This window comes from Streptomyces roseus (assembly GCF_001044425.1).
Lineage (GTDB): Bacteria > Actinomycetota > Actinomycetes > Streptomycetales > Streptomycetaceae > Streptomyces > Streptomyces roseus.
On the sequence record NZ_LFML01000018.1, the window covers coordinates 57,672 to 105,082 of the forward strand.

Below are 47,411 nucleotides of genomic sequence, written 5' to 3' on the forward strand. Positions count from 1 at the left end.
GACCTTCGCCGGCGCCTACGCGGGTTCCAGGAGGTCCCAGCGGTTGCCGTACAGGTCCTCGAAGACCGCCACCGAGCCGTACGCCTCGTGGCGCGGCTCCTCCAGGAAGCGGACGCCCTCCGCCGTCATCCGGGTGTGGTCCCGGGCGAAGTCGTCGGTGTACAGGAAGAACCCGACCCGCCCGCCCGTCTGGTCCCCGACCCGGGAGCGCTGGGCGTCGTCCTTGGCGAGGGCCAGCAGCAGGGCCGCCTCGGTGGCCCCGTCCGGGCGGACCACGACCCAGCGGGAGCCGTCGGGGCGCGGGGTGTCCTCGACGAGGGTGAAGCCGAGGGCGCGGGTGTAGAAGTCGATGGCCTCGTCGTAGTCGCGGACGACGAGGGCGGTGAGCGCGATGTATGCGGACATGGCACTCATTCTGCTGGTCCGCTCAGCAGGATCACCTCCAGGGTGCGCGGGCCGTGCACGCCCTCCACCCGGTCGAGCTCGATGTCGCTGGTGGCGGAGGGGCCGGAGATCCAGGTCAGCGGCCTTCTCGGATCCAGCAGGGGCAGGGCCTGCGGGACGGAGTCCACCACCTGCTCCGGGACCCGGACCACGCAGACGTGGTGGTCGGGGATCAGGGTGATGCGGCGCCGGCCCTGGCCGGGGCCGCCGTCGAGGACGATCGTGCCGGTTTCGGCGATCGCCAGGGCGCAGCCGGTCACCACGCTGTCCACCGCGTCCAGTTCGTACGGATTCGCCCCCGGCCGGTCCTCGACACGGGTGACCGCCGTCGCCGCGAGCCACCGCGGGGGCAGGCCGGAGGGGACGAGGACCGTACGGGCGCCGCGCTCGGCCAGCAGCCGGGCGAGGAGCGGGGCGATCCCGTCGCCGTCGGCGCGGTGGACCCGCGCGCGGTACTCCGCGAGGTGGGCGGCCAGGAGGTCCGCCGTCTCGGCCGGCGTACGGACGCCGTGGACGCGGAGGTAGTCCCGGGGGACGGCCGGGTCGGGGCCGCCGTCGGCCACCGCCCGGCGGATCCGGCCCAGGATGCGGTCCCTGCTGCTCATGCCCGCTCCCCCCGCTCCCGCGCCCACCAGGTGCGGAACGACTCCGCCGGCAGCTGTGGCAGCTCCCTGCCGTCCGTCCACGCCCGTCCGGGGCCCGGCAGCCGGCGCGGCCGCAGCCGCCGGGCCCGGGCCAGCAGCCGCTCCCCGGCGCGCAGCGCGCCGGGGCGGTCCAGGAGCAGCCGGGCGGCCCGCATCGCGGCCCGTTCGGCGGTGTGGCCCCGCGCCGGGCGGATCCGTACGCGGACGCCCCCGAGGGTCACCGGGCCGCCCTGGGCCACCCGTTCGCGCAGGTGGACCAGGATCTCCGGGATGTCGATGGCGACCGGGCAGACCTCGTAGCAGGCTCCGCACAGGGTGGAGGCGTACGGCAGCGAGGCGTCGATCGCGCTGCCGGTGCCCCGCAGTTGGGGGCTGAGGACGGCGCCGATCGGCCCCGGGTAGACCGAGCCGTACGCGTGGCCGCCGGCGCGCTCGTACACCGGGCAGACGTTCAGGCAGGCGGAGCAGCGGATGCAGCGCAGGGCCTGGCGGCCCACCTCGTCGGCGAGGGTGTCGGTGCGGCCGTTGTCGAGGAGGACGAGGTGGAAGGCGGAGGGGCCGTCGCCGTCCGCCCCTCGCGAAGGACCGAGCCCGGTCCACATCGTCGTGTACGGGTTCATCCGCTCGGCCGTGGAGGAGCGCGGCAGCGTCTGGAGGAAGATCTCCAGGTCGCGGAAGGTCGGCACCACCTTCTCGATGCCCACCACCGAGATCAGGGTCTCGGGGAGCGTCAGGCACATGCGGCCGTTGCCCTCCGACTCGAAGACGACCATCGTGCCCGTCTCGGCGACCATGAAGTTGGCGCCGGAGATCCCGACCTTGGCGCGCAGGAACTTCTCCCGCAGGTGGAGTCGGGCGGCCTCGGCGAGCTCGCGCGGGTCGTCGCCGAGGCCCTCGGGCGCGGGGCGGCCCCAGCGGCCCATCTCGGCCGTGAAGACGTCCCGGATCTCGGCCCGGTTGCGGTGGATGGCCGGGACGAGGATGTGTGAGGGCCGGTCGTGGCCGAGCTGGACGATGAGCTCGGCCAGGTCGGTCTCGTACGCGGCGATCCCGGCCGCTTCGAGGGCCTCGTTGAGGCCGATCTCCTGGGTCGCCATGGACTTGACCTTGACCACCTCCCGGTGGCCGGTCGCCAGCACCAGCCCGGTCACGATCCGGTTGGCCTCGTCCGCGTCGGCCGCCCAGTGGACGGTGCCGCCCGCGGCCGTGACCGCCTCCTCCAGTTGGACGAGGTGGCGGTCGAGGTGGCGCAGGGCGTGGTCCTTGACGGCTTTGCCCGCGGCGCGCAGCCGCTCCCAGTCCGCCAGCTCGGCGACGGCCCGGGCCCGTTTGTCGCGGATGGTGTGGGTGGCGTGCCGGAGGTTGGCGCGCAGCACCGGGTCCCGCACGGCCTCCCGGGCCGCGTCCGGAAAGGCCGGCATGCCCATGAACGTGCCGCTCACGTCAGCGGTTCCTCCTCCGTCGAGGCAAGGATCTCGGCGAGGTGCAGGGTCCGCACCGCCTCTCCCCGGCGGCGCAGGATCCCGTCGAGGTGGGCCAGGCAGGAGTTGTCGGCCCCGCACAGCACGTCCGCGCCCGTCCCCACCGCGTTGCCGGTCTTGTCGGTGCCCATGGCCACCGACACGTCCGGGTTCTTCACCGCGAAGGTGCCGCCGAAACCGCAGCACTCCCCGGCGTCCGGCAGCTCGACGAGGTCCAGCCCCTTGACGGCGCGGAGCAGCCGCTGCGGGCGCTCCCCCAGCCCGAGCCCCCGCAGGCCGTGGCAGGAGGGGTGGTAGGTGACGGTGTGCGGGAAGTACGCGCCCACGTCGGTCACCCCGAGCACGTCCACCAGGAACTCGGTCAGCTCGAAGACGCGCGGTACGAGCTCCTCGGCCAGCGCCGCGAGCCCGGGGCCGCGCCCCTCGCGCTCCGCCAGGCGGCCGATGCGCGGGTAGTGGGTACGGACCATCGCGGCGCAGGAACCCGACGGGGTGACCACGTACGGGTACCCGGCGAAGGCCTCCGCGGTGCGCCGCAGCAGCGGCTCGCTCTCGCGCCGGTATCCGGTGTTGTACTGCGGCTGGCCGCAGCAGCTCTGGGCCGCCGGGAAGTCCACGCCGACGCCGAGGCGCTCCAGCAGGCGTACGACGGCGATGCCGGTGCGCGGGTACAGCGCGTCGTTGACGCAGGTGACGAACAGGGCGGCACGCATGACGGGCAGAATAGCGGCGTGAAGAAGTTCTCAGTGATCGGCATAGGCGCGGGCGACCCGGACCACCTGACCCTCCAGGCGGTCAAGGCGATCGGCGCGGCGGACGCATTCCTCATCCTGGAGAAGGGGGAGGAGAAGGCGGACCTGACCGGGCTGCGGCGCGCGATGCTCGACGCGCACGCCCGCCCCGGCCACCGCCTGGTGGAGGGCCGGGACCCGGACCGCGACCGGACCCCCGCCGAGTACGCCCCGACCGTGGACGGCTGGCGCAGCGCGCGGGCCGAGATCTTCGAGCGGTTCATCGCGGACCTGGCGGACGGCGAGACGGGCGCCTTCCTGGTGTGGGGCGACCCCTCGCTGTACGACTCCACGCTCGCCATCCTGGACGAGGTGCTGGAGCGGGGCCGGGTGGCGTTCGAGCACGAGGTCGTGCCCGGCATCAGCAGCGTCTCCGCGCTGCTGGCCCGGCACCGGACCAACCTGAACCGGGTCGGCCGGCCCGTCCAGATCACGACCGGCCGGCGGCTGGCCGAGGGCTGGCCGCAGGACGTGGACGACGTGGTGGTGATGCTGGACGCGCGGCACGCGTTCACGGCCCACCTCGACCAGGACCTCTTCATTTACTGGGGGGCCTACGTGGGCACCCCGGACGAGATCCTGGTCTCGGGCCGGCTCGCGGACGTGGCCGGCCGGATCGAGGAGCTCCGTACCGAGGCCCGCGCCCGCAAGGGCTGGATCATGGACACGTACCTGCTCCGGCGCGGCTGAGCGGGCGCCGGGAGACCCGGCCGGGCGGGCCGCCAGGACCCGGCCGGGCACGCGCCGAGGACCGGCCCGGCACGCGCTAGAGGTACGCCGGGAGCGCGGCGGCCAGGCGTTCGTACTCCTCGGGGCGGTTGTAGATCTGCCCGCAGATCCGGATGCCGCCGCCGCCCGGCCAGCCCCAGATCAGCACCCGGATGCCCAGCTCGGCCGCGATCCGCTCGCGCAGGGCGCTCGCCTGCGGCTGGGTCTCGGCGGTGCCGGGCGGCAGCCGCAGGGCGCGCATGGCGAGCCCCTCGGTGTGGGGCAGCGGGCTGAGCCCCGGGATCTCGGCGAGCAGGGCCGCGCCGTGGGCGGCCAGGGCGGCGTTGTGGGCCCGTACCTTCGCGGCGTCGAGCCGGTCGAGGAGGTCCAGGCCCTCGGGGGCGGCGAGCCAGCCGGTGTAGTCGGCGGTGGCCCGGTTCTCGACGGAGCGGGGGAAACCGTGCGCGTCCTCCCAGGAGGGGACCAGCGCCCGGACCCGGCCGCGGTGTTCGGGGGCGACGGCGAGGACGGCGCTGCCGGAGGGGGCGTACCCCCATTTGTGCAGGTTGCCGAACCAGAAGTCGGCGGCTCCGGCGAGCGGCTCCGCGATCATGCCGGGGGCGTGCGCCCCGTCCACGAGGGTGGTGATCCCGCGGGCGGCGAGCTCGGCGAGCAGCCGGGGCGAGGCGATGAGCCGGGCGGTGGGCGAGCTGATGTGGTCGAGCACCACGGCCCTGGTACGGGGCGTCAGCCCGGCGAGCACGGTCTCGCGCACGGCGTCCTCGTCGGGCAGGTCCGGGTCGAGGGAGACGGTTGTGATCGGGGCGCGGCGGGCGGCGGCCGCCACGACCGTGCCGTAGCCGTGGTCGGTGACCAGGATCTCGTCACCGTCGGCGAAGGGGACGGCGTCGAGGGCGAGATTGGCGCCCTCGGTGGCGTTGGCGATGAAGGCGATGCCGTCGGGGTCGGCGCCGAGGTGGCGGGCGACGCGGGCGCGCGCCGCGGCGATCCGGTCGGGGGCCCCGACGAAGAAGGCGTCGGGATCGGCGTGCGCCTCCTCGCGCAGGGCGGCCTGGGCCTCCTGCACGGGGACCGGCACCGCGCCGAACGACCCGTGGTTGAGGTGGGAGACGGCGGGATCGAGCCGGAACAGCGCGCGCCCGCCGGGGAACTCGGCGGGCGGCCCGGCGGGGCGTATCGGCTGCGGCTGGTTCACGGGACCTCCGGGGTGCGGCGCGCTGTCCCCCGCATCATCGCGTGCCGCGCCGCGCCTGCCCAGTACGACCCCGGCCGAACCGGCCGCCGAAGCCGCCGCGGCACCCGCCGAACCCGCCGCACCGGCCGAAGCGGGCGCTCCGCACGCCGCGTTCAGGGCCCGGTCTCGAACCGCGGCGCCTCGAGGCCCTTCAGGCACGAGGTCTGCGGGGCGGCCGGATCGTCGAAGAAGGAGACGGCGATCTCCTGGGCGCACTTCGAGGTGGCGAAGACCACGTGCGGCTGGTAGGGGACCGTGACGACCTTGGCCTTGTCCAGCGTCCGGGCGACGAACGGTCCGTTGTCGGCGCCGGTCTGGGAGTCGAAGCCGCCCGACAGGGCGAGGGTGGGGATGTCGCCGCGCGTGACGTCCCGGATCGAGGCGGGCGCCGCGGGGACGTTCCAGACCTTGCAGTCGGGGCGGAGGAAGGCGAGCTGCGGGGCCTGGGCCTGTACCGGGCGGGGGAAGTCCGGGAAGGCTTCCTGGCCGCCCCTCAGCGCTTGGGCCTGGCTCTCGTACGGGACCCATTCGCTGCAGAAGACTCCGTAGACGAGACCGTGCGCGACCCTGCCCACGGCGGCCGGGCTGAGCTTGCCGCCGGCGTACTGCTGCGCGATCCGCTGGGGTTTGCCGTGCGCCAGCTCATCCAGCGCGAGGGGCACCTGGGGTGCCACGTGCGTGGCGGAGGTCATCCAGTTCACGAGGGTGGCGCCGTCCAGGACCACCTTCACCGGCTTGTCGCTGCCGGGCAGCGAGACGGTGGTGGTGACCGGTTTGGCTTGGAGGTCGCGCACGAGCTTGTCGAAGGTGGCCGACAGGTTCGGGTAGCGCTCGTTGCACGCCGGCTGGTCCGCGCAGGCCTTGAAGAGGCCGTCGAAGCCCTGCCGGGCGCTGCTCCAGGTCGAGGCGGAACCGGACCTGGCGGGGGGCAGGATGCCGTCGAGGCCGACCGAGCGCAGCCCTTCGGGGTGCAGGCGCATGTAGACCAGTGCCAGGTGGGTGCCGTAGGAGATGCCGTACAGGTTCCACTGCTTGACGCCCAGGGCGGCCCGCAGGTCCTCGTAGTCGGCTGCGCTCTCGGTGTCGTTGTAGGCGCCGAGGTCGATCCCGCGGGCCGCCAGCTTGTCGCGGCAGGCCTTCGTGGCCGCGAGGTGCAGGCGCTCGGTGGACGGCGCGTCGGAGACGAGGCCGACGGCGCGTGCGTTGAACTCGTCGATGTTGGGGCACAGGACGTTCGGCCGGGCCGAGTACGTACCGCGCTGGGACATGAAGACCACGTCGCGGTCGCGGTTCAGGCCGCCGTCGATCGCCATCTTCGCCTCCCCCACGGCGTCGTCGCCGGGGCCGCCCGCGAGCCACACGATGGGATCGGGTTTCGGCTCGCCGTCGGCGGCGGGCACGATCGCGACACCGAGCTCGATCGTCTTGCCGGTCGGTTTCGCACGGTTCTCGGGCACGGTGAGCGTTCCGCAGCGCGCGCCCTTGAGTTCGGGGATCGGCTCCGGCGTCCTGGGGCAGGGGCCCGGCGCGTAATGGGCGTCGCCCACCGTCCGGGCGACCGTGCCGATCGGCGCGCCGGGGCCGGTGGTGGCGTCGGTACGGGACCGCGCCTGAGCGGGCCCCGCGAGCAGTCCGGTGACGAGGAGACCGGTCGCCGTCGCGGCCGAAGCGGCCCGGAGCCGCCGTACGGCGCGATGCCGAGGGGGTGCGTGGCGCACGGGTACGGGGTGGGCGGGCGCGTGGTGCACGGGTACGGGGGCGTGGTGCTGGGTCATCTGCCCTCCCGGTCATTTCGGGATGATCGTGAACGGCCCGGGCGCGAGAGCGTCGACGCACGAGGTGTCGGGGGCGGCGGTCGGGCGGGCGAAGAACGACGCCAGGACGCGCTGCGCGCAGGGTGACTGCGGGACCACCCAGTGGCCGATTCCGGGGATGAGTACGGAGGTGGAGCGGGACAGGTTGCGGGCCACGCCCTTCGCCCAGCTCGCCCCGGTCTTGACGTCGAACGTTCCGGAGACGACGAGGGCCGGCACGGCGCTGACCGTGGGGACGCGCTGGATCTCCGCGCGGTCGGCGACGTTCCAGATCCCGCACACCGGGTACTGGAACGGCAGTTGCGGGGCCTGGGCCAAGACCGTGTCCGGCCACTGGGGGTAGACCTTGCGGCCCGCCTCCAGTACGTCGGTCTCCGAGTGGCCCGGAGCCCACTCGGCGCACGCGATCGAGTTCGTCAGGCCGTGCGCGAACTCGCCGGTCTTCTGGACCGATCCGGCCGCGCGGGCCTGGGCGAAGCGCTCGGGGTTCCCGCGGCCGAGTTCGTCCAGCGCCGCCGGGAGGTCCTTGGGCCGGGGGGTGAAGGCGACGATCAGGTTCAGCAGGGCGCCCCCGTCGAGGACGGTGCTGACCGGCTTCCCGCCGTCCGGCGGCGTGACGTCCAGCGTCAGCGGGTGCGCCTCCAGCTTGCGCACCTGCTCCGTCAGCAGGCCGGGGAGGTCCGGGTACCGGTCCTTGCAGGCGGGCTGGGCGGCGCACGCCGCGAAGATGTTGCGGATGCCCTCGGCGGTGCTGCCCCAGGTCCAGGGCAGGGTCACGAACTGGGAGGGGGCGACCGAGTCGATCGCCACCGCGCGGATCCCCTCGGGGTGCAGGCGCAGGTACGTCAGGGCCAGGTTGGTGCCGTAGGAGTAGCCGTAGACGTTCCAGCGGGGGATGTGCAGCGCCGTGCGCAGATCGGCGAAGTCGGCGGCGTTCTCGGTGGTGTTGTAGGCGTTCAGGTCGATGCCCTGGGCCACGAGGCGGGCCCGGCAGTCCGTCACCGCCTTCAGCATGAGGCGCTTGGCCTGCTGTGCGTCATAGCCCAGGCCCACGGACCGGGCGTTGAACCGGTCGACCTCCGGACAGGCGAGGTTCGGCAGGTCGTGGAGGTTGCCTCGCTGGGCCATGACGATCAGCTCGCGGTCCTTGTTCAGGCCGGAGGCGACGAGGAAGGGAATGTCGTCGAACGTGTCGGAGCCGGGACCGCCGGCCATGAACACCACGGGTTCCGCCGCGGGCTCGCGCGCCGTGGCCGCGATCCTCGCCACGGCCAGCTTGATGGTCCGGCCGCCGGGGCGGGAGCGGTTCTCGGGCACCTCCAGGAACCCGCACCGCGCCGTGTCCAGCGCCTCGATCGGCTCGGAGGTCTTCGGACAGGGACCGGGTGTGAACCGGGGCGCCGCGGTGGGGCCGGGCGGGGAGGACGGCCCGCCGGGCGAGGCGGCGGCCCCCGGTGCCGCGCCGAACGCCGCGAGGCAGACCAGGGCGGCCGCGGCGGCCGCGTTGACGCCGTGTTTCGCCATGTGCGCTCGTTCCTGTGTCGTGCAGGTGGGTGGAACACACCTCTTCGACGGTAACGGCAGGCACGGGGCCCCGCACATGATGGCGGAACGGGCTCTCCCGGGCCCTGGGCCCTGTGTCAGCCGCGCCCGCTCGTGACGGCGTAGTACTGCAGGTCCTGGACCTGTACCGTGCGGTCCGCCGGGTAGGGCAGTTCCACCTCCGCACCGGCCTTGCCGTCGCGCACCACCGTGGCGGAGCTGGTGCCCGGGCGCAGCGGGAGCAGTTCGCCGTGGATGCCGGCCGGGGCCTCGTGCGTGTCCTGGACGCCGCCGACCACCGTACGGACGGTCGCCGGGGCCCTCAGGAAGCTGAGCACCTCGACCGTGTCCCGGGGTGCGGCGCTGCCCTTGCGCAGGGACATCACCAGCGACTGGGCTCCGGCGGGGTCCGCGGAGGCGAACTGGGTCCGGGCGGACACGTACAGCGTGTCGCGGACGATCTTCGGCCAGCTGCCGGTCTTGAACTTGGTCAGGTAGTACGAGGAGAGGTCCAGGTAGGCGTACCCGTTGTGCAGCGAGGGCGCGAACTGGCTGCCCTCCGAGTAGTCGTTCCAGGTGGTGAGCTGCACCCAGTCGGCGCCGTCGTCGATGGCGTGGGTCCATGTGGAGCGCAGGGTGGCGGTGTTGCCCGCCTCGTCGTAGACGCCCTGGTTGGGGCGGGCGTCCTGGACCGACACGGGCTGCATCCAGATCTTGCCCATGCCGTGGGCCCGTCGGACGTCGCGGGTGGCGCTCTCCTGGCCGACGTAGCTGCGGCTGCCCCACTCGGAGAAGCCGTGGCTGATCGGCGCGAACCTCGCGCTGTTGGCGTCGTAGTCGAGGAACGTCGGGACGAAGGCGGTGCGGATGCCGTGCCGGGTCCGGAGGAGGTCGAGGACCCGCGTCCACCAGGCGACGTCCTTCGCCTCGGCCTTGAACGGGGAGACGACGAGGCGGCCGTCGCCGAGGCGGTGTGCGGCGGGGGCCTTGCCGAGGGCCGCGACGGCGTCGGCGAGCACGCCGGGATCGTCCGTGTTCAGGGAGGTCATGTCCGGCATCAGCATGATCTTGAAGGCGGGGTCGACGGCGTGGGCGGCCTCCATCAGGAGTTGGGCGCGGTCCCGGTTCGGCCCGGACAGGGAGAGCATGTCGAGCGTGAACCCGTCGAGGCCGGCGGCGCGGGCGGTGCGCACCTCCTGCTCCAGGTTGGCGCGTTCCCAGTTTCCGGACTTGGGCGCGACCGGCAGCGGCCGGTCGCGCAGCAGGCCGCCGTACCGCTCGTGCTTGCCGTTCTCCCCCGCCGGGTTCAGGTAGTTGCGGGTGTAGTAGTCGGCGTCGGCGCTCGCGTTGTCCAGCGAGAGGGGGTACGGGGTGAAGTAGTGCGCGAACACCAGCTTCCTGCCCGCTTCGCCGGTGCGCAGGGCGGCCGGGCCGGGCAGGTCGAACGGCAGGGCGCCGGCGGATCGCTCGCCCCCCGCGTCCCCGGCGCCCGGGTCGCCCGGGCCCCGGCCCGTCCCGTCCGGGCTCGGACCGGACGCGGTCGGGGCGGGGCCGGTGGGGCCGGATGCCGTGCTCCCCTCGCCCGTGCCGGGCCCGGCGGCCCAGGGGGTGCCGATCACGGGGGCGGACACGGCGCCTTGGCGGGCGTCGGCCGTGAACGGGTTCCAGGCGATGCCGGCGGCGGCGCAGACTCCGGCGAGCAGGAAGGCCGCGCCGAGCCAGGTCAGCAGCGGCCGGCTCCGCAAGCCCGCACGGCGGCGGCGGTGTGAACTCATCGTGGGTGCCCCTCCCCTGCACGCGTCCCGATGACGGGACTGCACAGCAGTACAGCCGATCGGCGGCTGCCGGACAACCGTCAGGTGTGCAGGGCCCGCTCGTCCTCGGCGTGGCCCTGCGGTTCCATCTGGAGGGTGGAGTGGGCCACGTCGAAGTGCTCGCCGACGCAGGCCTGGAGCCGGGCGAGCAGCTTCCCGTGCTCCTCGCCGCGCAGGGTCTCGGCGGCGACCACGACGTGCGCGGTGAGGACGGGCATGCCGGAGGTGACCGTCCAGGCGTGCAGATCGTGCACGTCCAGTACGCCGGGCTCCTCCAGGAGGTGCCTTCGCACCTGCGCCAGGTCCATGTCCTGCGGGGTGGCCTCCAGCAGGACGTGGGTGGCCTCGCGCAGCAGTCCGTAGGCGCGCGGGACGATGAGCAGGCCGATGACGATGGAGGCGACGGGGTCGGCGGCCTGCCAGCCGGTGATCAGGATGACGAGGCCGCCGATGATGACGGCGACGGAGCCGAGGGCGTCGCCGAGCACTTCGAGGTAGGCGCCGCGCAGGTTGAGGCTGTGCTCCTTGGCGTCGCGCAGCAGCCACAGGCCGACGCCGTTGGCGGCCAGGCCCAGCACGGCGACGCCGAACATCAGCCCGCCCTTGACCTCGACGGGTTCGCTGAATCGGCGGACGGCGGTGTACAGGACCCAGACGAAGATCGCGAGGAGGAGCAGGGCGTTCAGGACGGCGGAGAAGATCTCGACCCGGTAGAAGCCGAAGGTGCGGCGCGGGGTCGGGGCCCGCTGGGCGAGGGTGACCGCGCCGAGCGCGAGGGAGACCCCGACGGCGTCGGTGAGGCTGTGCGCGGCGTCGGCGAGGAGGGCGAGGCTGCCGGAGAGCAGGGAGCCGACGACCTGGATCAACGTGATCGTGGCGCTGATGCCGATGGTCCAGAGCAGGCGGGCGCGGAACGTCCCGCTGACGGTTCCGGCGGCCGCCGGGGAAGCTCCGTGGTCGTGGCCCATGATCGGAATCCGACCACAGGAGGGCCGCGCGCGCCCGCCGGACATCCCCCACCTGGCCGAATGGACATAGACGGGCCTCGTGTACAACTTATCCGGAATCCGACATTCCCCTGGTCATCCGGCAGAACTGGCGCATAATCGTCGCTACGCGGCTCGAATGAACCCTTGGTCGCGCATGGGACACGCATGCAATGGGGGGCATCGTGCCGATGAGGGATTCGAGCCGGGCGGGCACGCTGCCGGCGACGTCCGATGAGCTGTCCCGGCTGCTGACCGTCGTGCGGCGCGGGCGGGTGCTGACGGTCACGGGTCGGTTCCGGGAGCCGCGGAGCCGGCTGGTGCGGGAGATCGCCGAGCGGCTCTCGTCCAATTTCTGCGACGGCGCGGCCGTGGTCGCGATCGGCAGGCCCTTCGGCGTGCCCGAACTGACGACCGCCCTGGGCAGCGTGCAGGGCATGCCGTTCCTGCCGTACGCGACGGCGGACCCGCTCTCCTGGCTCGCGGAGCGCGACATGCTCCTGGTCCTGGACGGCGCCGAGCACCTCGCTCCGGAGGCTCTGGCCTGGCTGCGACGCCTGCTGACGGCGGCCCCCGGACTGCGCGTCCTCGCCTCGGCCCGGTCCCCGCTGGCCTTCGAGGGGGAACGCGTCCACCGGCTCTGAGCAGGCCGGCGGGTGCCGGCGGCGGGCCGCGTACGGGTCCGCCCCGGTCGGCGGCTGCCGACCGGGGCGGAATCGATCAATGACCGATCAGGACGACCGGACCTCAGGCGAGGGAGGCGATCGCCTGGTTGAAGGTTGCGGACGGCCGCATGACCGCCGAGGCCTTCGCCGCGTCGGGCTGGTAGTACCCGCCGATCTCGGCCGGGGAGCCCTGGACGGCGATGAGCTCGCCGACGATCTTCTCCTCGTACTCGGCCAGCGTCTTGGCGAGCGGGTCGAACGCCGCGGCCAGCTTCGGGTCGTCGGTCTGGCGCGACAGCTCCTGCGCCCAGTACAGGGCGAGGTAGAAGTGGCTGCCGCGGTTGTCGATGCCGCCCAGCTTGCGGCTCGGCGACTTGTCCTCGTTGAGGAAGGTGCCGGTCGCGCGGTCCAGGGTGTCGGCCAGCACCTGGGCGCGGGCGTTGCCGGTGGTGGTGGCGAGGTGCTCGAAGGAGACGGCCAGCGCGAGGAACTCACCGAGGGAGTCCCAGCGCAGGTAGTTCTCCTTGACCAGCTGCTGGACGTGCTTGGGGGCGGAGCCGCCGGCGCCGGTCTCGAAGAGGCCGCCGCCGTTCATGAGCGGGACGACCGACAGCATCTTGGCGCTGGTGCCCAGCTCCAGGATCGGGAAGAGGTCGGTCAGGTAGTCGCGCAGCACGTTGCCGGTCACCGAGATGGTGTCCTCGCCGCGGCGGATGCGCTCCAGGGAGTACGCGGTGGCCTTGACCGGGGACAGGATCTCGATGGTGAGACCGTCGGTGTCGTGGTCGGCGAGGTACGTCTTGACCTTGGCGATCAGCTGCGCGTCGTGCGCGCGGCCCTCGTCCAGCCAGAAGACGGCCGGGACGCCGGTGGCGCGGGCGCGGGTGACGGCGAGCTTGACCCAGTCCTGGATCGGGGCGTCCTTGGTCTGGCAGGCGCGGAAGATGTCGCCCGCGGCGACCTCCTGCTCCAGGACGACGTTGCCCTCGGCGTCGACGACGCGGACGGTGCCCGCGGACGCGATCTCGAAGGTCTTGTCGTGGCTGCCGTACTCCTCGGCCTTCTGGGCCATGAGGCCGACGTTCGGCACCGAGCCCATCGTGGACGGGTCGAAGGCGCCGTGCGCGCGGCAGTCGTCGATGACGGCCTGGTAGACGCCCGCGTAGCTGCTGTCCGGGAGGACGGCCAGGGTGTCGGCCTCGTTGCCGTCCGGGCCCCACATGTGGCCGGAGGTGCGGATCATGGCCGGCATGGACGCGTCGACGATGACGTCGGACGGGACGTGCAGGTTGGTGATGCCCTTGTCCGAGTCGACCATCGCGAGGGCCGGGCCCTCGGCGATCTCGGCGTCGAAGGAGGCCTTGATCGCGTCCGCGTCGGGCAGCGCGCCCAGGCCGTTCAGGATGGTGCCGAGGCCGTCGTTCGGGGACAGGCCGGCGGCGGCCAGGGTCTCGCCGTAGCGGGCGAAGGTCTTCGGGAAGAAGGCGCGGACCACGTGGCCGAAGATGATCGGGTCGGAGACCTTCATCATCGTGGCCTTGAGGTGCACGGAGAACAGGACGCCCTCGGCCTTGGCGCGCTCGATCTGGTCGTTCAGGAAGGTGCGCAGCGCGTCGACGTGCAGGACGGACGCGTCCACGACCTCGCCGGCCAGGACCGGTACGGAATCGCGCAGGACGGTGGCGGTGCCGTCGGCGGCGACGTGCTCGATGCGGAGCGTGCCGGCCTCGGCGATGACCGCGGACTTCTCGGTGGAGCGGAAGTCGTTCGCGCCCATGGTGGCCACGTTCGTCTTCGACTCGGGGGTCCAGGCGCCCATGCGGTGCGGGTGGGCCTTGGCGTAGTTCTTGACCGAGGCGGGGGCGCGGCGGTCGGAGTTGCCCTCGCGCAGGACCGGGTTGACGGCGCTGCCCTTGACCTTGTCGTAGCGGGCGCGGATCTCGCGCTCCTCGTCGGTCTTCGGGTCGTCCGGGTAGTCCGGGAGCGCGTAGCCCTGGCCCTGGAGCTCGGCGACCGCGGCCTTCAGCTGCGGGATCGAGGCCGAGATGTTGGGCAGCTTGATGATGTTCGCTTCCGGCGTCTTCGCCAGCTCACCGAGCTCGGCGAGGGCGTCGGCGATCCGCTGGCCCTCTTCCAGGTACTCCGGGAAGCTGGCGATGATCCGACCGGCCAGGGAGATGTCACGGGTCTCGACATTCACACCGGCCGTCGACGCGTAGGCCTGGATGACAGGCAGGAAGGAATACGTCGCGAGGGCCGGGGCCTCGTCAGTGTGCGTGTAGATGATGGTCGAGTCAGTCACCGGATGCTCCGCTCCACAGTCTGCGTCTCTCGTCTGCAACATTGCTCGACATCAAGATATCTCGTGATCGGACCGGTCCGGACAGCCCCCTGCCCGAGTCCGCAGGAGACGCGCGTCACGCCGGGCCGAGGCCGGGGCCCCCACCCGGGGGCCGTCGGGGGCCACCGGGGCCCTGAAACGGCGAGAGCGCCGCCCGGCGGCTGTTTCCAGCCGGGGGCGACGCTCAGGCGATCAGGCGCGGGGGCCTGCTCAGGCGTGGACGGCCTTCGGGTTCGGGCCGTACTCGTTCGGCTGCGGCTGGCCCTCGGTCGCCATGAGGACGAGGAGCCAGATGCCGCCGATCAGCGGGACGAGGGCGATGAGCAGCCACCAGCCGGACTTGCCGGTGTCGTGCAGGCGGCGGACACCGACGGCCAGGCCCGGGAGGAGGACGGCCAGCGCGTAGATCGCGTAGAGGAGCGGGTAGGTGCCGATCGCGTTGTCGAGGACGGCGACGATGATCAGGGCGATCAGGTTGAAGAGGGTGAACATCCAGTACTCCTGGCGGCGGGCGCGGCCGGAGAACACGGTGTACTTCTTCAGGACGTCGGTGTAGTAGTGCATGGGTCCCCCCTGAGGACGTTCGTCGGCCCGTCCTGCTGGAGCAAGCCGAGGCAGAACTTATGCCCCGCTTATGTGGCGGTCAAGCCAGTTCACAACACGGCGGAATCACCTTTTTCCCAAGGTTCCCGGGCCAAAATCACCCGCCTCGACGGCCACTTGGAACCCACCGGTCTTGCCACGTCACTCGGGGTGACGAAACAGGGGAGACAGGGGCCGATTCGTGATGTTCGAGCGCCTTCCGAGCCGTCCCCAGTCGGTCCGGGAACCGCCTTGCGCCCGGCGGAGCATGGCCCTCCGCCGCCACATCGTTACGGCTCCGCGACCCTGTCAGCCGCTGACATGGACGCGCACGGCGCCCCCCGCCGGGCCCTCGCACCGGCACGGGACGCCGTGAACTCGCCTGCGGCTCAGCCGATGTGGAACGAGTCCCCGTAGACCTTCCAGTCGAGCGGGGTGTTGAGGTTCAGGTTGCCCTTCTTGAGGAACACCCGCTGGGCGGTGTCGACACGGCTCGTGTCGCTGTGCGCCTCCTCCTGCTTCATCGCCCACACGCGGGCGTCGAGGAAGGCGTTCAGCCAGGTGGTCTCGTTGCCGCCCTGGGCCGGGGGCTTGGCCTTGGACAGCGCCCGCTTGCGGATGTTGCGGAAGCTGGTGGAGTCGCCGCCGTCACCGTGCATGACGATGGCGTCGTAGTACATGAACTGGCCGAGCGCGCCCACCCCGTCGGCCTTGCCCTGGCCGACGGCCGGGTTGAAGTAGACCCGGTCGCGCTCGTGGTCCTGCGCCTTCTTGAACTCGCTGTCCTGCGCCGCCTTCGCCCAGTCCTTGGTGAAGTTCGGGTCGAGGCCCTTGTGCGAGTCCGTGCCGTCGACCTTCCGGAGGGCCGGCAGGTACTTGGCGAGCACGTTGCCCGGCTTGACGTCGGTGTAGTACTCGACGAGGTCGAGCATGTCGCCGGTGCCGGAACAGAAGCCGATGATCCCGGCCGTGTAGCCGCGGCCGTCGTCGATGTCCTCTATGTACTTGTACTGCGCCTTCCAGTCCAGGGAGGAGTTCTCCGCACTGGAGACGATCTGCATGGCGATGTCCTTCTTCACCGGGTCGTCGAGCCCGACGGCCTTCGCCGACACCACGGCGGCGGGCGCGGCCGCGGGGCCGGGCGACGTGGCGTGGGCGGTCACCGGTACGGCGAGGAGGGCGCTGCCGAGCAGGGCGCTGATGGCGATTCTCTTGCGGTGGGGGGCGAACACAAGACCTCCATAGGGGAGTTGAGGTTTCGCGACTTCGTTAGGAAACTTTACTACCAGAGGTCGAGACAGCTCAATACCCCCGCACGCCACCCGTGCGACAGGAAGGAAAGGATGGGACAGCCCCCGACTGGCGGCTCAGAGCCAGCCGTTGCGGCGGAAGCCGCGGTGGATGACGAAGCAGGCGAGGGCCATCACGCCGAGCACGATCGGGTAGCCGTACGCCCAGTGCAGCTCGGGCATGTGGTCGAAGTTCATGCCGTAGATCCCGCAGACCATGGTCGGCACGGCCACGATGGCAGCCCACGCGGTGATCTTGCGCATGTCCTCGTTCTGCGCGACGGTCACCTGCGCGAGGTGCGCCTGGAGGATGGAGTCGAGCAGCGCGTCGTACCCGTTGATCTGGTCGGTGGCCCGGGTCAAGTGGTCCGCGACGTCGCGGAAGTACGCGCGGACCTCCGCCGGGATCACCGGTATCGGCTGCGTGGCCAGGTGCTGGAGCGGACGGCTCAGCGGGGCCACCGCCCGGCGCAGCTCCAGCAGTTCGCGCTTGAGCTGGTAGATGCGGCCCGCGTCGCCCCGGCCGCCGTACTCGCTGAACACCGCCGTCTCGACGGAGTCGATGTCGTTCTGCACCGCGTCCGTGACGGCCACGTAGTCGTCGACGACGTGGTCGGCGATCGCGTGCAGCACCGAGGCGGGCCCCTTCGCCAGTTGGCCGGCGGCCGCCTCCAGGCTCTCGCGGACCGGGCCCAGCGTGCCGTGGCCGCCGTGCCGGATGGTGATGACGAAGTCGTCACCGGTGAACGCCATCAGCTCACCGGTCTCCACGACCTCGCTGGTCGCGGTGAGTTCCTCGTGCTCCACGTAGCGCACCGTCTTGAAGACGGAGAACAATATGTCGTCGAACCGCTCCACCTTGGGGCGCTGGTGCGCGTTCACCGCGTCCTCGACGGCGAGGGGGTGCAGGCCGAAAAGCTCGGCGAGCCCGGCGAGTTCCTCCCTGGTCGGTTCGTGCAGGCCGATCCAGACGAACCCCTCCCCCGTCTTGCGCACCCGCCGCAGCGCCTCCTCCGCCTCGGCGCAGCCGTCCTGCCGGGCGCCGTCCACGTAGACCACGCAGTTGACGACCGCGCTGCCGAGCGGGGAGCGGGAGGGGTGGCTGAGGTCGACGGCGCGCCGGTAGCCGCGGCGCACGGCCCGGCGCAGGTTGCTGAACATGGACAACGGGGTACTTCCCTTCGGCGGATCAGCGGCCAGTCTGCCACCGCCTCCGACCGGCCCCGTCAGGCCCTGTCGATGAACACGCTCGTCGACTTCACCCGGGCCACGGCCTGCGCGCCGACCTCCAGTCCGAGCTCCTCCACGGCCTCCCGGGTCAGGAGCGACACGACGCGGTGCGGGCCCGCCTGGATCTCCACCTGGGCGTCGACCGTGCCGAGCTTCACGGCGGTGACGATGCCGGGGAAGGCGTTGCGCGCCGAGGTGTACGGGGCGTCCTCGCCCTCGCCGGCCTCCTGGGCGGCCTGTACGCAGAACGCGGCCAGGTCCGGCCCGTCCACCATCCGCCGCGTGCCCTCCCGACGGGTGGGGAAGCGCTCGGCGTCGGCCCAGCGGCGGGCCGTGTCGACGCTCACGCCGAGCAGCCGGGCGGCCTGGCCGATCGTGTAGGACTCCATACCCGCAGCTTAGGGGGTGCTCCGCCCGAGCCCCCGCACCGCCCGAGCCTCCTCACCGCCCGAGCCTTGCCCGGTCCCCCGCTCCCGGATCCCGCTCACCGCCCGATCCCCCGCACCGCCGGGGTCCTTCCTGGCGCAGGGCTCCGGCCGCCTCGGCGGCCACCACCTCCGCCACCCTCGACAGCGCCGGGGAGTCGAGTTTCCACTGCTGCCAGTACAGCGGTACGTCCAGCGGCCGGAGCGGCATCAGCAGGTCCAGCTTTCCCTCGCGCACCAGCGGCTCCGACTGGCTCTCGGGCACGACTCCCCAGCCCAGCCCGGCCACCACGGCGTCGCGGAACCCCTCCGAGGTCGGGACGTGGTGGCGCAGCCGCCCCGCCCCGGCGTCCTGATCGCCGGTCAGCGCCCGTACGAAACCGTCCTGGAGCTCGTCCCGCCGGTCGAACACGATCACCGGAGCCTCTCGCAGGCCCTGTACGAGGTCCGCTGCCAGGTACCGGTCCACGAAAGCGGGGCTGGCCACCGGCAGGTACCGCGCCAGTCCCAGCCTCCGTACGGTGCACCCCGCCACCGGGTCGGGCGAGGAGGTGACCGCCGCCATCACCTGGCCCTCCCGCAGCAGGGCCGTCGTGTGTCCCTCGTCCTCCCGGTGCAGCTCGAACAGGACCGGCGGATCCTGCGGCACCCGCGTGAGCGCCGGCAGGAACCAGGTGGCCAGCGAGTCCGCGTTGACGGCGATCGGCAGCCGCACCGGGCCGCCCGAATCCTGCGCCATCCCGAGCTCGGCGCGCGCGTCCCGCTCCAGCCGGGCCAGCTGCCGCGCGAAGCGGACCACCACCTGCCCGGACTCGGTCGCCCGTACGGGCTTCGTCCGCATCAGCAGCACCCGGCCCGTCCGCTGCTCCAGCGCCTTGACCCGCTGGCTCACGGCGGAGGGGGTCACGTGCAGGGCGGCGGCCGCCGCGTCGAAGGTGCCCTCGTCGACCACCGCGAGAAGGGTCCGTACCTGGTCCAGGGGAAGCTCATCCATCACGAACGCTAAGGGTACGTAAAAATCTTTAGCTGTACTGAAGCAACGCGGCTGCTTACGGTCGAAGACATGACACACGGCATCATCGCGGCGGCACTCGCCGGTTTCGGCACCGGACTCTCCCTCATCGTCGCCATCGGCGCGCAGAACGCCTTCGTACTGCGGCAGGGGGTGCGCCGGCACGCCGTCCTCGCCGTGGTCGCGATCTGCGCCGTCTCCGACGCGCTCCTCATCGCCCTCGGCGTCGCCGGGGTCGGCGCCTTCGTCACCGCCTGGCCGGCCGCCCTGACCGCGGTCGCCCTCGCCGGCGGCACTTTCCTCATCGCTTACGGAATCCTCGCCGCCCGCCGGGTGCTGCGGCCCGCCCCCGGCGCCGCCCTGGGCACCGAGGGGGCGACCGCCGGCTCGCGCCGCGGGGCCGTACTGGCCTGCCTGGCCATGACCTGGCTCAATCCGCACGTCTACCTGGACACCGTCCTGCTGGTCGGCTCCCTCGCCTCGGACCGCGGGGACCTGCGCTGGATCTTCGGCCTCGGGGCCGGGCTGGCCAGCCTGGTCTGGTTCGCCACCCTCGGCTACGGCGCCCGGCTGCTGAGCGGCGTGCTGGCGCGCCCCTCGGCCTGGCGGGTGCTGGACGGGCTGGTCGCGGCGACCATGGTCACGATGGGCGGGATGCTCCTGGCCCGGGCCTGAGCTCCGCGCGCGCCGGGCCCACGCGGGGTACGGGTGCGCCCCGTACGGTGGCACGACCAGACACCAGGAGCCCGCCTTGCCCGACCGCCCGGCCGACCGCCCCTCCGACCGCCCGGCCGAGCACCCCTCGGACGATGCCTTGGACCACCTCTCGGGCCGCCCCTCGGGTCGCCCCTCCCCCGACGAGGCCCGCCTGTACTACGCCGCCCGGCCGTCCCCGCTCGTCGCCGCCACCGCGATCGTCGTGGACTGCGCCGGGCGCGTCCTCGTACTGGCGCCCCCGTACCGGGCGGACGCGGAACTCCCGGGTGCCACCGTCGAGGACACGCAGACCCCGGAGGAGGCGCTGGCCCGCGGGCTGGAGGAGCTGGGCCTGTCGGCGCCGATCGGCCGGCTGCTCGCCGTGGAATCCCGGCGCCCCGGCTCCCTCGGCCGCTCCCTCCTCGCCCACGTCCACCTCGTCGGTCCGCTCCCGGCGAAGCAGGCCGACGCCCTCCCCTCCGCGGGCGGGTCGCCTGCCGGAGCCCGGTGGCTCACGCCGGAGGAGGCGTACGCGGTACTGCCCGCCCGGCTCGCGCCCCGGCTGCGCGCCGGTCTGGCCGCCCTCTACGCCGGCTCCCTCGCGCACCTCGTCGACGGGGTGCCGCAGCCCGGCTCCCCCGCCGGCCTGGACCCCGGCCGGCGCACGGCCCTGGAGCATGCCGGATCCCTCGACGCAGCGAGCCACCGGGCCGCCCGCCCCAAGGCCGTCACGGCGGCGAGCGTGGTGTTCACCGATTCCGTCGGCAGGGTGCTGCTGGTGGAGCCCTCGTACGGCAACTCAGGGCGCTGGAACCTGCCGGGCGGCGGGATCGACAGCGACCTCGGCGAGACCCCGCGCGCCGCCGCCCGCCGTGAGGTGCGCGAGGAGCTCGGCCTCGATCTGCCGCCGGGCCGGCTGCTCGGCGTCAACTGGGCCCACAAGCCCGGCTACCCGGCCCGTATCCGCTTCCTCTACGACGGCGGGGTCCTGGACGCCGCCGCCCTGGCCCGGATCCGGCTCGCCCCCTTCGAGCTGCTGCGCTGGCGGGCCGTGACCGCCGGCGAGCTGCGCGCGCTGGTCAAACCCTCCCTGCGCCGCCAGATCGAGGCCTGCCTGCGGGCCCGCGCCGAGGGCACGGGCCCGCTGGAGCTCCACGCCGGCCGCCCGGTCGACGCCCCGCACGAGAAGAAGGAGAGGAAGAAGGAGGGGAAGGGGAAGGGGAAGGGGAAGCGTTAGACGCGGCACTGGTCCATCCGGACGGCGTCATGGCGTGGCGCGCGGGTGAGCGGGCACTCTCGCGCATCGTCGAAGCAGACAGTCCACGCACACGCGTACGCCCGCTCACCGGCGAGAACGCGCGGAACCCATGGAGCCCCCCATGTCCGCAGAGCCGACCCGTCCCGGAACCAGCACCGCTTCCGCCGTCCACGGCGCCGCGGCGCCCCCCGATCCGCGCCGCTGGTGGATCCTCGCCGTCATCGGCCTGGCCCAGCTCATGGTCGTCCTCGACGCGACCATCGTGAACATCGCGCTGCCCTCCGCCCAGGCCGGCCTCGGGTTCTCCGACGACCAGCGGCAGTGGGTGGTGACCGCGTACGCGATCACCTTCGGCAGTCTGCTGCTGCTCGGCGGCCGGCTGGCCGACAAGTTCGGGCGCCGCCGGGCCTTCCTCGTCGGGCAGATCGGCTTCGCGGCGGCCTCCGCGCTCGGCGGCGCCGCGGCCACCTTCGGGGTCCTCGTCACGGCCCGGGCCCTGCAAGGGGTGTTCGCGGCGCTGCTGGCTCCGGCCGCGCTCTCCCTGCTGACCACGACGTTCGCGGCACCCGCCGAACGGGCGAAGGCCTTCGGCGTGTTCGGATCGCTCGCCGCGTCCGGGGGCGCCGTGGGGCTGCTGCTGGGCGGCGTCCTCACCGAGCACCTGAGCTGGCGCTCGACGATGTACGTGAACCTGCTGTTCGCCGCCGCCGCCGTCACCGGCGGTCTGCTGTGGCTGAAGCGGCCCGCGCCCTCCGCTCCGCCCCGGCTCGACCTCCCGGGCACGGTCCTCGCCTCCGCCGGGCTCTTCTGCCTGGTCTACGGGCTGGCCACGGCCGGCCCCCGCGGCTGGCAGTCCGCGCACACCCTGGGCTTCCTGGTCATGGCCGTGCTGCTGCTCGTCGGGTTCGTGTGGTGGCAGCGCCGCAGCGCGCACCCCCTGCTGCCGCTGCGGATCGTGCTCGACCGGGTCCGGGGGGCCGCGCTGATCGCCGTGTTCATCACCGGGGTGGGGATGTTCGGGGTGTTCCTGTTCCTGACGTACTACCTCCAGCACACCCGCGGCTACAGCCCGGCCCGGACCGGTCTGGCCTTCATGCCGATGTCCGGCTGCACGATGATCGGCGCGATCGGCAGCAACATGGGGCTGCTGGGCAAGGTCGGCGGGCGCCCGCGCATCGTCGCGGGCATGCTGCTGTCGGCCTGCGGCATGGCCTGGATGACGAACCTGACGGCGACCGGCCCGTACGTCGTGGACGTGCTGCCCGGCCAAGTGGCGACGGGGCTGGGCATGGGCCTGATCACGGCGGCCGCCATGAACCTCGGCACGGCCGGCATCGATCCGCGGGACGCGGGGGTGGGCTCGGCGACGGTCAACGCCATGCGACAGACGGGCGGCTCCGTCGGCACGGCGCTCATGAGCACCCTTGCCGCCGGAGCCGTCGCCCGCTCGCTGGCGGGCCGGCAGCCCACGCCGGACCTGCTGGCGCGGGCTGCCCTGGAGGGTTACCACACGGTCTTCACGGCATCGGCGGCCATCTTCTCCGTCGGCGCGGTGCTGACCCTGCTCATGCTGCCCGGCGGCCTGACCGTGGAGCGCCGGCACGGCGCTCCCGGGGGCCGCCGCCCGTCAGCGCCGTGAGTGGCCGGAGGCGGAGTGGGCGCCCGGCTTGGCGGGGGCCGGCTTGGCGGGGGCCGCCGGAGCGGACGGGGCCGCTTCGGTGGACGCGCAGTTTGCCAGGGAGCTGCGGACCCGGTCGCCGGTCGAGAAGTGCTTCACCCGGCAGGTGTTGGTCCCGATGCCGCCGTCGACCTGGCCGTAGCCCGGTCCGATGGTCAGGACCGTGTCGTTCAGACCGCGGACCGTGTCGTTGCCCGGGCCGCCCTGGACGATGCCCGACGACTCGGCGCCGACCGACTTCGGCTCGATGACGTCGTTCTCGCTGCCGCCGAGGACCCGGCCGCCGAGGTCGACGTTGCCCGTGCGGATGAGGTCGCTGCCGTCGTTGCCGAAGACCTGGCCGCCGCCGCGCTCGTAGTCCCCGGGAGCACCCATGACGCTGCCCGTGGTGATCTTGTCGTCGCCGTGGTCGCCGTAGACGCTGGCGCCGTGCTCCGCCGTGCCCACGACGAGGGCGGTGATGATGGTGTCGTTGCCCGCGCCGCCGCGCACCGAGGCGTTGCCGTACTTCGGGGCCAGGTTGTTGACCTGGAGCGTGTCGTCACCCTCGCCGCCGAGCACCTGCGCGTCGATCAGCATGCCCTTGACGCGGATGTTGTCGTTGCCGCCGGCGCCGTCGATGATGACGTTCTCGACGTCGTTCTCGCACAGGATCGTGTCGGCGCCCGGCGTGCCCCTCACGACCGTCAGACCGGACTTCACCTCGACACCGTTGAGGGTGCACCAGTAGGACGGCAGGGAGTGGGCGGCCTGGGCCGGGGCCGCGCCGAGCGTGGCACTGGCGGCGATCATGGTCGCGAGGACGTACGTGGCGGTGCGAAGTTTGCGGCGCGTGCGCAGCATGAATTCTCCCGAGAATGGTGTGCGTTGGGGTGAGGCTCGTTGCGGTGGTGGTCAGGACAGCCCGTGGCGCAGCGGCGTGAGCTGTTCGATGTCGTAGCGCTTCCGGAGTGCGTGGACCGCGGCGGGATCCGGGGTGGCGCTCGTGTCGAGCAGTTCGAGGAGCTCCTCGAAGTACCGCTCGTGATCGGGCGGCGGAGAGGCCTGGAAGAACATCCGGGCCGGTTCGCCGGTGGGGTTCGCGAAGGCGTGCGGACAACCGGGCGGAACCACGATGACGGTTCCTGGCGTGGCACGGACGACCTGGCGTCCGTCGAGCGCCTCCCAGTGTCGCCAGTCGTCTCCGGATCGGACGCGAGGCTCGAAGGCCATGACGTCGAGTTCACCCTCCAGGACGTAGAAGAGCTCCTCGCTGCGGGTGTGCAGGTGCGCTCCCACGTCGAACCCGGGCGGTACGACGACCTCGAAGCTGGAGGCCACCGTGGAGTGTTCCCCGGTGACCTTGAACGTGACCTGCTGGGCGTCGGTGTGCAGCTTGCGGCCGTGGCCCGGTGGCACGAGCAGCCCGTCGCGGGCGACGTGCGCGGTCATGACCAGGTCACGGGCAGACCTTCTGGCCCGCGGATGAGGGCCCCTGGCCGCCAGCGCAGTTCGTTCACGGGGACGCTGAAGCGCAGGTCCGTGAAGCGGTCCAGGAGGGCGTCCACCATCAGCTCGGATTCGAGGCGGGCGAGCATGTTCCCGGGGCAGAAGTGGGGTCCGTACCCGAAGGAGACGTGGGGGTTGGGGCTGCGCTCCAGGTCCAGCTCGTGGGGGTCGGGGAAGACCTCCGGGTCGCGGTTGGCCGCGAGGTACGAGACGTAGATCGCCTCGCCCGCCCGGATGAGCTGGCCGGCCACGGTGACGTCCTCCAGGGCGATCCGGGAGAGGCCGACGGCGTTGCGGTGCGGGATGTAGCGCAGCAGCTCGTTGATGGCCGAGGGCCGCAGGGCGGGTTCGCTGCGCATCCGGTCCATCAGGTCCGGCCGGGTGAGCAGGATGTAGACCATGTTGCCCACGTTGTTGGTGACGGCCTCGCCCCCGATCTGGAGGAGCAGGGCGAGGCCGGTGGCCTCCTCGGCGGTGACCTCGCCCGCCTCGATGGCCTTCACCAGGAGCCCGATGACGCTGTCTCCGCCGGCGACTTCCCCGGTGCGCATGCGCCCGCCGAGGTAGGCGCACATGTCGTTCTTCGCCTGTTCGCTGCGCTGCGCGCCCTGGGCCGAGGAGAGGATCAGGGTGGTCCATTCGTGGACCCTGGGCCGGTCCTCCTCCGGTACGCCCATCAGCTCGCACACGACGGCGAGCGGGAAGGGCGCCAGCAGGCGTTCGGTCAGGTCGACGGGCGGGCCGTCGCGCAGGATCCCGTCGACGTAGCCGTCGAGCATCTCCTTCGCGCGGGTGCGCAGCCGCTCCACCCCGGGGGTGGTGAAGGCCGCGCCGACCGTGCGCCGCAGCCGGGTGTGGTCGGGCGGGTCCTCGAACCCGACCGCACCCGGTGCGGGGATGAAGTGCGGGGCCAGCCGGGTGACATCGTGCTCCACGACCAGCTTGCGGCTGAAGCGGGGATCGTTGGCCACCATGCGCACGTCTTCGTACCGGCAGACGAGCCAGGCCCACCCGCTTCCGTTGGACATGCGGATCCGGGTGATCGGACCCGCCTCCATCAGCTCGGCGAGGACGGGGTCGAAGTCGACCCCGTCCAGAGCCGGGGTGGGCCAGTGCGTGATGGGTGGCCTTGCGGTTGCGGGGCCGTCCTTCAGCATGCTTTGGATTCCTCCCTCACCCGGTCCTCATTGCGAGGTCCAGCTGCCCAGTGAGATCTCCGCGGTGATGCCCGGGCCGAATCCGGCCAGCAGGCCCCGCGCGGCGTCGGCGGTGCCGTTCTCGTCGAACATGCGGCGCAGTGCGTCCAGGACGACGGCGCTTGCGATGTTGCCGTACTCGGTCAGTGTGGCCCGACTGAAGCGGAATGCCTCGGGTGCCACACCGAGGTACTTGCTGAGGTCGTCCAGGATGCGCGGTCCGCCGGCGTGGATGATGTAGAAATCCAGTGCGGCGGCGTCCCAGCCATGGAGCTTGGCCAGGTCCTTGAGAGAGGGCGCGAGCGGTTCCATCGTCCCCGGGACCCGCCGGTCGAGCTTGAAGTGGAACCCGGTGGACTTGACGTCGTACATGATCCAGTCCTCCGTCTGGGGGATGATGTACGAGCTGTTGCGGTGCAGTTCCATGCCGGTGCCGCCCCGGCCGCGGACGACGGCCGCGCCCACTCCGTCGCCGAACAGGCCGTTGGAGAGCAGGTTGCCGACCTCAAGGTCGGCGGGCTGGTAGCACAACGAGCAGAGCTCGCAGGACACGATCAGCGCGTTCGCCTCGGGGTAGGCCATGCAGAAGTCGTGGGCCCGGTTGACGGCGGCGCCGCCCGCCGCGCAGCCCAGCTGGGCGATGGGCAGCTGCCGGGTGTCCGTCCGGAAGCCCAGCGCGTTGATCATCCAGGCGGTCAGCGAGGGCATCATGAAGCCCGTGCAGGACACGTAGATGATCATGTCGATGTCCTTGGCCCGGAGCTGGGCGTCCTCCAGCGCCTGCCGCACCACCGCCGGGACCCGGCGCTTGGCCTCGGCCTCGTACACGGCGTTGCGCGATTCGAACCCGGGGTGCTTGAGCGTTTCCTCGATGGGCTGCACGATGTGCCGCTTCGCGACGCCGGTGTTGCGGATCAGGCGCAGCGCCAGGTCGAGCTGCGGATGGTCCGCGTGCACGGACCGGCACAGATCGAGGGTCTGCTCCATCGTGATCACGTGCTCGGGCACGCACACCGTTGGCCTGCACAGAGTCGCCATGGGTGGCTCTCCTTTCGTGTCTGACACAGCCTCATCGACCTCCGCCGGATGCGCGCGCGGGACTACGGCGTTGGTGACATGAGCCAATCCGGTGACGCTGCGCCGTGGAGGCAGCGGAGCGTGTGACGAGAGGGAAGGGATGGCCGTGCCGATTTCCCGCGGAATCGCGCCTTGGGGGGTGACATCCACGCAGGGAGATGAACCATGACGTCAGACCCGCAAACCGCTCTGAGGCCGGAGCCGGAGATGGACCCGGAGAGGGACGCCGCGGTGGACCCGGCCTCGGGCGAACCGGTGCACTGCTGGAACCTGGACGACTTCGAGGCGCTGGAATTCGACCCGTTCCTGCACGACCGCCTGCGGGACGACCGGGCCACCCGGATCCGGCTGCCGTTCGGCCAGGGCACCGCCTGGCTGATGGCGCGCTACGCCGACGTGAAGGCGGCGACCACCGACCCGCGCTTCAGCCGGTCGGAGCTGGTCGGCCGCACCATCACCGCCTCCTCCCCGCACGCGATCGCCTCGCAGCAGGCGTCGATGAACTACGCCGACCCGCCGCGCCTGAACGACATGCGCCGCGTGGTCGCCCGGGCGTTCACCGGCAAGAGCATGCAGAAGCTGCGGCCGACCGTGCAGCACACGGCCGACCAGCTCCTGGACGAGATGGAGCGGCACGGCTCGCCGGCGGACCTGGTCGAGCACCTGCACGGCCCGTTCCCGCTCGCGGCCGTCGCCGACCTGCTCGGAATGCCGCAGGACATGCGCCAGGACATGACCTCCTGGGCGAACGTGATCATGACCCCGGGCCCGGCCCCCGACAAGAGCACCGACGCCCTCAAGACGGTGCGCGAATGCGTGGTCACCCTGCTGGCCATGCGGCGGGAGAAGCAGAGCGACGACCTGGCCGGGGTCCTCGCCGGAGCCGCCGACGCCGGGGAAATCACCGAGCCGGAGGCCGTCTCCATCGCCACCGCGATCCTCGTGAGCGGTGCGCACGCCGTCCGCAACAACAGCGCGAACATGGTGTACGCCCTGCTCACCCATCCGGAGCACCACGAACGGCTGCGCCGGGAGCCGGAGATGATCCCCCAGGCGGTCGACGAGCTGCTGCGGTTCATCCCGCACCGCAGCGGCGTCGGTCTGCCGCGGATCGCCACGCGGGACGTGGACATCGCCGGGGTCACGATCAAGGCCGGGGACACGGTGTACTCCTCGTACCTCGCGGCCAACCGCGATCCCGAGGTCTTCCCGAACCCGGACACGCTGGACTTCGACCGCGGCCCCATCGCCCACATGGCCTTCGGCAACGGGCCCCACCACTGCGTCGGCTCGATGCTGGCCCGTATGGAGTCCGAGATCATCATCACCACGCTGATCGAACGCTATCCGCGCCTGGCCCTGGCCGTGCCGCCCGAGCAGCTCGAATGGCAGGCCGGCGCCCTGATCCGGGGACCCAAGACCCTGCCGGTGACCTGGTGATACGCCGGCACCGGATCAGGGTGGTCCGGGGCGCCCCGGACCACATAGAACTGGCGGCCCTCACGGCCGCCCTGCTGGTACTGGCGCGCACGGCCCCCGTGCCGTGCGCGCCCCACTCCCGCTCCTCCCGCCGCCACCGGGCCCACTGGGACCGGAACCTGACGTCGGTGGTGCACACCCCCGCCCACTCCTGGCGGGCCCGCCAGCCCGCGGGCTTCGTCTAGGCCATGGCGGGCCCGGGTTCGGGCCCGCCCTGACACGAAGGACGCGGCCCAGCCGTCAGGCGCGGCCCGGCTGCGGTGCGGCCGGGCCCGTCGGGGTCGCCGAGGGGCTCGGGGTCGCCGGGTTCTCGCAGGTGACCTCGTCGCGCGGGGTGTAGTGGGTGCGGTAGGTCTCGCGCTTGACCTCCTTGCCGCCCTGGACGAAGACCCGGCCGACGGCCACGTCGAAGCCCTCCAGCGGGGTCTGGACCTCGCAGGTGGGGCCGGAGCCCGTGCGCTTGCCCGGCGGGGTGGTGTTCTCCCGCGGGCCCTGGGTCGCCCGTATCTCGTCGTACTTCTTCGTACCGAGCAGGCTGATGGTCAACGAGGTGTCGGTGGACTCGGCCTTCACGTAGATCGCGTGGCCGGAGTCGTTCTTCCAGCGCAGGTCGAGGGTGCCCCAGGCGACGGTGGCCTCGCGGCCCTCCGGGTAGCGCTCGATGTAGAACGAGTGGGCCCCGTGCTCCACCGGGTGGACGCCCGCGAAGAACATGGCGTTGTACATGGTCGTCGCGACCGCCGAGACTCCGCCGCCGGGGGACTTCACGTATTGGCCGTCATTGATCATGATGCCGTCGACGAAGCCGTTCTCCTTGGTCCGCTCGCCGACCGTCTTGTTGAAACTCCACGTCTCGCCGGGCATCACGACGGAGCCGTTGATCAGCTCCACCGCCCGCCCGATGTTGGTGGTGCGGTACGGCGCGGCCGGGAACGCGACCGTGAAGGAGGACATCTTCTCCTTGATGCCGAGGCGCTCGGCGTTCTCGGCGGTCAGCCGCGGGTGGACCGTCGTCACGGCGACCTCGCCGGTACGGGCGGCGCCGGTGCGCGTCAGCAGCGGGACCACGGCGTCGGCGAAGGCCTTCTCGGTGACCTGCACCCCGGAGCGCCCGTCCCGGGTGAGGACCGCGCGGCCCGAGGCGTCCACGGTGAAGGCGGCCCCGCGCGAAGGGCTGGTGGCCGCGGCGATCTGCCGGGCGACCGCCGGCTCGGCGAGCAGCCCCTTGGCGTCCAGCCTCGGGGCCAGCCGGCCCTGTGCGTCGGGCTCGACCGACAGGTGCTTGCCCAGCACGGCGGGGGTGAGGGTGACGGTCTTCCCGGCCACGGAGAGGGTGACCGGGCCGGACATCGCGGGCTCGGCGAACTCCTTGAGGGCCCGCGCGGTCTCCTGCTGCCCCACGGCGGGGGCCTTCCGGTCCACGGGCAGGGTGACCGGCCCGCCCTGGGGGCGCAGGTAGGCGGCGCGTACGGTGTCGGCCGCCTGGCCGGCCCGTACGGCGACCCCGGTGACGGGGGCGGTGACCCGGGCCGTGCCGTCCTCGAAGCTGATGTCCCCGTCGCGGGCCTGCCGGCCGGCGGCGGTGATCCGGCCGACCTCGGCGGTGCTGGTCGGGCCGTCCGTCCGGATCACGGGCTCGACCTCCCGGCTCTCGGCCGGGGTGAGCAGACGCCCGATCACGGTGACGGGGTCGGATCCGGCCTGCGCGGCGCGGTCGACGGTGGCGGCGGTGTCCAGGGAGAGCCCGAACGCGGCGGGGGCCGCCTTCTCGGTCCGGTCGCCGATCCGCAGCTCGATCGGGGCGGCCGCGGCGGGGCCGAGCGCGTGGTCGAGCGCGCTCTTGGCCTGCGTGCGGCTCATGCCGCCGATGTCGACACCGCGGACGTGGGTGCCGTCGGCGATGGCGTCGCCCGCCACCGCCAGACCGGTGAGGTAGAGGCCGCCGAAGCCGAGGACGACGGCTCCGCCGGCGAGGGGCAGGGCCGTTCGCCGGTTGACCTTCAGGCGGTGTACGCGTCGCATGTGTCTCGTCTCTCCCGGTGCCGGTGGCGCTGGTGGGTCGGTGTGGACGGAAACCAGCATTCATCAATTCGGACCAAAAGGGTCGAAAATGTGCGTGTTCTCACGGCGGGCGACACGGTGGGGTGCGGCCCGGATCAGCCGACCGGAAGTAGGGCCACTTGGTTTGGATTGGCCCTGTTGGGCCGTTCGGGGGATGCCACACGGTAAGACCTGTCGGTCTTTGGCTCCTCGAAAGGCTTCACCGGTGTCCCTCGCCCCCACCCGCCCCGCGCGGCGTCTGCCCCGCCGGCTCCTCCAGCTCTACGTCGGGCTCGCGCTGTACGGCGCCAGCTCGGCCTTCCTGGTCCGCGCCGGGCTGGGGCTGGACCCGTGGGACGTCTTCCACCAGGGGCTCGCCGAGCGGACGGGCTGGAGCATCGGCACGGTCTCGGTGGCGGTCGGAGCGCTGGTCCTGCTGCTGTGGGTGCCACTGCGGCAGCGGCCCGGGCTCGGGACGGTCTCCAACGTGTTCGCCGTCGGCCTGACCATGGACGCCACCCTCGCCGTGCTGCCGGACGTGCACGGCGCGCTCGCGCAGGCCGCCCTGCTCACGGCGGGCATCGTCCTCAACGGGGTCGCGACCGGCCTGTACATCGCCGCCCGCTTCGGTCCCGGCCCGCGCGACGGCCTCATGACCGGACTGCATCGGCGGACCGGGCGCTCGCTGCGGCTGGTCCGTACCGGCATCGAGCTGACGGTCCTGGCGGCCGGAGTCCTGCTGGGCGGCACGGCGGGCGTGGGCACGGTGGCCTACGCGCTGGCCATCGGCCCGCTCTCCCAGCTCTTCCTCCGCGTCTTCGCCCTGCCGCCGCAGGCCGCGGCGGAACCGGCACCGGCACCGGCCCCGATTTCCGTCCCGGCCTCGGCCCCGGCTGCCGACCCGGCCTCGGCGACGGCTGCCGCCCCGGCTTCAGCCCCCGCTACTGCCCCGGCTTCGGCCTGCGGCTGACGGCCTCCCCGCCCGGCCCCTCCCCGGGCCGGCCTCCTCACCCGACCTGGCGGCGGACCAGCTCGTGGAACGGGCCCGCCGGATCGGCGAGCAGGTCGGCGGGCGGGCCCTGCTGGACCACCCGGCCGTCCGCCATCACGATCACCCGGTCGGCGTCCATGACGGTGGACAGCCGGTGGGCGATCACGATCCGGGTGGCGCGCAGGGCGCGGGTGGACTCGGTGACCACGCGCTGCGCCTCGTTGTCGAGCGCGCTGGTGGCCTCGTCCAGGAAGAGGATGCGCGGCTTGCCGATGAGGGCCTGGGCGATCATCAGCCGCTGGCGCTGGCCGCCCGAGACGGTCCCCCCGCCGTCGGACAGCACGGTGTGCAGGCCCATCGGCATGGCCTTGATGTCCTCGGCGAGTCCTGCCAGCGTGGCGGCCTGCGCCGCCTCTTCCGGGGAGTACGTGCCGGAGCCGCGGATGCAGTCGAGGATCGACCCGGAGAACGGCTGGGCGTTCTGGAGGACGACCCCGCACTGTCGGCGTACGGCCCCCTGGTCGAGCGCGGCCAGGTCCTGCCCGTCGTACAGGACGCTGCCGGAGGCCGGCCGGTCGAAGCCGATGAGCATGCGCAGCAGCGTCGACTTGCCGCAGCCACTGGCCCCGACGATCGCGACGAACTCCCCCGGCCGCACCGCGAACGACACGTCGTCGAGGACGAGCGGGCCGTCGTCGGCATAGCGGTACGAGAGGTTCCGCACCTCCACGGCCCCGCCGAGTTCGCCCGGGCTCATGCCGGCGGCCCGCACCTCGGGGACGGCGTCGAGGATCGGCTTGACCTGCTCGTACATCGGCTGCACGGCGGCGGCCGACAGCAGGGCGCCGGTCAGCTGCGTGGCGGAGGCCAGCATCATCGTCACGGCGGTACTGAAGGTGAGGAACTCGGCCGCGGACATGCTGCCGCGGGCCGGCCCGGCGAGCAGCATGAACATCGCGAGCGTGCAGAGCGGCAGGTAGACCGCGTTGAGGACGGTGAGGACGTTCTTGATCCGGCCGATGCGCTGCTGTAGTTCGCGGGTACGGGCGAACTCCCGCGCCCAGGCGGCGTACGCGAAGCTCTCGGCGGCGGCCACGCGCAGTTTGGGCAGTCCGCGCAGGGTCTGGAACGCCTGGTTGTCCAGCTTGTTGCCGAGCCTGAGCAGCTGCCGCTGGTAGCGGAGTTGCCAGAGCCCGAGGCCGAGGAAGACCGCGGCGACGCCGCTCAGCATGGCGAGCGCGGCCAGCGCCAGCGGGACGCTGTAGACGAGCAGCAGCACGAGGTTCATCGCGCCGACGGTGCCGGCCTGGAGGGAGACCGAGACGATGCCGGACAGCACGCTGCGGATGGAGCTGATGCCCATGGCCGCGGCGGCGAGTTCCCCGGTGGAGCGGCCGGTGAAGAAGGTCACGGGCAGCCGCAGCAGCCGGTCCCACACGGCAGGTTGCAAGGTGGCCTCGATGCGGCCCTCCATCCGCAGGACGGAGACGTTCTGGAGCAGCATGAAGGCGGCCGAGACCACCGCTGCCGCGATGAGCGCCAGCGCGGTCTGCGTGATGAGGCCGTCCTCACCGCGCGGTACGTACGTGCCGAGCACCCGGCCGGTGGCCACGGGGACGAGCGCGCCGAGCCCGACGGCTCCGAGTCCGCCGAGCACCAGGCTGCGCAGGTCCTGGCCGCTGCCGCACACGCTGAAGCGCAGCAGGTGCGCCAGGCCCGGCATGCGGTCGGGCAGCGGGCGGTAGAACATGACCGCGTGCGGCGCGAAGGCGGCCGCGTCGCGCCGGCGGACGGGGGCACGGGCGCCGGTGGCCGGGTCGACGGCCTCGTACCGGCCGCGGCGCCAGAGCAGGGCGACGGGGGCGCCGTCGTCCGCGCGACGGCCGACCAGCGGGCCGCCGTACTCCCGCCACCAACGGCCGGCGAGCTTGACCGGGCGGGTGCGGACCCGGGAGGCGAGGGCGATGCGTTCGATCGGGTCCGTGCGCCCGAAGTCGCCCGCGGCGCCCGTCGGTTCGGTCAGGGTGACGCCCGCTTCGGCGGCCACGAGGCGGCACGCGGCGAAGGTCGCGTCGTCGCCGGCGCCGCCGCGCGCTCCCCGGCGGGAGCGGCCGATGGAGGCGAGCAGGGCGCGGTCCGCCTGGGTGCGGGCGGCCTCCCCGGCCTCGATCCCGGCGGCGGTGCGGTCCGCGTGGGCGCGCTCGTCCTGCTCGATGCGGCGGTCGATGGCGCACAGCAAGCGGTACTGCCGCTCGACCATCCCCTGCCACAGGGCCTCGTCGACGAGGAGCGTGCCGGCGGTGGCCGTGCCGTCGTGGGACTCGTACACGGCGCCGTACTGCACGCTCCCCGGCGGGATCTGCATCCACAGGATGTCCTCGTCGGCCCCGCCGCGGCCGGCGGTGTCCGGGCCGCCCTCCAGCGGTGCCTCGTACAGGACGCGAAGGCCCCGACCGATGCCGCGGGCGAAGGCGTCCTCCAGGGGGCTGGGCGCGGGCTGCCACGGCTCGGCGTGCCCGGCGTACTCGCCGTACTGTCCGTACGCTCCGTGCTGTCCGTACGCTCCGTGGCCGCCGTACTCGGCGTACTCGCCGTACCCGTCCCAGGATCCGGCGGGCGCGGGCCGGTGCAGCTCGCGCAGTTCCGTGCGGCGCAGGACGCAGCCCGGCAGCGGGCGCCCGGTCAGCGTGTGCGCGGGCCCGTCGACCGGGCCCAGGAACAGCGTGCCCGACTCCAGCCGGCCGAGGAAGTGCCAGTGGCCCTCCTGGGCGGCGTCGACGGCGAACAGGTCCAGCTCCCCCTGGACGACGAGCCACAGGACGAGCGGCCCCTCCAGGGAGAGGCTGCGCACGCCGGTGCAGTCGACGGCCGAACCCAGGCCGCCGAGGGCCGCGACGACCGGATCCGCCCCGGCGTGCGTCGGATGGGTCTTGTGGGTCTGATAGGTCTGGTGGGCTTCGTTGGCCTGGTGGGACGGGTGGGTCTGGTGCGGGGTCGCCACGTCAGTGCTCCTTGACCAGTGCCGCGTACGCGCCCCGCGCGGCGAGCAGTTGCTCGTGCCGCCCGCGCTCCACGACCGTGCCCCGGTCGAGTACGACGATCTCGTCGCTCTCGCGCACGGTGCTCAGCCGGTGGGCGATCACCACGCAGGCGCAGCCGCGGCGCCGCAGGTTGTCGATGACGATCTGCTCGGTCGCCGCGTCCAGCGCGCTGGTCACCTCGTCGAGGATCATGACGCTGGGACGGCGCACCAGGGCGCGGGCGATCTCCAGGCGCTGGCGCTGGCCGCCGGAGAAGTTGCGCCCGTCCTGCTCGACGCGGCTGTGGATGCCGCCCGCGCGGCGTGCGACGACCTCGTAGACGGCGGCGTCCCTGAGCGCGGCGACGACGGCCTCGTCCGGGATGGAGGGGTCCCACAGGGCGACGTTGTCGCGGACGGTGCCCTCGAAGAGGAACACGTCCTGGTCCACGAAGGACACGGAGGCGGCCAGCGCGCCGCGCGGGATGTCCTCCAGCCGCATCCCGTCGATGCGGATGGCGCCCTCCCACGGGGTGTGGAGGCCGGAAATCAGCCGGGAGACGGTGGACTTGCCGCTGCCCGAGCCGCCGACGAGGGCGATCTGCTGCCCGGGGCCGACGGCGAGCGAGACGTTCTTCAGCAGCGGGGCGTCCAGGGGGCTGTAGCCGAAGGTGATCCCGTCCAGCTCCACGTGGCCCTTGAGGCGGCGGGTGCCGGAGAGCGGCTCGGGGCGCAGGTAGAGCGGGTCGACGGGAAAGTTCTCCACGTCCTTCAGCCGGGCCACGTCCGCCGCGAAGTCCTGGATCCGGCCCGCCACGCCGCCCAGGCGGGTGATCGGCGCGGTGAAGCTGGTCACGAGGGCCTGGAAGGCGACGAGCAGGCCGACCGACAGGTGTCCCTCCACCGCGCGCACGCCTCCGATCATGAGGATCAGCGCGCTGTTGAGCGCGGCGAGCGTGGGCGCGACGACGGCCAGCCAGGCGCTGGGGACCCCGAGCCGCTGCTGCACGTCGAGCGTGACGGCGTGCCGGCCGGCCCAGCGGAGGAAGAAGGCGTTCTCCCCGCCGGTGGCCTTCATCGTCTCGATGAGCTGGAGACCGCTGTACGAGGTGTTGGTGAGCCGGGCGTTCTCGGCGCGCAGCTTCTGGGTGCCGGTGGCCCTCAGCCGCATCACGATCCGCAGGGCCACCAGGTTGAGCAGGGCGATGAGCACGCCGACGAGGGTGAGTTGCGGATCGTAGGTCCACAGCAGGACGGCGTAGAGCACGACCACCACGGCGTCCACGCCCGCGGCGGCCAGGTCACGGGCGAGGGTCTCGGCGACCGCGTCGTTGGACCGCAGGCGCTGGACGAGGTCGGCCGGGTTGCGCTGGGTGAAGAAGGAGACCGGGAGCCGGAGCAGATGGCGCAGGAAGCGGGCGCTGCCGAGCGTCGAGGAGATGATGCGGCCGCGCAGCAGGTTGGCCTGCTGGAGCCAGGTGAGCACGGCCGTGAGGACGAGGGCCGCCCCCAACGCCGCGAACACCACGCCGAGCAGGGAGGTCTGCTCCCCGATGAGGAACGTGTCGATGTACGTACGGCTCAGCGCGGGCACCGTCGCGCCGACGGCCACCAGCAGGAGGCTGGAGAGCACGGCGGCGAGCATGGTGCCCGAAGTGCCGCGCAGGCGGGCCGGCATGGCGCTCATGACGCCCTGGCGACGGCCGGTGCGGCGAAAGCGCGGGCCGGGTTCGAAGACGAGCGCGATGCCGGTGAAGGCGGTGTCGAACTCCTCCATGGGGACGAACCGGCGGCCCTTGGCGGGGTCGTTGACGTAGGCGCCGCGGCGGCCGAGGCGGCGGCCCGTGCCCTCGTAGACGACGTAGTGGTTGAACTCCCAGAAGAGGATGGCGGGCGGGCTCACCCGGGCGAGCGCGCCGAGGTCCATCTGCATGCCTTTGGCGCTCAGCCCGTAACCGCGGGCTGCCTTGAGCAGGTTTCCCGCGCGGGAGCCGTCGCGGGACACCCCGCAGGCGATGCGCAGCTCTTCGAGGGGGACGAAGCGGCCGTGGTGGCCGAGCACCATGGCCAGCGCGGCGGCCCCGCACTCCACCGCCTCCATCTGGAGCACGGTGGGGGTGCGTACGGGGCGGGGCGTACGGCGCGGCGCGCGCTGGCGGCCGCGGGTGGAGACGGTCACGGGAGCAGCCAATCGACGGGGCGCTGTGCCGGAAGGTGGACGGCTCCGGTGACCGGCGTCGTGGAGTCGAGGGGGTAGGGGGGTCCGCCCGCGGTGGACCAGCGGTAGCCGGAGGCGGTCGCGGAGCCTTCGAGCTGCACGAGCACCGCGATCGGACTGCCCTGGCGGGCGAACTGAGCGGCGAGGCGGGCGTCGCCGAGGAAGCCGGCGATCTGCGCCTGCGTCTGGGGAGCGCGCCCCACGTCCTTGACCCGCCCGCGCAATACGCCGAACCGCTGCCGGGGTGCGGACTGCACGTCGAGGTCGACGAGGGCCCCGACGCGGATGTCCGCGCCGCCCGCACCGGACACGTACAGGACGGCGACCAACGGCTCGTCGGCGCTCTTGACCCGCTCCAGGACGGCGAGGTCCGCACCCGTCGCCACGACGGCCCCCGTCTTGGCGACCAGGCTCGTCACCCGGCCGCCGGCTACGGCGCGCACGGTCCGTTCGCCCTGTTCGGTGGCGACTTGGAGCAGGGGTGCTCCGGGCGGGAGCAGCCGGCCCTCTTGGGCGAGCACGGCGGTGACCTGTCCGGAGAACGGGCTCTGGAGCAGATAACTGCCCTGGGCGCGCGTGAGAATTCCGGGTGCGCTCAACTTGGTGGAAACGGACCCGGTGAACACCCAGACACCGAGGACGGCCATGACGAGGACGCTCACGCCGAGCGCGAATTTCCCCTGGGGCCGGGCGAAACGCACGGGCAGATCGAGCTCGTCGCCCGCATTCAGTTTGGAGAGCGCCTTTCGACGAAACTGCACGAACTCCCCTTCACACGCGGCGAACCCCGGAACGCATGACGCCCCGGGGTCCCCTCATACGGACAGTCGGCTCAGAGGCCGGCGACACCGGCGCGCACGCCGACGATGCCCTCGACCGCGCCGGGCAGGGCCTGCACGCCCTGGACCGTGTGGAGCGAGGTGACCGTGTTCACCACGTGGAAGACGTCGCCGGTCGCGGCGCCGAGAAGGCCGCCGGAAATGCTGACACCGCCGGAAACCGCGTCCAGTTCGTTGTCGGCGATCTCACGGGTCTCGATGTCGTTACGCATGATGTGCGCACCCTTTCAGTCGTCTGATCAATTCGCGAATGACGCGGCCTCACCGCCCGCGTCGAACTGATGAAAGCACGCGAACGAGCAGTCGAGCCAACCGCGTTGACACCCCGAATGGGGCGGCATGACGACGTACGACACGAACTCTCCGATCAATTCGGTGGATCACCACACCTCCTCCACAAGATCGAGTAACACCTGAGGGCGGCCCGGCGGCCCGACTCCACACAACCACCCAAACCGGACTGAACCTCAGCCCGGGATGTAACAGGACGCACCCACTCCACTTTCACGGGGTGAAGATTCCGGGGAGCGACAGCGCGCGACACCCCGACCACGCTGGGTACGGTCGGACGTCCTGCCGGACGCCGCTGACGCCGCGGGACGCCCTACGGCCAGGACCGGCGCGGGGACTGATGCCGCGGCCGAGTGATCAACCGACCCCGGCCCCTTTGCTACGGTGCCCCGATGTCATCGATCAGGCAGGTCCAAGTCACGTTCGACTGCGCGGAACCCGAGCGCGTCGCCCGCTTCTGGTGCGAGGTGCTGGGGTACGTCATACCGCCGCCGCCCGCGGGGTTCGCCACGTGGGACGCGTTCAACGACTCCCAGCCTCCCCAGGACCGGGGTTCCTGGTTCGCCTGCGGTGATCCCTCGGGGGTCGGCCCGCGGCTCTACTTCCAGCGCGTCCCCGAGGGCAAGGTCGCCAAGAACCGGGTGCACCTCGACGTACGGGTCGGCACCGGTCTCGTGGGGGCCGAACGCCTGGCCACGCTCCAGGCCGAGTGCGCACGACTGGTCGCACTGGGCGCGGTGTGCGTGCGGGTGCTGACCGCGGACGAGGACAACGAGTCGTGCATCCTGATGCAGGACGTCGAGGGCAACGAGTTCTGCCTCGACTGACAGCGCGACTGACGGCTCGCACGAGGGAGAGCGGCGCGCACCTCCCGCAAACGATCAGGGGCCGTGCCGGATGATTCCGACACGGCCCCTGATCAACGACTCTCACGAGTCGGGACGACAGGATTTGAACCTGCGACCCCTTGACCCCCAGTCAAGTGCGCTACCAAGCTGCGCCACGTCCCGATACGCGCTGACCTGGGGTTTCCCCGGGGTGAACGCGCACGAGAACAATACCGCACTTCCCGGGGTGGTCGCGCGCACCCGGCCCGGGATCGGGGTGCTTGACCTCAAGCGGACTTGAGGTTGCACGATCGGTGCATGACACAGGCAACCGCGGACACGGGGTTCCGCTACGACGATCTGGGCCGGCTCATCGCCCTCATGACCGGGGCCGAGAAGCACGCGCCCGCCGCGCACTCCACGCTCGACGTGCTGTGGGTGCTCTACGACCGGGTGCTGCGCGTGCGGCCCGAGGGCGCCGAGGAGCCCGGCCGGGACCGGTTCCTGCTCTCCAAGGGGCACGGGCCGATGGCGTACTACGCCGTACTCGCCGCCAAGGGGTTCTTCCCGGTGGAGTGGCTGAGCGGCTTCGGCTCGTACGACTCTCCCCTCGGCCACCACCCGGACCGCACGCTGGTCCCCGGAGCGGAGATCGGCAGCGGCTCGCTCGGGCACGGGCTGCCGCTCGCCGTCGGAAGTGCGCTCGGTCTGCGGGCGCAGGGGCTGGACGAGCCGGCGGTGTGGGTGCTGATCGGGGACGCGGAGCTCGACGAGGGCAGCAACCACGAGGCCATCGCCTACGCGGGCGCCGCCGGGCTGGAGCGGCTGCACACCGTGGTGATCGACAACGACTCCGCGACCCACGGCTGGCGCGGCGGGATCGCCTCCCGCTTCGAGGCCGCCGGCTGGTCGGCGGTCACCGTCGACGGCCGGGACCACGAGGCGCTGCACGCCGCCTTCACCACACCGCATCCGGGCCGGCCGCACGCCGTCGTCGCCCGTGTCGAGAAGAAGCAGTAGAGGGGATCATCGTGGACAACATGCGGGAGCGGTTCGTCTCCGTCACGTCGCGGGCGCTCGACGAGGATCCGCGGCTGGCGCTCGTGCTCGCCGAGATCACCATGGACGGGTTCCGGCCCAGCCGGCAGCGCCATCCGGAACGGGTGATCAACGTGGGGATCAGGGAGCAGCTGCTCATCGGGGTCGGCGGCGGGCTTGCCCTCACCGGGCTGCGGCCCATCATGCACACCTTCGCCAGCTTCCTGGTGGAGCGGCCGTTCGAGCAGATCAAGCTGGACTTCGGACACCAGGGCACGGGCGGGGTCCTGGTCAGCGCCAACGCCAGCTACGACTGGCCGGCGGGCGGGTTCACGCACATGGCGCCGGGCGACGTGGCGCTGCTGGACACCCTCGAAGGCTGGACGGTCCACGTGCCGGGCCATCCGGACGAGGCCGAGGCCCTGCTGCGCCACGCCTACGCCGCCGGGGACGACAAGGTCTACGTCCGGCTCTCGCAGCAGTCGAACGCCGCGCCGCGCCCCGTGGACGGCGTGGGCCTGCGCACCGTACGGGAGGGCGGCCCGGGCGCCCCCGTCGTCGTCGCCGTCGGACCGCTGCTGGACAACGTGCTCGCCGCGACGCAGGGGCTGGACGTCACCGTGCTGTACGCCACCACGGTGCGCCCCTTCGACGACGCGGCCCTGCGCGGGGCCGTCGCCCGGGGCACGGCCGATGTCGTGCTCGTCGAGCCCTACCTGGCCGGCACCTCCACGGCGGCCGCCTCCGAAGCCCTGTCGGAGGTCCCGCACCGGATCCTCGGGCTCGGCGTCGGCCGCTCCGAGCTGCGCCGCTTCGGCACCATGGACGAGCACACCGCCGCGCACGGGCTGGACCCGCACTGCCTGCGGCGGCGGATCGACGCCTTCACCCGTCCTCCCGCCCGTGGATGATCTCCAGCAGCTCCGCCGCCAGGGATTTGGCCGTCGCCAGCCCCTGCATCCCCCACCGGCGCGGCTCCACGTCCACCGCGCACACCGTGCCCAGGACGGTCCCCGTCCGGTCGATCAGCGGCGCGCCCAGGTACGACCGGACCCCGCTCTCGTCCACCACCGCGTTGCCCGCGAAGCGCGCGAAGTCCCGTACGTCCTCCAGCACCAGCGCCCGGCGCCGCACCACCACGTGCGGGCAGTACCCGTGGTCCCGGGGCAGCACCCGCGCCGGGTAGCCGCTCGCCGGGGCGTCCGGCGCGTGGTGCAGGCCGGCGAAGAACTGCCGTTCCTCACCGATGAAGTTGACCCCCGCGTACGGCGCCGCCAGTACGTCGGAGACCTGCCGGGCGAAGGCGTCGAACTCCGTGTCCGTCCGCTCCCCCAGGCCCAGTTCGCGCAGCCGGACGGTGCGCGCGGGCGCCTCCCGGTCCACCGGTGTGAGCAGCAGGTGTCCGGTCGACTCGTAGTACGTCATCGCGGGTTTCCCCCCTCCTGGTTCCAGGATCCCGGCGACTGCGCCGCCGCCGTGAAGAGCAGGTGCTGGACGAGGGCGGCCAGCGCCCCGGTCCCCGAACTGGTCAGCCGCGCGTCGCACCGTACGACCGGCACCTCGGGCCCGAGACCCACCGCCTCCCGCACCTCGTCGGGGGTGTAGCGGTGGGCCTCGTCGAACTCGTTGACGGCGACGATGAACCCGATGCCGCGCCGCTCGAAGAAGTCCACGGCCGGGAAGCAGTCGTCGAGCCGGCGCGTGTCCGCGAGGACCACCGCGCCGAGCGCGCCCGTGCACAGCTCCTCCCACAGGAACCAGAACCGCTGCTGTCCCGGGGTCCCGAAGAGGTACAGCACGTGCCGCTCGTCCAGGGTGATCCGGCCGAAGTCGAGCGCGACGGTCGTCGACGTCTTCGCCTCGACCCCGTCGAGCGGGTCCTCCCCTTCGCTCAGCCCGCTGAGCAGCTCCTCCGTAGACAGCGGCTCGATCTCGCTCACCGCGCCCACGAAGGTCGTCTTGCCCGCCCCGAACCCACCCGCGACCAGGATCTTGAGCGTCGCGGGCAGGGCGGGGGCGGTGCGGGTGTCACAGTCGTCGGCGTAGGCCATCGAGCACCGCCCGGAGCAGGTTCTGGTCGTCGGCGGCGACGTAACCGCCGCCCGGGAACCGCGGCGCCTGCGCCGTGACGGCCCCGTGTTCCATCAGGTCGGACAGCAGTACCTTCACCACCACGGCCGGCAGCCTCAGCTGTCCGGCCACCTCGGCGACGGTGACCGCGGCGGAGCCCGCGCACAGGCGCAGCGCCAGCGTGTGCTCCGCGCCGAGCGGGCCGCGCGGCCGCACCCCCGTCGCGGTCACCAGGGACAGCAGGTCGAGTGCGGCGGCCGGGTGGGTCCGCCCGCCGCTCGCCGTGTACGGACGCATGACCCGGCCCGCCGAATCGTCGAGCCAGGGCGTGTCGCGCGAGACCCCCATGCCGTACCCGGCGCGGGCGCACATCACTCCGGGTCGCCGGCGGGCCGCCGCGGCGGGGCCGCCAGGTACGGCCGGACGCTCTTGACCAGCATCGCCATCTCGTAGCCGAGGACGCCCGCGTCGGCCTCGCGGTCGGCCAGGACCGCGAGGCAGGTGCCGGCGCCTGCGGCCGACACGAACACCAGCGCGGAGTCGAGCTCGACCACCACCTGCCGGACCCCCGCGCCGGCCCCGAACCGGGATCCGGCGCTGCGCCCGAGCGAGTAGAGCCCGGACGCCAGGGCCGCCAGGTGGTCGGCGCTGTCCTCGTCGAGGCCGTGGACGCAGGTGACGAGGCCGTCGGCGGTGAGCAGGACCGCGCTGCGTGTGTAGGGGACCCGCTGGACCAGGCCGCTGAGCAGCCAGTCGAGGTCCGAGAGCCGGTTGGGCTTGGTCGCCGCTTCGCCGCCCATGGTGGTGCGCTCCTTGCCGGGGTGAGGGGTCGGGGTCATGGCTGGTTCTCCGACTGGGCGAGGCCGAAGCCCCGCTGGAAGGCGGCCATCAGGCCCGGGTCGTGGACGGGTTGTTCGGGCGCGTCGGCCGGCCGCGGGGCGGGGGCGTCGCGCAGCTGCGGGACGAGGTGGTGCTGGGCCCGGCGGCGGGGCAGGGCCGGCCGGTCGGGATCCGTCCGGGCCGCCGGTACGGAGACCAGCGCCATGGCCGGCGGGACCGGCGCGGGCGGCTCCGCAGCCCAGGTCGGTGCGGCCGGCTCGGGGTCGGGCTGGGGCTCGGGCTCCCGCAGCACCTCGGGGTCGGGCTCCCGCGGCACCTGGGGCTCGGGCTCCCGCCGCATCTGGGGCTGGGGCTCCCGCCGCATCTGGGGCTGGGGCTGGGGTCGGGACTGCGGCTGGGGCTGCGGCTGCGGCTGGGGTCGGGACTGCGGCTGGGGCTGGGGCTGCTGCCGGGGCAGCGGCACCCGTACGGGCTCCAGCGGGGGCATCCCCGAGCCCCCGTCCCCGGTCCCCCACGAGGTGGCCCGGGAACCCCCGAGCGCGTCGGCGGCGCTGGGCGCCTCCGCACCCAGCAGCTCCTGCGGCAGCACCAGCACCGCGAGCACGCCGCCGTAGATGTTGGACTTGAGCTCGACGGCGATCCCGTGCCGCCGGGCCAGCGCCGCGACGACGAAGAGGCCGATCCGCCCGTCCGCCAGCAGCTGCCGGACGCTGATCTGGTCGGGATCGGCGAGCAGGGCGTTCATCCGGTGCTGCTCGGCGGCCGGCATGCCCAGCCCGCGGTCCTCCACCTCGATGGCGATGCCCGCGGTGACCCGCTCGGCGCGCAGCACCACGTCGGTGTCGGGTGCGGAGAACACCGTGGCGTTCTCGACGAGTTCGGCCAGCAGGTGCACCACGTCGGCGACGGCGTGCCCGCGTACGGTGCCGCCCGCCGGGGGCACCACCTTGACCCGCGTGTACTGCTCGACCTCCGCGACGGAGGAGCGCAGCACCTCGCTCAGGTCGATGGGCCGGGTCCACTGGCGCCGGGAGGCGGCGCCGCCGAGGACCGCCAGGTTCTCGGCGTGGCGGCGGATCCGGGTGGCGAGGTGGTCGACGTGGAAGAGCTCCTTGAGGAGGTCCGGGTCCTCGACGGTGTCCTCCAGCCCGTCGAGCAGCGAGATCTCCCGGTGCACGAGGGACTGGAGCCGGCGCGCGAGGTTGACGAACACCTCGACCTTGCGGTCGCTGTCGGAGGGCGCGGCCGGGCCCGCCAGCCGTACGAGGGTGGTGTGCGCGTGTTCGCGGGCCCCGCGCAACTCCTGGGAGAGCAGCCAGAACTCGTCGAGCCGGGCCGGGTCGGCGCCGGGCGGCGGCGCCGTGGGCCCGCCGCGAACCGGGCGGACGGGCGACTCGCCCCGCTCCAGCCGCTCGGCGGCGGTCCGCAGCTCCTGGCGCCCGCGCACGCTGGAACGGCGCAGGGCCTCGCAGCGGTCCCGTACGGCCTTGGCGGCGCGCTGGGCCCCGAGCAGGGCGGCGGCCAGCGCACCGGCGACGAGCAGCGCGCAGCCCGCCAGGACCGGCCAGAGCCGGGCGTCCCGCTCCCCGGCGCCCCCGCCGAGCTGGAGAGTGAAGATCACCGCGGCGGCTCCGCTGAGGGCGGCCGCGAGCGTGGGCAGCAGGGCGGCGCGCACGAGCTGGGGCCTTATCTGCCGGGCGGGACCGGTGGCGGCGTGTCTCGACGGGGCGTGGCGGGCGGCGCGGAGTCCGGACATCGGCGTCCTCTACGTGGGGCCCGGGCCCCCAGGGTTCCGGAGCCCGGTGTGGATCACGGTGTTGATCACCGGATACCCACGCTAGACCGCACGATCACGCCACTGACGCCCAGTTGGGGAACTTCGGCGCGGTGCTTCCCGCTCCCGGTGGAGCGCTCGCACGACAGCCCGAATCCGCCGGGGGGCGCACGTTCACGACCGGCATCCACGCCGCACCACCCCCGGCGTGCGGTCAGGCGGGACCGGGACCGGGCCGGGCGCGGGTCCGCCCGACACCGCGCCCCGGCCCTGGACCGTCGGGGTCCGGCCCGGTCACGAGCCGACGGACTCCGGCTCCTCCTGTCCGCCGTCGACGGTCGTGGACGCCACCCGGGCCGCTGTCGCCGCCGCTGCGCCCGTCTCGTGGCGGGGCACGGCCGCGGGGCCGTCGACGGGGCCGCCCGAGGGGGCGCCGAGGACGAACGGGCGCCACCACGGCTCGGCGGGCACGTCGGCCGCGCCGGGCTCGAAGGGCTGGCCCGGGATCGGCAGCGCGATGGCGGCGCCGGTCTCCTTCGCGGCGTCGACGGTGCCCTCGCCCGGCTCGTCCCACGGGTGGAGTGCCAGGTTGAAGGTGCCCCAGTGGATCGGCAGCATCGTGCCGTGCGGGATTCCGCCCTGGAGGTCGAGGTGGGCCTGCATGCCCTCCGCGGGGGTCATGTGGATGTCGGGCCAGTACTCCGAGTACGCACCGATCTGGATCATCGTGGCGTCGAAGGGGCCGTGCGCGGCGCCGATCTCGGCGAACCCGGGGAAGTAGCCCGTGTCACCGCTGTGGAAGATGCGGTGCTCGTCGCCCGCGACCACCCACGAGGCCCACAGGGTGTTCTGCTGGTTGCGCAGGCCGCGCCCGCAGAAGTGCCGGGCCGGGGTCGCCGTCAGCGAGAGGCCCGCGATCTCGGTGGCCTCGTTCCAGTCCAGCTCGCGCAGCCGCTCCGGCGCGATCCCCCAGCGCTCCAGGTGGGCGCCGACGCCGAGCGGTACGGCGAAGACCGTGTCCGTCCCGGCCAGCTCCTTGATGGTCGGCAGGTCGAGGTGGTCGTAGTGGTCGTGCGAGATCACCACGGCGTCGACCGGCCCCAGCGAGGCGAGCGGCACGGGGACGGGGTGCAGCCGCTTGGGCCCGGCGAAGGGGAACGGGGAGCACCGCTCACCCCATACGGGGTCGAACAGCACCCGCCGGCCGTCGATCTCCGCGAGTACGCCCGAGTGCCCCATCCAGGTCAGGCGCAACCCGCTCACCGGCGGCTTCGCCAGCTCGGCGAGGGTCGTCGGGTACACAGGGATGGGCGCGCCCGGGTTGCGCCGCGTCCGCTGCTCCTTGTGGAAGTAGATCTTGGCGAACTCCGCCATGGAGCCGGAGGGCCTGGTCCGGGCCCCGACCGGGTTCTGGAAAGCGCCGTCGGCGAAGTTCGGCGAGCGCCGGATCCGCTCCAGGCGGGCGCCGGACGGATCCGCGCCGAAGGCTTCGGGCCGCAAGGCGCGCAGCCGGGGACGCAGGGGACGGGAGCCGGTCAAAGCGCCTCCTGGGAGGGGTGGGGCGGATGGTTGTAAGGCCGTACGGAATACCGGTCTACCACCTTGCCAACGCGTACCGCCCCCGGAGGATTCCGCCGCGCGCCCCCTGTCTCACGCGCTCCCCCCGCCGCCTGCGTCCCCCTTGCCCCTCCCGTGCGCCCCGCGCGCTCCTCAGAGCGGCAGCAGGTCCGGGCGCTTGGCCACCACGTGGTCGCCCGAGGACTCCCCGCGCAGCCGCCGCCCGATCCACGGGACCAGGTACTCCCGCGCCCACTGGATGTTGTCCCGGGTCACGTCCACCGAGCCGCGCGGCTGCTGCGGCGGCCACGGCTGGTCCGGGTCGGTCGGCACCTCCAGCCCCAGCACCTGGGCGGCGCGCAGCGCGACCCGGGTGTGTCCCTCGGGCGACAGGTGCAGCCGGTCGTCGTCCCAAGCCCGCCGGTCCTGCACGGACTTCAGGGACCAGAGGTCGAGCACCGGGCAGTCGTAGCGGTCCGCGATGGCGCGCACGTGCGCGTTGTACGTCGCGATCTTGCCCCGCAGGTGCTTGAGGACCGGAACGCCCCGGGTGTCGAAGCCCGTGGTGATCATGACCTGGCCGACGGCCCCGGTGAGGTCGGCGACCGCCGCCTCGAACCGCTCCGCCGCGTCGTCCGGGTCGCTGCCGGGCCGGATGATGTCGTTCCCGCCCGCGCAGAAGGTCACCAGGTCCGGTGCGAGCTCCTTGGCCCGCGGGACCTGTTCGGCCACGATCTGGTCGAGGAGGCGCCCCCGCACGGCCAGGTTCGCGTACCGGAATTCGTTTTCCTCGCGCCGATCGGCCAGGAGTACGGCCAGCCGGTCCGCCCAGCCGAGAAAGGTCCCCCCGGGCCCCGGGTCCCCCACACCCTCGGTGAAGCTGTCCCCGATCGCCGCGTACGAGCCGATGGTCTTGAGTGTCGTCTTCGTCGCTGCCACGAGAACACATCCTTCACCCCGGCGCGTGACCTACGCCACCGTAGGCAGGGGTTGACGGTCCGTGATCTATACCACCCGTCCGGTACGGAATAACAGCGCGTGAGGCCGGGACCCCCCTCGGGTCCCGGCCTCACGCGTCCGGCTGCCTCTCCGGCGGCGGGCGGGAGCGTCAGATGCTCACGCCCTTCGAGCGGAGGTAGGCCAGCGGGTCGATGTCCGAGCCGTAGGACGGCCCGGTGCGGATCTCGAAGTGCAGGTGCGGGCCGGTGGAGTTGCCGGTGGAACCGGACAGGCCGATGGTCTGGCCGCCGGTGACGCTCTGGCCGACCGACACGGAAAGCCGGGACAGGTGGCCGTACTGGGAGTACTTGCCGTCCGCGTGCCGGATCACGACCTCGTTGCCGTACGCGCCGCCCCAGCCCGCGGAGACCACGGTGCCCGCGCCGACGGCACGCACGGTGGTGCCGGAGCTCGCGACGAAGTCGACACCGGTGTGGTAGCCGCTGGACCACATGGCGCCGGGGGTCTTGTACGCGGTGGAGATGCCGCCACCGCCGACGGGGGCGACGAAGCCGGCGGCGCTGACCGCGGCGCCGGCGGACTTGGCCGGGGCGCTCTTCCGAGCGGGAGCCTCCGCGGCGGCCTCGGGAGCGCCGGCCCTTTCACCGGAGGTCTTGGCCGCGGGGGCCTTTTCGGCCGCCGCGGAGCCGGAGGACTTGCGCGCCGGGGCCGACGCCGGCTTCTCGGCCGGGGCCGCGCCCTTGGCGGCCAGGGTCAGCTTCAGCCCGGGGTGGATCAGCGAGGGGTCGCTGCCGACGGCCTCGCGGTTGTCGGCGTACAGCTGCTGCCAGCCGCCCGGGAGGCGGCGGTCCTGGGCGATCTTGGAGAGGTAGTCCCCCGGCACGACCGTGTAGACGGCCGAAGTGGCGGGCGAGCCCTGCTCGACGGCGGCGGGCGCGGAGCCGGGGACCGCAGGAAGCTGCGGGGCCTGCACGGGAGCGACGGCGGGAGCCGCGGCCGGGGCGGCCGGGGCGGCCGGGGCGGCCTGGGCGCCGGCGGCACCCAGCAGCGGC

44 protein-coding genes and 1 tRNA gene (1 of these 45 only partly in view) are annotated in these 47,411 nt (G+C 72.9%); 12 read left to right on the forward strand and 33 right to left on the reverse strand.

All coding sequences use genetic code 11. The features are described 5' to 3' along the window. Positions 1 to 2 carry a 2-nt sliver of a DUF309 domain-containing protein gene (locus tag ACS04_RS05240; RefSeq protein ID WP_078864430.1) on the forward strand. It extends 544 nt beyond the left edge of the window, so just 2 of its 546 coding nucleotides fall inside the window; its start codon lies beyond the left edge, outside the window; the stop codon is cut by the window's left edge — 2 of its three bases fall inside, at positions 1 to 2. Between the two features lie 13 nt (positions 3 to 15). On the opposite strand, the gene ACS04_RS05245 is transcribed toward ACS04_RS05240, so the two are convergent. The 4 genes from ACS04_RS05245 to ACS04_RS05260 are packed head-to-tail and all read right to left on the reverse strand — an operon-like array spanning position 16 to position 3,282. Continuing rightward, complete coding sequence (locus ACS04_RS05245) at positions 16 to 405, reverse strand: VOC family protein (RefSeq protein ID WP_048475305.1); 390 nt, start codon at positions 403 to 405, stop codon at positions 16 to 18. A 5-nt stretch (positions 406 to 410) separates the two neighbouring features. Next, positions 411 to 1,049 (reverse strand): LutC/YkgG family protein, encoded by a 639-nt coding sequence (locus tag ACS04_RS05250; protein WP_048475355.1) that lies wholly within the window; start codon positions 1,047 to 1,049, stop codon positions 411 to 413. Then, positions 1,046 to 2,530, reverse strand: a complete 1,485-nt coding sequence (locus ACS04_RS05255; RefSeq protein ID WP_048475306.1) for a lactate utilization protein B — start codon at positions 2,528 to 2,530, stop codon at positions 1,046 to 1,048. Before ACS04_RS05255 ends, ACS04_RS05250 begins: the two co-directional genes overlap by 4 nt. Continuing rightward, the gene (locus ACS04_RS05260; RefSeq protein ID WP_048475307.1) at positions 2,527 to 3,282 is read right to left on the reverse strand and encodes a (Fe-S)-binding protein; all 756 of its coding nucleotides are present in this window, start codon (positions 3,280 to 3,282) and stop codon (positions 2,527 to 2,529) included. The genes ACS04_RS05255 and ACS04_RS05260 overlap by 4 nt, the downstream gene beginning before the upstream one ends. A gap of 18 nt (positions 3,283 to 3,300) precedes the next feature. Here ACS04_RS05260 and cobF point away from each other — a divergent pair, with 18 nt between their 5' ends. Beyond that, positions 3,301 to 4,050 (forward strand): precorrin-6A synthase (deacetylating), encoded by a 750-nt coding sequence (gene cobF / locus ACS04_RS05265; protein ID WP_048475308.1) that lies wholly within the window; start codon positions 3,301 to 3,303, stop codon positions 4,048 to 4,050. A gap of 76 nt (positions 4,051 to 4,126) precedes the next feature. On the opposite strand, the gene ACS04_RS05270 is transcribed toward cobF, so the two are convergent. The 5 genes from ACS04_RS05270 to ACS04_RS05290 all read right to left on the reverse strand — a co-directional run bounded on the left by ACS04_RS05270 (position 4,127) and on the right by ACS04_RS05290 (position 11,461). Next, positions 4,127 to 5,284: an aminotransferase class V-fold PLP-dependent enzyme gene (locus tag ACS04_RS05270; RefSeq protein WP_078864431.1), complete on the reverse strand. Its 1,158-nt coding sequence runs from the start codon at positions 5,282 to 5,284 to the stop codon at positions 4,127 to 4,129. Between the two features lie 152 nt (positions 5,285 to 5,436). Further along, positions 5,437 to 7,098, reverse strand: a complete 1,662-nt coding sequence (locus tag ACS04_RS05275) for an alpha/beta fold hydrolase (protein WP_078864432.1) — start codon at positions 7,096 to 7,098, stop codon at positions 5,437 to 5,439. Between the two features lie 12 nt (positions 7,099 to 7,110). Then, positions 7,111 to 8,661, reverse strand: a complete 1,551-nt coding sequence (locus ACS04_RS05280; RefSeq protein ID WP_048475309.1) for an alpha/beta hydrolase — start codon at positions 8,659 to 8,661, stop codon at positions 7,111 to 7,113. A gap of 116 nt (positions 8,662 to 8,777) precedes the next feature. Beyond that, positions 8,778 to 10,454, reverse strand: a complete 1,677-nt coding sequence (locus ACS04_RS05285) for a glycoside hydrolase family 71 protein (RefSeq protein WP_078864433.1) — start codon at positions 10,452 to 10,454, stop codon at positions 8,778 to 8,780. An 80-nt stretch (positions 10,455 to 10,534) separates the two neighbouring features. Beyond that, the gene (locus ACS04_RS05290; RefSeq protein ID WP_048475310.1) at positions 10,535 to 11,461 is read right to left on the reverse strand and encodes a cation diffusion facilitator family transporter; all 927 of its coding nucleotides are present in this window, start codon (positions 11,459 to 11,461) and stop codon (positions 10,535 to 10,537) included. Positions 11,462 to 11,670: 209 nt separating this feature from the next. Between ACS04_RS05290 and ACS04_RS05295 the strand changes: the two genes are divergently transcribed. Then, entirely contained in the window at positions 11,671 to 12,123 is a 453-nt protein-coding gene (locus tag ACS04_RS05295) for a hypothetical protein (RefSeq protein ID WP_158977179.1), read from the forward strand. A gap of 103 nt (positions 12,124 to 12,226) precedes the next feature. Here the strand turns inward: ACS04_RS05295 and ACS04_RS05300 are convergent, their stop codons facing one another. The 6 genes from ACS04_RS05300 to ACS04_RS05325 form a co-directional block, all read right to left on the reverse strand. Continuing rightward, positions 12,227 to 14,446 (reverse strand): NADP-dependent isocitrate dehydrogenase, encoded by a 2,220-nt coding sequence (locus ACS04_RS05300; RefSeq protein WP_048475312.1) that lies wholly within the window; start codon positions 14,444 to 14,446, stop codon positions 12,227 to 12,229. Between the two features lie 249 nt (positions 14,447 to 14,695). After that, positions 14,696 to 15,049 (reverse strand): DUF805 domain-containing protein, encoded by a 354-nt coding sequence (locus ACS04_RS05305; protein WP_048475313.1) that lies wholly within the window; start codon positions 15,047 to 15,049, stop codon positions 14,696 to 14,698. A 407-nt stretch (positions 15,050 to 15,456) separates the two neighbouring features. After that, positions 15,457 to 16,299: a chitosanase gene (locus ACS04_RS05310; RefSeq protein ID WP_078864434.1), complete on the reverse strand. Its 843-nt coding sequence runs from the start codon at positions 16,297 to 16,299 to the stop codon at positions 15,457 to 15,459. A 135-nt stretch (positions 16,300 to 16,434) separates the two neighbouring features. Continuing rightward, positions 16,435 to 17,517 (reverse strand): magnesium/cobalt transporter CorA, encoded by a 1,083-nt coding sequence (gene corA / locus ACS04_RS05315; RefSeq protein WP_048475314.1) that lies wholly within the window; start codon positions 17,515 to 17,517, stop codon positions 16,435 to 16,437. 65 nt (positions 17,518 to 17,582) lie between these two features. After that, positions 17,583 to 17,975, reverse strand: a complete 393-nt coding sequence (locus ACS04_RS05320) for a TOBE domain-containing protein (protein WP_048475315.1) — start codon at positions 17,973 to 17,975, stop codon at positions 17,583 to 17,585. 52 nt (positions 17,976 to 18,027) lie between these two features. Continuing rightward, positions 18,028 to 19,005, reverse strand: a complete 978-nt coding sequence (locus tag ACS04_RS05325) for a LysR family transcriptional regulator ArgP (protein WP_078864435.1) — start codon at positions 19,003 to 19,005, stop codon at positions 18,028 to 18,030. A 69-nt stretch (positions 19,006 to 19,074) separates the two neighbouring features. Here ACS04_RS05325 and ACS04_RS05330 point away from each other — a divergent pair, with 69 nt between their 5' ends. The 3 genes from ACS04_RS05330 (at position 19,075) to ACS04_RS05340 (ending at position 22,616) form a co-directional block, all read left to right on the forward strand. Next, positions 19,075 to 19,698 (forward strand): LysE/ArgO family amino acid transporter, encoded by a 624-nt coding sequence (locus ACS04_RS05330; RefSeq protein WP_048475316.1) that lies wholly within the window; start codon positions 19,075 to 19,077, stop codon positions 19,696 to 19,698. A 76-nt stretch (positions 19,699 to 19,774) separates the two neighbouring features. Further along, the gene (locus tag ACS04_RS38085) at positions 19,775 to 20,956 is read left to right on the forward strand and encodes an NUDIX hydrolase (protein WP_063839236.1); all 1,182 of its coding nucleotides are present in this window, start codon (positions 19,775 to 19,777) and stop codon (positions 20,954 to 20,956) included. A gap of 142 nt (positions 20,957 to 21,098) precedes the next feature. Beyond that, the gene (locus ACS04_RS05340) at positions 21,099 to 22,616 is read left to right on the forward strand and encodes an MFS transporter (RefSeq protein ID WP_048475317.1); all 1,518 of its coding nucleotides are present in this window, start codon (positions 21,099 to 21,101) and stop codon (positions 22,614 to 22,616) included. On the opposite strand, the gene ACS04_RS05345 is transcribed toward ACS04_RS05340, so the two are convergent. From ACS04_RS05345 to ACS04_RS05360, 4 genes are read right to left on the reverse strand one after another with little or no spacing between them, the layout of a single operon-like run. Further along, positions 22,605 to 23,498 carry a hypothetical protein gene (locus ACS04_RS05345; RefSeq protein WP_048475318.1) on the reverse strand — a complete coding sequence of 298 codons (894 nt, stop codon included), beginning with the start codon at positions 23,496 to 23,498 and terminating at the stop codon, positions 22,605 to 22,607. The genes ACS04_RS05340 and ACS04_RS05345 overlap by 12 nt on opposite strands. Before the next feature lie 51 nt (positions 23,499 to 23,549). Beyond that, the gene (locus ACS04_RS05350) at positions 23,550 to 24,086 is read right to left on the reverse strand and encodes a cupin domain-containing protein (RefSeq protein ID WP_048475319.1); all 537 of its coding nucleotides are present in this window, start codon (positions 24,084 to 24,086) and stop codon (positions 23,550 to 23,552) included. After that, entirely contained in the window at positions 24,083 to 25,300 is a 1,218-nt protein-coding gene (locus ACS04_RS05355; protein WP_048475320.1) for a cytochrome P450, read from the reverse strand. The genes ACS04_RS05350 and ACS04_RS05355 overlap by 4 nt, the downstream gene beginning before the upstream one ends. A 27-nt stretch (positions 25,301 to 25,327) precedes the next feature. Continuing rightward, positions 25,328 to 26,377, reverse strand: a complete 1,050-nt coding sequence (locus ACS04_RS05360; RefSeq protein WP_048475321.1) for a type III polyketide synthase — start codon at positions 26,375 to 26,377, stop codon at positions 25,328 to 25,330. 246 nt (positions 26,378 to 26,623) lie between these two features. Between ACS04_RS05360 and ACS04_RS05365 the strand changes: the two genes are divergently transcribed. Further along, positions 26,624 to 27,856 (forward strand): cytochrome P450, encoded by a 1,233-nt coding sequence (locus tag ACS04_RS05365; RefSeq protein ID WP_048475322.1) that lies wholly within the window; start codon positions 26,624 to 26,626, stop codon positions 27,854 to 27,856. Further along, positions 27,853 to 28,080: an acyl-CoA carboxylase epsilon subunit gene (locus ACS04_RS05370; protein ID WP_048475323.1), complete on the forward strand. Its 228-nt coding sequence runs from the start codon at positions 27,853 to 27,855 to the stop codon at positions 28,078 to 28,080. The genes ACS04_RS05365 and ACS04_RS05370 overlap by 4 nt, the downstream gene beginning before the upstream one ends. Before the next feature lie 55 nt (positions 28,081 to 28,135). On the opposite strand, the gene ACS04_RS05375 is transcribed toward ACS04_RS05370, so the two are convergent. After that, a complete protein-coding gene (locus ACS04_RS05375) occupies positions 28,136 to 29,917 on the reverse strand; it encodes a VanW family protein (RefSeq protein ID WP_048475324.1) in 1,782 nt (593 codons plus the stop codon). Positions 29,918 to 30,161: 244 nt separating this feature from the next. On the opposite strand from ACS04_RS05375, the gene yczE reads away from it, so the two are divergent. Continuing rightward, complete coding sequence (gene yczE, locus ACS04_RS05380; protein WP_048475325.1) at positions 30,162 to 30,905, forward strand: membrane protein YczE; 744 nt, start codon at positions 30,162 to 30,164, stop codon at positions 30,903 to 30,905. Between the two features lie 37 nt (positions 30,906 to 30,942). Here yczE and ACS04_RS05385 read toward each other — a convergent pair whose 3' ends face one another. From ACS04_RS05385 to ACS04_RS05400, 4 genes are all read right to left on the reverse strand, one after another. Continuing rightward, positions 30,943 to 33,804 carry an NHLP bacteriocin export ABC transporter permease/ATPase subunit gene (locus ACS04_RS05385; protein WP_048475362.1) on the reverse strand — a complete coding sequence of 954 codons (2,862 nt, stop codon included), beginning with the start codon at positions 33,802 to 33,804 and terminating at the stop codon, positions 30,943 to 30,945. 124 nt (positions 33,805 to 33,928) lie between these two features. After that, positions 33,929 to 36,046, reverse strand: a complete 2,118-nt coding sequence (locus ACS04_RS05390) for an NHLP family bacteriocin export ABC transporter peptidase/permease/ATPase subunit (RefSeq protein WP_048475363.1) — start codon at positions 36,044 to 36,046, stop codon at positions 33,929 to 33,931. Between the two features lie 74 nt (positions 36,047 to 36,120). Continuing rightward, entirely contained in the window at positions 36,121 to 36,924 is an 804-nt protein-coding gene (locus tag ACS04_RS05395; RefSeq protein WP_048475326.1) for an HlyD family efflux transporter periplasmic adaptor subunit, read from the reverse strand. Between the two features lie 71 nt (positions 36,925 to 36,995). After that, the gene (locus tag ACS04_RS05400; RefSeq protein WP_048475327.1) at positions 36,996 to 37,214 is read right to left on the reverse strand and encodes a hypothetical protein; all 219 of its coding nucleotides are present in this window, start codon (positions 37,212 to 37,214) and stop codon (positions 36,996 to 36,998) included. A gap of 471 nt (positions 37,215 to 37,685) precedes the next feature. Between ACS04_RS05400 and ACS04_RS05405 the strand changes: the two genes are divergently transcribed. Next, positions 37,686 to 38,120, forward strand: a complete 435-nt coding sequence (locus tag ACS04_RS05405) for a VOC family protein (RefSeq protein WP_048475328.1) — start codon at positions 37,686 to 37,688, stop codon at positions 38,118 to 38,120. 109 nt (positions 38,121 to 38,229) lie between these two features. Here ACS04_RS05405 and ACS04_RS05410 read toward each other — a convergent pair. Beyond that, positions 38,230 to 38,303, reverse strand: a tRNA-Pro gene (locus tag ACS04_RS05410). A 135-nt stretch (positions 38,304 to 38,438) separates the two neighbouring features. Here ACS04_RS05410 and ACS04_RS05415 point away from each other — a divergent pair. Further along, positions 38,439 to 39,140 (forward strand): thiamine pyrophosphate-dependent enzyme, encoded by a 702-nt coding sequence (locus ACS04_RS05415; protein ID WP_048475329.1) that lies wholly within the window; start codon positions 38,439 to 38,441, stop codon positions 39,138 to 39,140. 11 nt (positions 39,141 to 39,151) lie between these two features. After that, the gene (locus ACS04_RS05420; RefSeq protein ID WP_048475330.1) at positions 39,152 to 40,069 is read left to right on the forward strand and encodes a transketolase family protein; all 918 of its coding nucleotides are present in this window, start codon (positions 39,152 to 39,154) and stop codon (positions 40,067 to 40,069) included. Here the strand turns inward: ACS04_RS05420 and ACS04_RS05425 are convergent. From ACS04_RS05425 to ACS04_RS05465, 8 genes are all read right to left on the reverse strand, one after another. After that, positions 40,044 to 40,583 (reverse strand): GAF domain-containing protein, encoded by a 540-nt coding sequence (locus ACS04_RS05425; RefSeq protein ID WP_048475331.1) that lies wholly within the window; start codon positions 40,581 to 40,583, stop codon positions 40,044 to 40,046. The genes ACS04_RS05420 and ACS04_RS05425 overlap by 26 nt on opposite strands. Beyond that, positions 40,580 to 41,209 carry a GTP-binding protein gene (locus ACS04_RS05430; protein WP_048475332.1) on the reverse strand — a complete coding sequence of 210 codons (630 nt, stop codon included), beginning with the start codon at positions 41,207 to 41,209 and terminating at the stop codon, positions 40,580 to 40,582. The genes ACS04_RS05425 and ACS04_RS05430 overlap by 4 nt, the downstream gene beginning before the upstream one ends. Further along, positions 41,187 to 41,576: a DUF742 domain-containing protein gene (locus ACS04_RS05435; protein WP_048475364.1), complete on the reverse strand. Its 390-nt coding sequence runs from the start codon at positions 41,574 to 41,576 to the stop codon at positions 41,187 to 41,189. Before ACS04_RS05435 ends, ACS04_RS05430 begins: the two co-directional genes overlap by 23 nt. Before the next feature lie 23 nt (positions 41,577 to 41,599). Beyond that, a complete protein-coding gene (locus tag ACS04_RS05440; protein ID WP_048475365.1) occupies positions 41,600 to 42,028 on the reverse strand; it encodes a roadblock/LC7 domain-containing protein in 429 nt (142 codons plus the stop codon). Between the two features lie 35 nt (positions 42,029 to 42,063). After that, positions 42,064 to 43,824 carry a sensor histidine kinase gene (locus tag ACS04_RS05445; RefSeq protein ID WP_078864440.1) on the reverse strand — a complete coding sequence of 587 codons (1,761 nt, stop codon included), beginning with the start codon at positions 43,822 to 43,824 and terminating at the stop codon, positions 42,064 to 42,066. Positions 43,825 to 44,136: 312 nt separating this feature from the next. Further along, positions 44,137 to 45,381, reverse strand: a complete 1,245-nt coding sequence (locus tag ACS04_RS05455; protein ID WP_078864442.1) for an MBL fold metallo-hydrolase — start codon at positions 45,379 to 45,381, stop codon at positions 44,137 to 44,139. 171 nt (positions 45,382 to 45,552) lie between these two features. Then, a complete protein-coding gene (locus ACS04_RS05460) occupies positions 45,553 to 46,338 on the reverse strand; it encodes an SGNH/GDSL hydrolase family protein (RefSeq protein WP_048475335.1) in 786 nt (261 codons plus the stop codon). A 169-nt stretch (positions 46,339 to 46,507) separates the two neighbouring features. Further along, positions 46,508 to 47,411: M23 family metallopeptidase (locus tag ACS04_RS05465; protein ID WP_048475336.1), on the reverse strand; the 904-nt coding region annotated here is incomplete at its 5' end.

Bases quoted from the DNA above. Each gene is read 5' to 3' on its own strand.
- ACS04_RS05245 (WP_048475305.1), bottom strand. From the start codon at position 405: ATGTCCGCATACATCGCGCTCACCGCCCTCGTCGTCCGCGACTACGAC.
- ACS04_RS05250 (WP_048475355.1), bottom strand. From the start codon at position 1,049: ATGAGCAGCAGGGACCGCATCCTGGGCCGGATCCGCCGGGCGGTGGCC.
- ACS04_RS05260 (WP_048475307.1), bottom strand. From the start codon at position 3,282: ATGCGTGCCGCCCTGTTCGTCACCTGCGTCAACGACGCGCTGTACCCG.
- ACS04_RS05275 (WP_078864432.1), bottom strand. From the start codon at position 7,098: ATGACCCAGCACCACGCCCCCGTACCCGTGCACCACGCGCCCGCCCAC.
- ACS04_RS05280 (WP_048475309.1), bottom strand. From the start codon at position 8,661: ATGGCGAAACACGGCGTCAACGCGGCCGCCGCGGCCGCCCTGGTCTGC.
- ACS04_RS05285 (WP_078864433.1), bottom strand. From the start codon at position 10,454: ATGAGTTCACACCGCCGCCGCCGTGCGGGCTTGCGGAGCCGGCCGCTG.
- ACS04_RS05290 (WP_048475310.1), bottom strand. From the start codon at position 11,461: ATGGGCCACGACCACGGAGCTTCCCCGGCGGCCGCCGGAACCGTCAGC.
- ACS04_RS05295 (WP_158977179.1), top strand. From the start codon at position 11,671: ATGAGGGATTCGAGCCGGGCGGGCACGCTGCCGGCGACGTCCGATGAG.
- ACS04_RS05305 (WP_048475313.1), bottom strand. From the start codon at position 15,049: ATGCACTACTACACCGACGTCCTGAAGAAGTACACCGTGTTCTCCGGC.
- corA (WP_048475314.1), bottom strand. From the start codon at position 17,517: ATGTTCAGCAACCTGCGCCGGGCCGTGCGCCGCGGCTACCGGCGCGCC.
- ACS04_RS05320 (WP_048475315.1), bottom strand. From the start codon at position 17,975: ATGGAGTCCTACACGATCGGCCAGGCCGCCCGGCTGCTCGGCGTGAGC.
- ACS04_RS05325 (WP_078864435.1), bottom strand. From the start codon at position 19,005: ATGGATGAGCTTCCCCTGGACCAGGTACGGACCCTTCTCGCGGTGGTC.
- ACS04_RS05330 (WP_048475316.1), top strand. From the start codon at position 19,075: ATGACACACGGCATCATCGCGGCGGCACTCGCCGGTTTCGGCACCGGA.
- ACS04_RS05340 (WP_048475317.1), top strand. From the start codon at position 21,099: ATGTCCGCAGAGCCGACCCGTCCCGGAACCAGCACCGCTTCCGCCGTC.
- ACS04_RS05345 (WP_048475318.1), bottom strand. From the start codon at position 23,498: ATGCTGCGCACGCGCCGCAAACTTCGCACCGCCACGTACGTCCTCGCG.
- ACS04_RS05350 (WP_048475319.1), bottom strand. From the start codon at position 24,086: ATGACCGCGCACGTCGCCCGCGACGGGCTGCTCGTGCCACCGGGCCAC.
- ACS04_RS05355 (WP_048475320.1), bottom strand. From the start codon at position 25,300: ATGCTGAAGGACGGCCCCGCAACCGCAAGGCCACCCATCACGCACTGG.
- ACS04_RS05360 (WP_048475321.1), bottom strand. From the start codon at position 26,377: ATGGCGACTCTGTGCAGGCCAACGGTGTGCGTGCCCGAGCACGTGATC.
- ACS04_RS05365 (WP_048475322.1), top strand. From the start codon at position 26,624: ATGGACCCGGAGAGGGACGCCGCGGTGGACCCGGCCTCGGGCGAACCG.
- ACS04_RS05375 (WP_048475324.1), bottom strand. From the start codon at position 29,917: ATGCGACGCGTACACCGCCTGAAGGTCAACCGGCGAACGGCCCTGCCC.
- ACS04_RS05390 (WP_048475363.1), bottom strand. From the start codon at position 36,046: ATGGAGGCGGTGGAGTGCGGGGCCGCCGCGCTGGCCATGGTGCTCGGC.
- ACS04_RS05400 (WP_048475327.1), bottom strand. From the start codon at position 37,214: ATGCGTAACGACATCGAGACCCGTGAGATCGCCGACAACGAACTGGAC.
- ACS04_RS05405 (WP_048475328.1), top strand. From the start codon at position 37,686: ATGTCATCGATCAGGCAGGTCCAAGTCACGTTCGACTGCGCGGAACCC.
- ACS04_RS05415 (WP_048475329.1), top strand. From the start codon at position 38,439: ATGACACAGGCAACCGCGGACACGGGGTTCCGCTACGACGATCTGGGC.
- ACS04_RS05425 (WP_048475331.1), bottom strand. From the start codon at position 40,583: ATGACGTACTACGAGTCGACCGGACACCTGCTGCTCACACCGGTGGAC.
- ACS04_RS05430 (WP_048475332.1), bottom strand. From the start codon at position 41,209: ATGGCCTACGCCGACGACTGTGACACCCGCACCGCCCCCGCCCTGCCC.
- ACS04_RS05435 (WP_048475364.1), bottom strand. From the start codon at position 41,576: ATGGGGGTCTCGCGCGACACGCCCTGGCTCGACGATTCGGCGGGCCGG.
- ACS04_RS05440 (WP_048475365.1), bottom strand. From the start codon at position 42,028: ATGGGCGGCGAAGCGGCGACCAAGCCCAACCGGCTCTCGGACCTCGAC.
- ACS04_RS05445 (WP_078864440.1), bottom strand. From the start codon at position 43,824: ATGTCCGGACTCCGCGCCGCCCGCCACGCCCCGTCGAGACACGCCGCC.